The organism is Brevundimonas sp. D3-1P (assembly GCF_055809335.1).
This window is the reverse complement of sequence record NZ_CM147908.1, coordinates 2,660,373-2,715,065: the sequence shown is the minus strand read 5'-3', so window position 1 is coordinate 2,715,065 and position 54,693 is coordinate 2,660,373. Positions and strand designations below refer to the sequence as shown.

The window sequence follows — 54,693 nt, the reverse complement described above, 5'->3', positions numbered from 1 at the left end:
GCCAGCACGGCGAAAATCTGCGGGGTCAGCTCATAGGCCAGGCCCAGAAGACGACGGATCAGGCCGGGGACGTGCGCAGGGCGTTTGGACAAGAAGGCGGCCTTCGATTCGCGAGCGCCCGATCATAGACCAAGAATCGTCCAACCGGGGCGCTCCCGAGGTCATTTCGGGGCAGGTGAAACAATCTGTAACGCGGGGAGTATATTGCTTTGCGGGCGTCGGGCCCGCGTAACCGGGGACGATTTCCCATGACCATCAAGACCGCTCTTCTGGCCGGCGCCGCCGCAGCCTTCATGACCGCCGCGCCGGCTCTGGCGCAAGACGCCGCTCCCGCTCCGACTGGCGCCACCGCCGCTCCCGCGCAGCAATCGCTCTCGCTGACCCCCGGTTCGAGCGTCAGCGGCCCTGACGGCGAACTGGGCAAGCTGGAAGGCGTTCAGACCAACGCCGAGGGCAAGCAGGAACTCACCGTTCGCGGTGCCGACGGCCAGCTTCGCGCCGTACCGCTGAGCGGCATCCGCCAGGAAGGCTCCGGCGTGGTCGTGGCCTACACCAAGGTCGAGTTCGACGCCGCTTCGCCGATCGCCGGCGCTGCTCCGGCCGATCCGGCGGCGGCCCCGGCTGCGACCCCCGCTCCTTCTGCGGACCCGCTGGCCGAACCGACCGACCCGTCGGCCACGCCGCCGACCACCGCCCCGGATGCGTCCGAGCCGACGTCGGCGCCGACCGAGCCGCAATAAGCGATCAACGGGACGAGATATCAGGCGGCCGGGATGTTTCCCGGCCGCCTTTTCTTCGCCTTGCGCCTCGCGTCGGCGAAGGCGCAACGAAAAGGGCGGCCCCAGGAGGCCGCCCTTTCCTTTTTCGACCTGCTGCGATCAGGCGCGACGCTTGATCAGCCCCAGAAGGAACAGCAGGACGATGGCGCCGATGGTGGCCACGATGGTCGACCCGATCCAGCCGCCCCAGTTGATGCCCAGGGCGCCGGCGATGAAGCCGCCGATCAGGGCGCCGACGATGCCGACGATCAGATTGGTCAGAAGACCGTGGTTGCGGCCCATGATCTTTTCCGCGAGCCAGCCCGCGACGATGCCGATGATGATCCAGGCGATGATGCCCATAATGAAATCCTTCCTGTAAAAGCCAAGCTGCCGCTTTCAAATGCGCTTCGACCGATCCGGTTGCGCGCAGAGAAGTGCGGAGTCTTGAATTCTCCTGGCGCGCGACCCGGCACGGAGATTGCCGCGCGTGCGGCGATCAGTCCCGCTTCGGGACGCAAGCCTCATGCCGGGAGCCCTTCGATGGCCGCCGATATCGACCTGCACCTGGGCCGTCGCCTGCGTCGGCGCCGCCGTCTTTTGGGTCTGACCCAGCAGCAGCTGGCGGTCCAGGTCGGCATCCGCTTCCAGCAGATCCAGAAATACGAATGCGGCGCCAATCGCATCTCGGCGGCCCGCCTGTGGCGGCTGGCCGAGGCGCTGGAGACCTCGGTGGCCTATTTCTATGACGGCCTGACCGAGGCCCTGGACGAATCAACCCCCGCCGCCGCGCCGCGAGAGGTCTTCTCGCGCAAGGAGACGCTGGACCTGATCCAGGCCTATTATCAGCTGGACGAGCGGCCGCGCCGGCGCCTGCTGGATCTGGCCAAGTCGCTGAACGCGGACGAAGCGCCCGCCTGAACGCCGCGACGGGCGCCCAAGGCCGCAAAAGCGGGCTAAGGGAGTCGTATGACCGAATACGAAGCCTTCGCCATCGAACTGGCGCGCGAAGCCGCGCGCGTCACCCTGCCATTCTTCCGCTCGGACATCGAGCACGAGGACAAGGGCGGCGCGGCGGGCTTCGATCCCGTCACCGAGGCGGACAGACAGGCCGAGGCCGCGATCCGCCGCCTGATCGCCGTCCGCTATCCCGACCACGGCGTCATCGGCGAGGAATACGGCGCGGATCGGCCGGACGCCGAGCACGTCTGGGTGCTGGACCCCATCGACGGCACCCGCGCCTTCATCTCGGGCCTGCCGCTGTGGACCACCCTGATCGCCCTGCGCCAGGCTGGCCGTCCCACGGTCGGCGTCATCGCCCAGCCCTATCTGAACGAGATCTTCGTCGGCGGCCCGTCCGGCGCGCGCCTGCTTCGAGGCGAGACCAAGACGCCCCTGGCCGTGCGGGCCTGCGAGAAACTGACCGACGCCGTCATCTCCACCACCGACCCCGACATCTTCAACGGGGCCGAACTGGGCGCCTGGACCCAGGTGCGCGCCGCCGCCCGCCTGGCCAGGCTGGGCTGCGACGCCTATGCCTATGCGATGGTTGCGGCGGGCCGGATGGACCTGGTGGCCGAAACCAGCCTGAAGCCCTGGGACTGGTCGGCCCTGGTCCCCGTGATCGAGGCCGCCGGCGGGAAGATCGTCAACTGGCGCGGCGCGGCGCCCGACGACAAGGGCCAGATCCTGGCCGTCGGCGACGCCCGCCTGATCGACCCAGCCCTGGTGACGCTGAAGCGCGCGGCGATCTGAACAAGGGCAGCGCGCGGTTAGTTGACGAACAGATCAATCGTGAACGAAACGGCGGCGATGACGAGCGCGATACGCGCTGTAACGAGGAAAAACCACGCGAACCTAGACCCAACTTCCGATCGCTTCACGCTGAAAAAACGCGCTGTCTGAGCCGGCCCCCACCAGCGATCCAATACGGTGTCGCCTTTCCAGCTAGGCCTCAGCAACTTCGCCGTGATCCCGCTTGAAATGTGTATGAACAGCGCAGCAACAGTCACGACAAAGAAAGGGAAGTTGGCAATAGTCATCGAACTGAGCCTCCTCTCCTAGCTATTTCAGGCCCCGACCGGCGTCTCCGCCGTCATGTCCACGGTTCGCGCCGACGGATCGACCGCCGCATCCGCCGTCGGCGACACCAGGTCGGCCATGGCGTCGAACTCGTTCAGGAAGACCGCGCGCATGTCGTCGGCCTCCATGATGACCTCGTGCCTGGCCCCGGGAACCTCGACGTAGCGGCCGCGCGCCAGGCGTTTGGCGGCCCAGCGGGCGGTCTGTTTCCACACCACGTCGTCGGCGTCGGCCTGGACGATCGTGACCGGCGCCTTGACCGCCTTCAGCGCCTTGGGTTTCAGCGCCCGTTCGCCGGCGTCCAGCGCCACGGCCAGCCAGCCATAGGTCGGGCCGCCGATGGCCAAGTGCGGACAGGCGAACAGCTGCTGGCGCCACATCTCGTAGCGGCTTTCATCCGAGGTCAGGGCGTCCTCGGCGAAGTTGTGGTCGAACGGATCGTCCGGGTCGCCCAGGATATAGTCGCCCGCCTGGCCGTGGCGGATATTCCAGCGCAACACCAGCTTGACCGACCACATCGACCGTTTGCCGGTCTTGATGCGCAGCATGGGGCTGGACAGGACCGCGCCGGCGAACCGATCCTCGCCGCCTTCCAGGGTCAACAAGTTCAGGCAGGCCCCCATCGAATGGCCGACCATGATCCAGGGCCTTGGGCACTGGCTCTCGTAGGCGTTCAGCAGGCGGTTGTAGTCGTCCAGAAACTCCTCGACCGCGCGGGCGTGGCCCTTCAGCCGGTCGGGCAGCAGCCGCGCCGACAGACCCTGGCCGCGCCAGTCGTGGGTCAGGACGCACCAGCCCCTCGCCAGGAAGTTGCCGATGACCTCGTAGTATTTCTCGATCGGCTCGGTGCGGCCGGGGCTTAGGACCACCGTCCCGCGCACCTTGTCCGCACCCAGGTGCGAAGGCGTCCACAGGCCGGCGCGCAGCCGCATCCCGCCGGCTCCGCGGAACCAGTCCCCCTTGCCGCCAGGGGGCGGATAGGCGCCGGGCACCCCCATCAGAGGGGCGTTGGCGGCGAAGGCTTGGGCGCGGTTCACTCGGGCTTCCTGAACTTCAAGGTCATGCGGTCGCTCTCGCCGATCGCGTCGTATCTGGCGCGATCGAAGGTCGGATCGGCCGGCTGGCCGCGCGGCGCGGTCAGCCGGGTCGGCGCCAGGGTGTCGACCCCGAACGGATGATCCTTGGTGTCTTGGAGGTTGGCGTTGATCTCGGACGCCTCGACGAAGACGAAGCCCGCCTCGGCCGCCAGTTGGCGCACGAAGGCTTCCTGGACATAGCCGTTGGCGGCGACCGGATCCTGATCCTGCGCCGGGGCCAGCCGGTGCTGCTCCACGCCCAGGACGCCGCCGGGCCGCAGGGCGGCGAAGGCGTCGGCGAAGGCCTTCTCCGCGATCCCGGCCGCCATCCAGCCGTGCAGGGTGCGCATGAACAGGCACAGGTCCGCCGTGCCGAACGCCGTCACCGGGCCGGACGCGGCGCCGAACACGCTGAACTGCGGTTCGCCATACAGTTTCTTGTCGCTGGAGAAACGGGTGCGGAAGGCGGCGTTCAATACGGCCTGGGCCGGATCGGCCGTCGGCCCTTCGGGGAACAGGGCCGCCACATAGGTTCCGCCGCCCTTGGCCAGATAGGGCACCAGGATTTCGGCGTACCAGCCGCCGCCCGGCCAGAATTCGACCACCGCCATCTTGGGCTGAAGCCCATAGAATCGCAGGGTCTCCATCGGATGGCGGAAGGCGTCGCGCGCCTTGTCCTGGGCCGAACGCCACGGCCCCTGCACCGCCCATTCCAGCGACCCTTCGGGCGGGCCCGCCGGGACGGACGGCGCATCGGGCGCCGCGGTCGCCTTGTCGTCCTTGCGACCGCAGGCGGCCGCGCCGGTCAGAGACAGGACGACCGCGCCGCCCAGCAGAAACCGGCGCGACACCGCGTCCACGCTCGCCTGACGTTCAGCCATTCCATACTCCCGCGAGGGTGCGGCCCCGCGTCCGACACACCCGACAGACGGGGCTTAATCGGGTTCGCGGGCCGGGTCAAAACGGAACGGCCTATTCCGGCTTCCTGAATCGCAGCGTCATCCGATCGCTCTCGCCCACGGCGTCGAAGGCCGCCCGTTCCTCGGGCGTCAGGGCGCGGCCCGACGGATCGTCGCGCGCCGCCGACTGGCGCACGGGCGGCAGGGTCCAGACCCCGAACGGGTGGTCGTGGTCGTCCTTGGGGTTGGCGTTCAGCTCGCTGCGCGCCTCCAGTACGAAGCCGGCGTTGCGCGCCTCATGGATCACATAGCTTTCGGGCACATAGCCGGTGGGGGCGACGTCGGCGACGTTCAGCCCCTCGGCGCTGCGGTGCTGTTCGACGGCCAGGACGCCGCCGGGCTTCAGCGCCTTGAAGAAGGCCTGCAGATAGGGCTGAGTCCGTCCGTCGCGCGCCCAGTTGTGTAAGGCCCGCGCCACCAGGATCAGGTCCGCCTGGCCGTCCCCGACGCCCATGTTCTCCAGGGGGCGGTCGACCGGGACGTAACGCCCGCCGGTCGCGGCCGCATAGGGTTCCAGAATATGCCGCCACCAGCTGGCGCCGCCCGGCTCGATCTCGACCACCGTCATGCCGGGCGTCAGCCCCCAGAAGGTCAGGGATTCGTACGGATGGCGATAGACGTCGCGCGCCCGGTCCAACGCCGGTCGGCTGTCGGCGGCGACGGCGGCCAGCAGCGCCGTGTCCTCGGCGAAGGTCGGCATGGCGCTGGACAGGGCCGAGCGCGGCGGCGTCCACGCCCCTTCGGTCTGGGCGGCCGGTCGGGCCGTCTGGGCGAAGGCCGGCGCCGTGGCGGACATGAGGACGGCGAGGCCGAGGGCGGCGAAACGCATGGGCGGAGGATCCTGCTCTTGAACGCCGCTTCTCCATAGGCCGCCCGACGCCCGGCGCAAATGACGATGACGAGACGTCGACGATCGGTCGCAGATCGGGCGTCGCCACCCCTTGACGCGCCATTCGGGGCCACCATCTGATCGTCCGAGAGCGCCGATTTCGGGTTCTCCAGAACGGCGGCGCCGGTTTCGGGTCGTCGGTCTGATCCCCCACCGTCCGGGCAAACCGCCGGGCGGCTCAACCTTGCTGATCCTCAGGAGGATGCTGATGCGTACCTATGATTTCTCCCCGCTGTACCGTTCGGCCGTCGGCTTCGACCGTCTGGCCAATCTGCTGGAGAGCGCGTCGCGCGCGACCAGCCAGGACACGGGCTATCCGCCCTACAACATCGAGACCACGGGCGAGAACGCCTATCGGATCGAGATCGCGGTGGCCGGCTTCGCCAGCGACGAACTGAACATCGAGGTGAAGGAAAACCTGCTCACCGTCACCGGGCGCAAGACCGCCAACGACGATGCTGCGACGCAGAAGACCTATCTGCATCGCGGCCTGGCCGAGCGCGATTTCGAGCGCCGGTTCCAGTTGGCCGACTATGTGGTCGTCACCGACGCCAACCTGGTCAACGGCCTGCTGTCCATCTCGCTGAAGCGCGAACTGCCCGAGGCGCTGAAGCCCCGCCGTATCGAAATCGGCGCCGGCCAGCCTCTGATCGAGGGCAAGGCCGAAACCGCCAAGGCGGCCTGATCGCCTTCGCCAACTTGGAAAGGGCGGCGTTCGCGCCGCCCTTTTTTCATGCCCGGGCCAGGTGTGCGAAGGCGGCGACCACCCGTTCGTAGGCCGGGCGTTTGAACGGCACGATCAGGTCGCACGCCTCCGACAGATCGCCCCAGCGCCAGGCGTCGAACTCGACGTCCTTGTCGGCCGTCAGGTCGATCTCGGCCTCGTCGCCGAGGAAGCGGAAGGCGAACCACCGCTGCTTCTGGCCCTTGAAGCCGCGCCAGGCCTTGGCGTTGTTCATCGCTTCAGGCGGAAAATCGTACAGGATCCAGTCGTCCGTCCGCCCCAGCAACTCGACCGAGGCCACGCCCGTCTCCTCGCGCAGTTCGCGCCGCGCGGCGGCCTCCAGGTCCTCGCCGTCGTCAACGCCGCCCTGCGGAAACTGCCAATTATAGGGGCCGGGCGTGGCGTGGCGCTGGCCATACCAGACGCGGCCGTCCCGGTTGAACAGCACCACCCCCACATTGGGGCGATAAAGCGAGAGGTCGGTCATCAAGCGGCGAGCGGCGAGTGGCGAGTGACGAGCCGCTGCGGCGAAAACCCGTTTGGCTGTTCAGCGGGGCGCCGCGTGACATGGTCGATGGGGCGGCCAAAGCCGCCACTCGCCACTCGCCGCTCGCCGCTCGCCACTTCCTAGCGCCCCGGCCGCATCGACATGGCCGAGGCGGGGGCCAGTTGCAGGCCGCGCTGCTCTAGCCCGGCGGTCCAGCGGGCGGCGGCCTCGACCGTCACCGGATAGCTGAAGCCGGTCCCCAGCGCAGAGCCGCGCATCTTGGCCTGGGCCTCCAGCCCGTTCAGGGCGGCGATGATGGCCGCAGGCGACTGGGTGCGGTCGATGACGCGGTCGGCGCTGGCCCGCGCCCAGGCTCCTGGACGGCGCTGGAACGCGCCGTCGTCCAGGAAGGCCACGCCCTTCTGGCGCAGCACGGTCAGGAAGGCGTTCATGCCCGCGTCCGAAGCGGCGAAACGGTCGCCCAGATAGTTGGTCACGCCGAAATAGCCTGTGGCGCGGCTCAGAAGCCAGTCCATCTTGGCCGCCACGTCGTCGGCCCCGCCGTCGGCCATCAGCGTATAGGGGCCGGGGTCGTTGTCGGGATAGCCGGTCGGCTCCATCGGCATTTCCAGCATGACCTCGTGACCTTGCGCCCGCGCCTGGTCGATCCAGGCCTGCAGGTTCTCGGCATAGGGCACGAAGCTGAGCGTCACCTCGGGCGGCAGGCGCTCGATGGCGGCGCGGGTCGTCACCGCGTTCAACCCCAGCCCGCCGACGATCAGGGCCACGCGCGGCTTGCCGTTCGGGCGGAAAGGCCGGGCGTAGGCCTGGGCCGGCACGCGGCCGTCCGGCGCGATCATCGGCAACGGACCGTTGGGACCGGGCTGCGACAGGCCCGCAATGGGGGCCTTGACCAGGGGCGATGCGGCGTGGACCGGCGCCGTATAGGCCGCGGTCGCCCCGCCCGACACGCTGCCCCCGTCCGGCAGGGTGATGACGGCCTCGCCGTTCGCGGCCGGATCGCCGCCCCCCGCCAGATTCTGATAAAGGCCCATGGCCCCCATGGAAAAGGCCTCGAAGCCGGTCGGCGCGGGGGCGGCGGCGGCGGGCTGTTCGCGCTCCAACGCCACATGGGCCGAGGGCGCCCCGGCGTTGGGATCGCCAAGAACGGTCAGGAACAGCGCGCCGGCGCCCAGCAGGAACAGGCCCGCCAGCCCCGCCGCGACCGGCGGCTTCTTCAGCGCGTCGACCACGGGCTTCAGACTGGGGGCGTCCTTGACGCGCGGAGCGGCTCCGGCGGCGGCGGCGAGGGCGGACTGGCGTTTGGCGAACATGGGCGCGAGGGGGACCGATCTGGAATCCTACGCCCCATCATCGCCGCGCGCCGGTTAAGAAACCCTAACGGCCGGTTCACCATGATCGGCCCTATCGGCGGCTGTCACGGATCGTGCGTTGACGGAAGGCGTTTCAGCCCCTCCAGATAGCTCTCGCCCCGCCAAGCTTCAGGATGCCGCCGATGATGAGCCCCGCCGCCGACGACGCCCTGCGCGACGAAGTCCGCCTGCTGGGCGGCATACTGGGCGACGTCATCCGCGACGAAGGCGGACAGGCCCTGTTCGACCATGTCGAGGCGGTGCGCCAGGCCTCCATCGCCTATCACCGCGACCCGGCGTCCCACCCGGCCAAGCGGCTGGAGAAGCTGTTGATCGCCATGTCGGTCGATCAGGCGGCGGGGCTGGCCCACGGCTTCGCCCTGTTCTCGCTCCTGGCCAATATCGCCGAGGATCGCGCCACTCGCCGTCGCGCCCAGGACCAGGCCGAGGCCGGCGCCCGGCCCGACACCCCCGAAGGCGCCCTGAAGCGGCTGGCCGACCAGGGCGTGGAGCGCAAGGCCGTGCGCGACCTGCTGGACCAGGCCCTGATCTCGCCCGTGCTGACCGCCCATCCGTCCGAGGTGCGGCGCAAGAGCGTCATCGACCGGATCGCCGCCATCACCGACCTGCTGGACGCCTGCGACAAGGCCGGGGACGCCTGCACCCCCGCCGCCGTGTCGGAGCCGCTGCGCCGCCAGATCGTCATCCTGTGGGCCACCCGCCTGGTCCGCACCCAGGGGCTGGTGGTGCAGGACGAGATCGACACCGTCGTCTCCTTCCTGGACCGCATCTTCCTGCATGTCGCGCCCAAGCAGCTGGCGGCGTGGCGGCGCCTGCTGGACGCGCCCGACCTTCCACCCTTCATGCGGGTCGGCACCTGGGTCGGCGGGGATCGCGACGGCAATCCGAACGTCGACGCCGCCGTCATGGCGGCCGCCTTCCGCAGCCAGGCGCGGGCGGTGCTGGCCTTCTACCTCGACGAGGTCCACGCCCTGGGCGCCGAGCTCAGCCTGGCGGCCGAACCGGCCCAGGTGTCGCCCGCGCTCCAGGCCCTGGCGGACGCCGCCCGCGACCCCTCGCCCCACCGCGCCGACGAGCCCTATCGCCGCGCGCTGACGGGGATTTACGCCCGCCTGGCCGCCACGCACCAGACGCTGGGCGACGCCCCCGCGCCCCGCCGGCCCGCCGTCGAGGCCGAGCCCTATCCGGGGCCGGACGCCTTCGAGGCCGACCTGAAGATCCTGCGCGACAGCCTGGTGTCGCACCACGGCGGCGTCTTCGCCGACGACCGGCTCGGCGACCTGATCACGGCGGTCGAGGTGTTCGGCTTCCACATGGCGACCCTGGATATGCGCCAGAACGCCGACGTCCACGAGCGCGTGGTCGCCGACCTGCTGAAGGTCGCGGGCGTCCAGTTCGACTATCTGGCCCTGGACGAGGAAGGGCGTCTGAACGTCCTGGCCGCAGAACTGGCCTCGTCCCGCCTGTTGTTCAGCCCCTATGCCGAATACCAGGCCGAGACGCTGAAGGAGCGCGCCATCCTCCAGGCGGCGGCGACCGCCCTGTCCGCCTTCGGCCCCCAGGCCATCCGCACCCATATCGTGTCCAAGACCGACGCGGCGTCCGACCTGCTGGAGGTCTATCTGCTGCTGAAGGAGGTCGGTCTCTGTCGGCCCGAAGACCCCGCCGCCTGCCCGATCCAGGCCGCGCCCCTGTTCGAGACCATCGAGGATCTGCGCGCCGCCCGCCCCACCCTTGAGCGGCTGTTGCAGGAGCCGTCCGCCCTGGCCGTCGCCCAGGCGCGCGGGGTGCAGGAGGTGATGATCGGCTATTCGGATTCCAACAAGGACGGCTCCTATCTGACCTCGGGCTGGGAGTTGCACGAGGCGTCGCGCGCCCTGGTCGAGGTGACGCGCAAGCACGGGCTGAAGCTGCAACTGTTCCACGGGCGCGGCGGCACGGTCGGGCGCGGCGGCGGCTCGGCCTTCGCCGGCGTCCTGGCCCAGCCCGAAGGCACGGTCCAAGGCCGCATCCGCACCACCGAACAGGGCGAGGTCATCGCCAACAAATACGGCGAACCGGACATCGCCCTGCGCAATCTGGACGCCTTGACCTGCGGCGCCGTCCTGGCCTCGCTGGGCAAGGGGACCGACCACGTCTTCACCGCCGAACATGGGGCGACCCTTTCGGCGCTTTCGGCCCGGTCGATGGCCGCCTATCGCAAGCTGGTCTACGAGACCGAGGGCTTCGTCGACTATTACCGCGCCGCCACCCCCATCGCCGAGATCGCCGACCTGAAGATCGGCTCGCGCCCGTCGTCGCGCACCGCCTCGACCCGGATCGAGGACCTGCGCGCCATTCCCTGGGTGTTCAGCTGGTCGCAGAGCCGGGTCATGCTGCCCGGCTGGTTCGGCTTCGGCTCGGCGGTCCAGGGCTGCGACATGGGCGAGTTGAAGGCGATGGCCGAGGCCTGGCCCTTCTTCAAGACCCTGGTTCAGAACATGGAGATGGTCATGGCCAAGTCCGACATGACCATCGCGCGCCGTTATGCGACCCTGGTGCCCGACGCCTCTCTGGCGGCGTCCATCTATGGCGAGATCCGCGCCGAATGGGACCGCACCCATGACGCCATCCTGGCCATCACAGGTCATGACGCCCTTCTAGGCGGCCAGCCCGAACTGGACCGGCTGATCCGTTTGCGGATGCCCTATGTCGAGCCTCTGAACCACGTCCAGATCGAACTGATCCGCCGCCGGCGCGCCGGCGACGACGACCCCCGCGTCCGCGAAGGCATCCTGCTGGCCATCAACGGCGTGGCGGCGGGCTTGCGGAACAGCGGGTGACGGCCTTCCTCTGCAATCCCAACGCCGTGATTCCGGGGCGTCCAAAGGACGAACCCGGAACCCAGGGAGCTTGCGTCAGGCGGCGAATGTTCCACGCGCCTTAATCGCGGTCCTGGGTTCCGGGTTCTTCGCCACGCTCAGCCCCGGAATGACGAGCGGCTGATTGTCTTTACAACCACTTCGTCTTCTTGAAGGTGATGAACAGACCCGTGCAGATGGCGGCCATCAGGGCCATCACGCCGAAATAGCCGTAGCGCCAGTGCAGTTCGGGCATGAATTCGAAATTCATGCCGTAGATGCCGGCGATGGCGGTCGGCACGGCCAGCAGGGCGGCCCAGGAGGCCAGCTTGCGGGTGATCACGCCCTGGCGCTGCTGCTCCAGCAGATTGGCGACCTCGAACACCGACGACAGGATGTCGTTCAGCCCGCCCAGTCGGCTGTTGACCCGCCGCACATGGTCGCCCACGTCGCGGAAATACGGGCGGACATCGGAGTCGATGCAGGGCAGATCCAGCGATTGAAGGCGGCCCAGCACCTCTTCCATCGGCCCCAGGATGCGGCGGAACTTCAGCAATTCCCGCCTCAGGGTGAACAGCCGCCGAATCTCGACGCGCGCCAGGAAGGCGTCCAGCGTCTTCTGCTCCATCGCCAGCACGCTGTCCTCGGCGTCGTCGACGATGGGGGCGTAGGCGTCGACGATGAAGTCCAGGATGCCGTGCAGGACGAAGTCCGGCCCCTTTTTCAGCTGCAGCGGCGAGGCCTCCAGCTGCGCCCGCAACAGGCTGTGGGCGCGCGCCGAGCCATGGCGGATGCTGACCACATGGTCGTCGCCGACGAAGACATGGGTCTCGCCATAGGCGATGCGATCGTCGACCTTCATGGCCGTGCGCGCCACCACGAACAGTTCGCGGCCATAGACCTCGACCTTGGGCATCTGGTGGGCGGCCAGGGCGTCCTCCACCGCCAGCGGGTGCAGCTTGAACCGCTTCACCAACACGTCGATCTCGGCGTCCGATGGCTCGTAAAGGCCGATCCAGACGAACTCGTTCGCCGCCAGCGTCAGCCCCTCCGCCGTCAGCGGCGCCTCGCGCACGCGCTGGCCGTCGCGATAGACATAGGAGGCGACGACCGACATGGACTATTCCCCGATGATTGCGAAACCTGATCTAGGCCAGGTCGCGGCCAAACGAAACGGCCGACGGATCGCTCCGCCGGCCGTTCGCCAGGTCGAACGCCCTCGGGCCGCCGAATGGGCGGCCGGCCCGGGCCTCAGGAAACCGGGAAGCCCCGGACCTTCAGCAGGGCCGCCACGTCCGGGTCGCGGCCGCGGAAGGCGCGGTAGGCTTCGGCGCGGTCGGTGGTGTTGCCGGGCGCCAGCATGATCGACTTGAAGCGGCCGGCGATGTCCGGATTGAACACGTCGCCCGACTCCTCGAAATAGGCCCAGGTGTCGGCGTCCATCGTCTCGGACCATAGATAGCTGTAATAGCCCGCCGAATAGGCGTCCGAGGTGAACAGGTGATTGAACTGCGGCAGCCGGTGCCGCATCACGATCTCCTTGGGCATGCCGATCCGGGCCAGGCTCTCGCGCTCGAAGGCGTCGATGTCGGTCGGGGGCACGGCCTGGGTGTGCAGGTCCATGTCCACGATGGCCGAGGACAGATAGCTGACCGTCGCATAGCCCTGGTTGAAGGTGGCGGCGGCCTCGATCTTGTCCACCAGCGCCTGGGGCATGGCCGCGCCTGTCTGATAGTGTTTCAGATAGCCGTCCAGGATCGGGCGGCTCAGCACCCAGTGCTCGTGCACCTGAGACGGATATTCCACGAAGTCGCGCGGCGTATTGCCGAACGACGGATAGGTCACGACCGACGAGAAATAGTGCAGCGCATGGCCGAACTCGTGGAACAGGGTCTCGGCGTCGTCCAGCGAGATCAGCACCGGCTCGCCCGGCTCGGGCTTGGTGAAGTTGTTGTTGTTCGAGGCCAGGATGACCTTGGAGCCGTCCAGCTGCGAGAAGGACCGATAGGTGGTCATCCAGGCGCCCGACCGCTTGCCCGGCCGTGCGTAGTCGTCGGTGTAATAGACGCCGATCAGGCGACCGTCGCGCGTCTTGTCGTAAACCTCGTAGACCTCCACGTCCGGCTCGAACACCGGGACCGACCCCTTGGGCAGTTTCTTGAACTGGAAGCCATAGAGGCGTTCGGCCATGGCGAAGGAGCCGGACCGGACCGCGTTCAGCTCGAAATAGGGTTTCAGCTCGTTCTGATCGAGGTCGTATTTCGCCTTCCTGACCTTTTCGGCGAAGTAAAGATAGTCCCACGGCTCGATGTCGAACCCGGCGATCGCCTTCATGTCGGCGACCTCCTCGGCGACGCGGGCCTTGGCCGGCGCCCAGACGCGGTTCATCAGGGCCTCGGCCGCCGCCGGCGTCTTGGCCATGGTGTCCTGCATCCGCAGTTCGGCATGGTTGCGATAGCCCAGCAGTTTCGCCCGTTGGTCGCGCAGCTTCACGATCTCGGCGATGGTCGCGTTGGTGTCGTTGGCGTCGCCGTTGTCGCCGCGATTGACGAACTTCTTCCAGACCTGCTCGCGCAGGGCCCGGTCGTCCGCGAAGGTCAGGAAGGGATCGACCGCCGAACGGGTGTTCAGGATGGCCCAGCCCTGCAGGTTGCGGCTGCGCGCCGCGCCCGCCGCCGCGGCCTTGTTGGACTCGGGCAGGCCCGCCACCCCGGCTTCGGTCGGGATCAGGGTCCAGGCGTTCTCGTCGGCGACGACCTTCTGGCCGAAGCGGGTGAAGGCGTTGGACAGGGCGGTGTTGATCCGGCCCAGTTCCGCCTTGCCGGCGGCGTCCAGATTGGCGCCCGAGCGGATGAAGGCGTCGCGGCGACGCTCGGCCAGGCGCTTCTGCTGGGCGTTCAGGCCCATGGCGTCGGCGTTGTCGGCGACGGTCTTGACGCGCTGGAACAGCTTTTCGTTGAAGGTGATCTCGTCCGAGGCCGCCGACAGCAGGGGCGACAGTTCGGTGTCCACGGCGTCATAGGCTTCGCCTCCGATGTTGGAGGTCATCACGCCATAGATGTTGGACGCGCGGTCCAGCGGCTCGCCGGCCAGCTCCAGCGCCGCCAGGGTGTTGGCGAAGGTCGGGGCCTCGGGGTTGTTCGCTATGGCGGCGATGTCGGCGCGTTGCAGTTCGATGCCTTCCAGCATGGCTTCGCGCAGCTTGGCGGGCGTCACCTTGTCGAAGGGCGGCGCGCCGTCGTACTTGCCGGTCCACACCTGCAACAGTTCGGCGCGCGGCGCCTGGGCGGGCAGGACGGCGCGGGCGATGCGCGCTTCTTCCGCCACGCTGGCGGACGAGGGCGCGGCGGCCGAACCGCCGGCGCCCGAGGCGGCTCCGGTCGAGGCGCAGGCCGAGAGGGCCATCAGGCTGCCGCCCGCGATGAGAAGCTGGCGTCTGTGCATGGAGTGCTCCGTGGGAAAATCATATCGGCGCTACACTTAGGCCGCTAATCGGCCAGCGTCACCTGACCGGCCGCCAATCTTATCGCCAATGCGGTTGGATACGTCGTCGCACTGTTCTAAAGCGCCGGCATGGCCATTGGTGTTTTCGACTCCGGCGTGGGCGGCCTGACCGTCCACCGCGCCCTGACCCGGCGCTTCCCCCAGCGGGATTTCGTCTATCTGGCCGATCAGGCCCACGCCCCCTATGGCGGACGCGGCGGCGAGGACATCGTCGAACTGACCCGGGCGGGGTGCGAGCGTCTGTTCGACGCCGGCGCCTCCCTCGTGGTTCTGGCCTGCAACACCGCCTCGGCCATCGCGCTGCGCCGCCTGCAACAGACCTGGCTGCCGGGTCTGCGCGAACGCCTGGGCCGCCCCGTCAATATCCTGGGCATCATCGTGCCGACCATCGAGGCGGCCACCGGCAAGCCCTGGAGCTTCGAGGCCGAACGCCCGCGGGAGGGCGAAAAGGTCGCCTCCATCGACATCACCGGCGTATTCTGCACCGCCGCCACCGCCATCAGCCGCGTCTACGAGATCGAGATCGACAAGCGCCGCGAGGACATCGCCGTCTTCTGCGAGCCCTGCCCCGGCCTGGCGGGCCTGATCGAACTGGGCGCCCCGGCCGAGGAGCTGAAGGTGGTGATCGACGACCATGTCGATGCGCTGCGACGCCGCATCGGCCGCCACCCCGACAAGGCCATACTGGGCTGCACCCATTACGAGATCGTCGCCGAACTGTTCGCCCAGGCCCTGCCGGCGGGCACGACGCTGATCGAACAGCCGACGGCGGTGGCCGAGGCGCTGGACCGCTATTTCAAGGCGCACCCCGAATACGACCTGGGCGACAGCGGCCGCCGCGACTTCCTGACCACCGGCCAGGCGGGGCCGCAGTCGGAACTGGTGTCCCAGTTCTGGGGCGCGCCGCTGACGTTCGAACAGGCGTAAGGGCTCAGCACCCCGGACAGTCGGGCAGACGTTCGGTCTCCAGCTGCAGCGTCGTATGGCCGATGGCGTGGCGGCGCGCGACCGCCTGGGCCTCGCCGATCAGGGCCGCCCCGTCCGCCCGGTCGTGGACCAGGTGCGCCGTCAAGGCCGTCTCGGTCGTCGACAGGGCCCAGACGTGCAGGTCGTGCACCGCCCGAACGCCCGGCAGGGCGACCAACGCCTTTTCCAGCCCCGCCACGTCCACGCCGCTGGGCGCGCCGTCCAGGGCCAGATTGACCGAATCCTTCAGCAGCCCCCATGTGGACCACAGGATGACCGCCACGATCGCCAGGCTGACGATCGGATCGACCACCGACCAGCCGGTCGCCATGATCAGCCCGCCCGCGACCACCACGCCTAACGACACGCCCGCATCGGCCATCATGTGCAGATAGGCCCCCTTGGCGTTCAGGTCGTGCTGGGACCTCATGAACAGAAGCGCGGTGCCCAGGTTGATGACGAAGCCGATCCCCGCGACCGCCATGATCACGCCCGACCCGACCGGCGCCGGTTCGTTGAAACGCCGCACGGCCTCGAAGGCGATGGCCCCGCAGGCGAAGATCAGCAGCAGCGCATTGCCCAGCGCCGCCAGCACGGTCGCCTTGCCGAAGCCATAGGTCCGCCGGCCGCCGGCCGCCCCGTGCGCGCCGCGCCGCGCCAGCCAGGCCGCCCCGCCCGCCATGGCCAGACCCAGCACGTCGGACAGATTGTGGCCCGCATCGGCCAGAAGCGCCGTGGAATCCGCGATCAGCCCCGCCCCGAACTCGCAGGCGACGAAGATCAGATTGACGACCAGCCCGACCGCATAGCGCCAGTCGCCGGTGTCGACCGGGCCGTGGCCGTGCCCCCCGTGGCCGTGAGCGTGGCTGTGACCATGACCGTGGCCATGGGCGTGCGAACGCCCGTGACCGTGATCGGCATGATCGTAGTCGTGGTCATGGTCGTGATGGGCGGCGTTCATGGCTCGCCTATACGCCCTTTGCGCATACAGCCAAGCCGCTACTTGATAACGCCTTGAATGTTATCATGTAATATCAGTGCTGATGCATGGCCACGATCAGGCCCAGGGCGATCAGGGCCAGGCCCAGCACCGCCCCCTCGTAACGCGCCCATCGCTCCAGACGCAGGATCGAGGCGCCGGCGCTGGCCAGGGCCGTGAACAGCGCCATGCCCGCGACGGTGCCGACGGCGAACACCAGGGTCAGCAGGGCCAGGGCCCCGATCCCCGCCGAGGCCGAAGACAGATAGATGGGCAGCAGCACCTCGCCCGGCGACACCGCCATCATGGCGACCAGGCCCCAAAAGGCGGCCTTGTCCGACACCGCCGGATCCGGCGTCTCGACCGCCGGGCCGCCGGCCAGGACGGGACGCCGCAGGGCCGACCGCGCCAGATAAAAGGCCCCGAACAGGAACAGCAGCACCGCCGCCAGGTGGGGCAGGATCCCTCCGATCCACTGGTCCAGCGCCAGGCCCGCCGCCACGATCAGGCCGCCGACCACCGCCGTCGTGGCGATGTGGGCCAGGCCCGCCGCCGTCACCGCCAGCAGGATGCGGCGGGGCCGCCAGCCCTGCGCTCGCCCGACCAGGGTGAAGGGCAGCCAGTGGGTCGGCAGGGCCGCGTGCAGGAAGGCCGCGACGAAGCCGCCGCCCAGCAGGGACAAGAGGACGGACTGTTCGGCGGCGGGAGACATGACGCCGCCTATAGCGTGTTACTTTATAACGGTCGAGCCGAATTCGACATCAAAGCCAGTCGGCGAACGGCTCGCGGTCCAGCATCTCCTCATAGGTCGGGCGCGGTCGGATCACGGCCCACTGATCGCCGTCCACCAGAACCTCGGGCGCCAGGGGCCTGCTGTTGTATTCGCTGGCCATGACCGCGCCATAGGCTCCCGCCCCGGTGAAGACCACCAGGTCCTCGGCCTTCAGCGGCGCCAGGGCGCGGTCGCGCGCGAAGGTGTCGCCCGTCTCGCACACCGGCCCGACCACATCGTAGGCCAGGGTCTGGCCGCCGCGCGGAACGACCGGCCGGATGTCGTGGAAGGCGTCGTAGAGCGCCGGCCGCATCAGGTCGTTCATCGCCGCGTCCAACACCAGGAACCGGCGCCCGTCCGAGCGTTCGTTGACCTGGATCACCTGGCTCAGCAGCACCCCGGCGTTGGCGGCCAGCAGCCGCCCCGGCTCGAACGCCGCCTCGACGTCCAGCCCGTCCAGCACCCGCGCCGCCATGGCGACGTAACGGGCCGGGGACGGCGGCTCGACCCCGCCGGAATAGGGCACGCCCAGCCCGCCGCCCAGGTCCAGCCGCGTCACCGCATGACCCTGGGCGCGCAAGGCCCGCGTCATCTCGGCCAGGACCGTGAAGGCGGCCTCCAGCGGGGCCAGGTCGGTGATCTGGCTGCCGATATGGCAGGCCAGGCCGACCGGCGTGACATGGGGCGAGGCCGAGGCCTGGGCGTACAGATCCATCGCCCCTTCCACCGGCACGCCGAACTTGTCGCCCTTGCCACCCGTGGTGATCTTGGCGTGGCCGCCCGCACCCACATTGGGATTGACGCGGACGGCGATGGCAGGCGCCGCATCCATCATGGCCGCCACCGCGATCAGACGATCCAGTTCGGCGCCGGATTCGACGTTGATCTGGCGCACCCCCACGCTGATCGCGAACGCCATCTCCACATCGGTCTTGCCCACGCCCGAGAAGATGATCCGGTCGGCCGGCACGCCCGCCGCCAGGGCCCGGCGGATCTCGCCTTCCGACACGGTGTCGGCGCCAGACCCCAGTTTGGCCAGGGTGGCCAGGACTGACAGGTTGGAGTTGGCCTTGACCGCAAAGGCGATCAGGGCCTCGCCCAGGGCGTCGCGATGCGCGTCGGCGGCGGCGCGTAGCAGGCCGTAGTGCCGCTTCAGCGTCGCGGTCGAATAGACATAGGCGGGCGTGCCCACCTCGTCGGCGATCAGCTCCAGCGGCACGCCCTCGGCATGCAGGGCCCCGTCCTTCAGGTCGAAATGGTGCAAGGTCTATCGCGGATCGTTCTGGGCGGCGCCGGCGCCGATGGGATTGGACGGGCCGCCGTCGATCGGCACGCTGCTGGACGGGCGGTTCATCGTCGCCGGCTCGGGCAGGTGCGGGGCGCGGCTGTCGCGCGGCGCGCGCTCGGTCTGGCGCACCGGCGATTCCAGGTCCGCCATCCGCCCGCAGGCCGAGGTCAGCAGGGCGAGCGCGCCCGCGAGGATCAAAGTCTTCTTCATAGGCGGCTTCTCCAATCGGCGATGCGCGCGCGGACCTGTTCCGGCGCGGTTCCGCCATAGCTTTGTCGGCTTTCGCAGGAAGCCTGGGCGGTCAGCACCTTGTAAACCGCTTCCGTGATCCCCGGCTCCAGTTTCTGCATCTCGTCCAGCGGCAGTTGCGCCAGGTCCACGCCCAGCGCCTCCGCCCGCTTCACCGCGGCGCCCGTCACATGGTGCGCCTTGCGGAACGGCAGGTTCAGTTCGCGCACCAGCCAGTCGGCCAGGTCGGTGGCGGTGGAAAAGCCCGCGCCGGCTGCGGCGGCCATCCGTTCGGTGTCAGGCTGCAGGGCCGAAACCATGGCCGTCATGGCGTTCAGCGCCAGGTCCAGGGCGTCGAACGCCTCGAACACCGGCGGCTTGTCCTCCTGCATGTCCTTGGAATAGGCCAGCGGCAGCCCCTTCATGACGGTGGACAGGGCCACCAGCGACCCCATGATCCGCCCGGTCTTGGCCCGCACCAGTTCGGCGGCGTCGGGGTTGCGCTTCTGCGGCATGATCGAAGAGCCGGTGGTCAGGTCGTCGGGCAGGGCGGCGAAACCGAACATCGGCGTCATCCACACCACGATCTCCTCGGCCAGGCGCGACAGATGGCCCGCCGTGATCGAGGCGGCGGCCAGGCTTTCCAAGGCGAAGTCGCGGTCCGACACCGCGTCCAGGCTGTTGGCCATCGGGCGGTCGAAGCCCAGTTCCTGCGCCGTCATCCAGCGGTCGATGGGGAAGGGCGACCCCGCCAGGGCGGCGGCGCCCAGCGGGCTTTCGTTCATGCGCGCGCGGGCGTCGGCGAAGCGACCGGCGTCGCGGCCGAACATCTCGACATAGGCCATCAGATGGTGGCCCAGCGTCACCGGCTGGGCCGTCTGCAGATGGGTGAAGCCGGGCATCAGGTCGCCGGCGTGCTGTTCCGCGCGGTTCAGCAACGCGGTCTGAAGCGTCTTTAACTGGGCGGCCGACCGGTCGCAGGCGTCGCGGACCCACAGGCGGAAATCCAGCGCCACCTGGTCGTTGCGGCTGCGCGCCGTATGCAGCCGCCCGGACGGCTCGCCGATCAGTTCGTTCAGCCGCGCCTCCACATTCATGTGGATGTCCTCGAACTGGTCGCGGAAGGGGAAGACGCCGCTTTCGATCTCGGCCTCGATGGCGTCCAGCCCGCCCAGGATGGCCTCGGCGTCCGCCGGCTGGATGATTCCTTGCTTGGCCAGCATCCGGCAATGGGCGCGCGATCCGGCCAGGTCCTGGCGCCACAGACGCTGGTCCACGCCGATGGAGACGTTGATGGCCTGCATGATCTCGGCCGGGCGCGACGAAAAGCGTCCGCCCCACATGTCTTGACCCGCCGGCTTCGCCGGCGCAGTCGAACCGGCGGATGGCATGGCGTCGGCGGGAACGGATTGGGTCATGAGCGGCTCTAGGAAGGCGATCTGGGCGGTGGTCGGCGCGGTCGTGGTGGTCAGCACCATCGCCGGCGCCGGCGGCATGGCGATGTCGCTATACGCCAATCATCGCCAGAAGGCGCAAATGCAAGAGGCCGCAACCGCCGCCGCGACGCCGAAAAGCGACCTGGCGCGCTTCGCCGCCGGTCCGCTGGCCGCGCTTTCCACCCCGGCCCGGGCCGAAACGGCCCCCGAATACGCCTTCCGCGACCGCACCGGCACGGCCGTCCGCTTCTCGGCCTTTCGGGGCAAGGTGGTGGTCGTGAACCTGTGGGCCATGTGGTGCGCGCCGTGCAAGGCGGAGATGCCGACGCTCCAGGCGCTGGCGAAAGCCTATGCGGCGAACCCGGACCTGGTCGTCCTGCCGATCAATGTGGATGCGACGCCGGAAGCCGCGGCCGAGGCCAGGCGTTTCCTGGACGATCACGCCCCCCTGCCCTTCTACAGCGACATCCGCTTCCAGCTGCCGTTCGAATTCCCCGCCAAGGGCGCCATGCCGCAAACCATCGTCCTGGATCGCCAGGGCCGTATCCGCGCGGCCATGGCGGGCGAAGCGGACTGGTCCAGCCCCCAGGCCCGCGCCCTGATCGACGCCGTGCTGGCGGAAGGGCCGCAGCCGGCGGCGCCCCCCGCCTAATCGGCCTTAGTTCCTGGCCGGGACGCGTTCGTCCTTGGCGGGATCGATCGCGCCCGGCTTGCCTTCGGCGGCGGCCTCGGCCTGTTCGCCTTCCAGCTTGTCGGCGACCTTGCCGGCGCCGGTCTCGACGGCCTGGGCCGCCTTCATCGCCCCGCCCTCGATCACCTCGCCGGCCTGCGACGCCACATCCGCCGTCTTGTCGGCGGCGGCCTCGGCATGGGCCTCGGTCTTTTCCTGCTCGGCCTGGGTGCAGGCGGCGGCGCCCAGCGTCAGGGCGGCGACGGCGGCCAGCAGGGCTTGGGTTCGGATCGTCACGGCGAAACTCCGGTCGAGGTTGGAAGATCGACGGGAAACGCAGCACAATGGCGCAGGTTGCCTCCGGGCCTCACGACGCCTTTCGGACATTGGGAACAGAAGCGCCCGGCCGCTGTTTCACCTCCATGGCGCGACGCACGACCAAACCCCGTGTCCTGAAAAGCAAACGCGGCGTGGTCCTGTTACTGCTCGCCTTGGCGATCATCTTCGCTCTGCTTTACTTCGGAGTCGGCGCGACAGCCTTCTTCAGGACCCAGCCGCCGCCGATGTGATCCTTGGCTCTGCTGAATGCGGATAGGGTTGGTGACTGGAGGCGGGATCGAACCGCCGACCTGTGGGTTATGAATCCACCGCTCTAACCATCTGAGCTACCCAGTCCCGGGCGTCGCGGGGCCGGAGCCGGCCGCGAAAGAGGCGTGCCTATATCGCCGTCGGGGGCTGTGTTCAAGTCATCTCACGTCAGATCATGCGTCGATAGGGCGCACGACCGGGGCGCACGGGAACGGTAACGCTGGCCCTGCCGTTTTCGCTCGATAATCCTTTCGCCTTTCGGAGCCTGCGCCATGCGCCTGATCGTCGCCGCCGCCTCTACGTCCTTGCTCGTGCTCGCCGCCGCCTGCGGGGCGAACGGCGAAAGCGCCGAGACCACGTCCCAAAGCGGCGGGCCGCTGGAGACGCGGCCGGCCAGCAATCCCGACCAACGGCCGGCCTTCCCCGGCCAGACCCGCGCGCCGGCGGTCAAGACCGAACAGGCCATGAGCCATACGGTCGTCGCCTCGGGCCTGGTCCATCCCTGGGGTCTGGCCGCCCTGCCGGACGGCCGCTGGCTGGTGACGGAAAAGCCCGGCCGGATGCGCCTCGTCACCGCCCAGGGCCAGGTCGGCGAACCGATCCAGGGCCTGCCCGCCGTCGATGCGCGCGGCCAGGGGGGCCTGCTGGACGTGGTCGTCAGCCCCGGCTTCGCCCAGGACCGGATGATCTACTGGAGCTATTCCGAACCAAGGGAGGGCGGCAACGCCACTTCGGTCGCGCGCGGGCGCCTGTCCGACGACGGGTCGCGGATCGAGAGCGTCCAGGTCGTGTTCCGCGCCCTGCCGGTCTATGACGGGGACAAGCATTTCGGCTCGTCCCTGGCCTTCGCGCCGGATGGCAAGCTGTTCGTGACCCTGGGCGAACGCTCCGACAAGCCGATGCGGCCCCAAGCCCAGGACCTGGGCTCGCACATGGGCAAGACCATCCGCATCAACGCCGACGGCTCCGTCCCCTCCGACAATCCGTTCGTCGGCCGCGCCGGCGCCCGGCCCGAAATCTGGAGCCTGGGCCACCGCAACGTCCAGGGGATCGCCGTCCAACCGGGAACCGGCGCGATCTGGACCGTCGAACACGGCACGCGCGGCGGCGACGAGGTCAATATCGACAAGGCCGGCCTGAACTACGGCTGGCCCGACGCGGCCTATGGCGTCGAATACGCCGGGGGGCGGATCAACAGCGGCGCGACCCAGGCGCCAGGCACGGAACAGCCTGTTTACTACTGGGATCCGGTGATCGCGCCGGGCGGGGCGACCTTCTACCAGGGCGCCATGTTCCCCGGCTGGAACGGAAACCTGCTGGTCGCGGGCCTGAAGGAAAAGCACATCGCCCGACTGGTGATCGAGGACGACCGCGTCGTCGGCGAGGAGCGTCTGCTGACCGATCTGGGCGAGCGGGTCCGCGACGTGGCGGTGGCCGCCGACGGCGCCGTCTGGGCCGTCACCGACGAACAGGACGGCAAGCTGGTCAGGCTGGCGGCGACGCAGTAGATTTCACCCTAGGGGGAACGAGCCGGCGCGCGCGCGTCCCATAGGGAGCAATCGACCATGCGTATCCTGATCCTCTCCACAGCCCTCGCCCTGCCGCTGCTTGCGGCCTGCGGCACGACCGGCGGCGTCAACCGCTATCAGCAGGAGATGGACGCCCTGGAGGCCGCCTGCGCCCGCGACCAGGGCATCCTGGTCCCGACCGGCGTCCAGACCGGCCGGCCGCAGACCGAATACGCCTGCAAGATCACCGGCGGCGCGAGCCGCATTCCCCGCGCCGACTGAGCCCGGCGCCGATCCGCGACGACGGGTCGGACGGGCGTCCGGCCGTCGCCCCTTCCTGTCCTTCCCGTCGTCGCGAACGCCGCCCATCCTAGCGGGAGATCACACGGCTTATTACTTGACGTTGACGTAAACGTAGGGTTCTTGGCGTCCACGCTTGGAACCGTCCTCCCCTCAAGTCGCGCGACACCGCGTGTCGCGCATAGGGGACAAAAATGGAGACCCACTCCCATGGCTGACGCCTATATCTACGACGCAGTCCGCACCCCGCGCGGCAAGGGCAAGAAGGACGGCTCGTTGCACGAGATCACCGGCCTCAGCCTGGCCACCCAGGTTCTTCAGGCGCTGCGCGACCGCAACGATCTGGACACCTCCAAGGTCGACGACGTCATCCTGGGCTGCGTGACCCCGGTGGGCGAACTGGGCGCCGACATCGCCCGCACCGCCGTGCTGTCGGCCGGCTGGTCCCAGGACACCGCGGGCGTCCAGGTCAACCGCTTCTGCGCCTCCGGCCTGGAAGCCGTGAACATGGCCACGGCCAAGGTGAAGTCCGGCGAGGCCGACTTCGCCGTCGGCGGCGGCGTCGAGGTCATGAGCCGCGTGCCGATGGGTTCGGACATGGGCGCCTGGCCGACCGACCCCTCCTCGGCCTTTCCGACCTATTTCGTGCCGCAGGGCGTCTCGGCCGACATGATCGCCACCAAATACGGCTTCAGCCGCGACGACGTGGACGCTTATTCGGTCGAAAGCCACAAGCGCGCGGCCAAGGCCTGGGCCGAGGGCCGGTTCAACAACTCGGTGATCGCGGTCAAGGATCAGCTGGGCCTGACCATCCTGGACCATGACGAGACGATTCGTCCGAACACGGACATGCAGGCCCTGGGCGGCCTGAATCCCTCTTTCGCCATGATGGGCGAGATGGCCTTCGACAGCGTGATCAACCAGCGCTACCCCGAGGTGGAGCGCGTGAACCACGTGCACACGCCCGGCAATTCGTCGGGCATCGTCGATGGTTCGGCCGGCGTGCTGATCGGCTCGCTGGAAGCCGGCCAGGCCCTGGGCCTGAAGCCGCGCGCCAAGATCCTGGGCGGCGCCTCGATCGGTTCGGAGCCGTCGATCATGCTGACGGGGCCTGAGTATGTGACCCGCAAGCTGCTGGGCAAGCTGGGCATGACGCCCGACGACATCGACCTGTGGGAGCTGAACGAGGCCTTCGCCGCCGTCGTCCTGCGCTATATGCAAGCGCTGAACATCGACCACGCCAAGATGAACGTGAACGGCGGCGGCATCTCGATGGGCCACCCCCTGGGCGCCACCGGCGCCATGATCACCGGCATCGCCCTGGACGAGTTGGAACGCTCGAACAAGTCGACCGCCCTGATCACCCTGTGCATCGGCGGCGGCATGGGCACCGCCACGGTGATCGAGCGGATTTGATCGCGCGCCTGTCCTCCCTTTCACCGTCACCCTAGGCCTTGTGCCTAGGATCCAGACTCCCAGGCGGTGGAGTATGATCGGCAGGCGTTTGAGTTTCTGGATCCTCGGCACAAGGCCGAGGATGTCGGGTTTCAAAAAGGGCGCGACCTGCGGACAGGCCGCCCGCTGAAAAAGGCAGGATCGCCAAATGGAAAACTTCAAGATCGACGTCGACGCCGACGGAATCGCCCTGGTCACGTTCGACGTGCCGGGCCGTTCGATGAACACCCTGACCTCCTCGGTCATGGCGGAAATCCCGCAGCTGGTCGAACGCATCAAGACCGACGACGCCATCAAGGGCGCCGTCATCACCTCGGGCAAGGCGTCGGGCTTCTGCGCCGGGGCGGACCTGGGCGACATGGCCGGCGGCGTGCTGTCGGGCGGCGGCGACCTGCAGAAGGCCTTCGACGCCGGCTGGGCGCTGAACGGCGCCTTCCGCGCGCTGGAGACCTCGGGCAAGCCGATCGCGGCCGCGATCAACGGCCTGGCCCTGGGCGGCGGGCTGGAGTTCACCCTGGCGGCCCACTACCGCGTGGTCGAGAACGACAACAAGATCCAGCTGGGCCTGCCCGAGATCAAGGTCGGCCTGTTCCCCGGCGGCGGCGGCACCCAGCGCCTGACCCGCCTGGTCGGCGTCCAGAACGCCATGATGGCCATGAGCGAGGGCAAGTCCTTCCGCCCCAACGACGCCAAGGGCGCCGGCATCGTCCATGAGGTCGTCGAAAAGGGCCAGTCGGTCGAGGCCGCCAAGGCCTGGATCAGGAACGGCGGCAAGGCCGTGCAGCCGTGGGACGACAAGTCGTTCAAGCTTCCCGGCGGCGGCCCCTATCATCCGGCCGGCATCCAGAACTTCATGGTCGGCAACGCCATGCTGCGCAAACAGTCCTACGGCAACTATCCGGCCGTGGTGAACCTGATGAAGGCGGTCTACGAGGGCGCCCAAGTGCCGATGGACGCGGCGCTGCGGATCGAGACCCGCTACTTCATCAAGACCCTGATGACGCCTCAGGCCCAGGCGATGATCCGTTCGCTGTTCCTGTCCAAGCAGGAGCTGGACAAGGGCGCGGTGCGCCCCAGTGGCGTGCCCAAGTCCGATCCGAAGAAGGTCACGGTCATCGGCGCCGGCATGATGGGCGCCGGCATCGCCTATGTTCAGGCCATGGCCGGCATCGAGACCATCCTGATCGACCAGACACAGGAAGCCGCCGACAAGGGTAAGGCCCATGTCGAGGAGCTGCTGAAGAAACGCCTGTCGCGCGGTCAGCTGACGCAGGAGAAATACGACGCCCTGCTCGGCTCGGTCACGGCCACGACGGACTACGACCTGATCAAGGGATCGGACCTGGTGATCGAAGCGGTGTTCGAAAACCGCGAGATCAAGGCCGACGTGACCAAGCGCGCCGAGGCCCAGCTGGCCGACGGCGCGGTGTTCGGCTCCAACACCTCGACCCTGCCGATCACCGGCCTGGCCGAGGCTTCGGTGCGGCCTGCGGACTTCATCGGCATCCACTTCTTCTCGCCCGTCGACAAGATGATGCTGGTCGAGATCATCCTGGGCGAAAAGACGGGTCAGGCCGCGATCGCCAAGGCGCTGGACTATGTGCTGAAGATCAAGAAGACGCCGATCGTCGTCAACGACAGCCGCGGCTTCTACACCTCGCGCTGCTTCTCCACCTTCCTGATGGAAGGCATGGCCATGCTGGAGGAGGGTTACGGCCCGGCCCTGATCGACAATGTCGGGCGCATGACCGGCATGCCGCGTGGTCCGCTGGAGATGCACGACGACGTGGCCCTGGACCTGTCGTACAAGATCGCCAAACAGACCCGCCAGGACCTGGGCGACAAATACGTCCCAACCGAAGGCGAGGACATCGTCGCCAAGATGGTCGAGGGCGGACGCTTCGGCCGCAAGAACGGCAAGGGCTTCTACGACTACGATCAGAAGCCCAAGACGATCTGGAAGGGTCTGGGCGAACTGGCGCCGACCACCAAGGGCATCGACCAGCCGGAAGCGCCGACCGCCTTCGCCCAGATCGACGAGCTGAAGACGCGCCTGTTGTACCGCCAGGCGGTCGAGGTCGCCCGCTGCTGGGAAGAGGGCGTCATCGACGACCCGCGCGAGGCCGACCTGGGCGCCATCCTGGGCTGGGGCTTCGCGCCCTGGACCGGCGGCCCGATCAGCATGATCGACGGCATCGGCCTGGCCAGGTTCGTCAAGACGGCGGACCGCCTGGCCGCGACCTACGGCGACCGCTTCAAGGTCCCGCAGCTTCTGCGCGACATGGCGGCCAAGAACGAGACCTTCTACGGCAAGTTCGCGCCCGAGAAGGCCGCCGCCTGATCGGTAGCGGACATCCACAGACGATGGAACGGGCGGCCTTCGGGTCGCCCGTTTTCGTTTAAAAGGCGTTGTTAGCCGCTGTACGCCAGGATCACGCGTTTCTCAGCCGGAGCCACGATGACGACGCTCCCACCTCGCCCATGGGCGTAAAACGCGTTGTCAGAACTTATGATGGCATTGACCCGCGACACGGTTTTCGGATCGAGTTTGCAGCGGAAATCATTGCGATCCAGGAAGGCCCCAATGCCGGGCTCGCGGCCGCAGTTATGCTCCCCATGTTCAGACCACAATGGAACGATCGGAGTGCGCTTCCAGTCCCAGTAAGTTCGACGCTCATTCGCCTTCCGCTGAGATGCATTCACCAGCACCTGGCTTTCAGAAGCGTCAGACAGATAAGCCAATCCTCCGTCTTCAATCTTTGAAAGCGAAGCCTTCTCCAGCCGATATATGATCAGTCCGACCTCGTCGGCGCCGGGCCCGAAGCCCCAAGCCGCTTGCTTACGATATTCGATCCATCTTGCCTCGACGCCATGAGGCAAGACGCTTTGATACCAGACGTACTGGTAGGTTTGCCAACCCACGAGAGGCGCGCAGACCAAGAGGGCGAGCAAAGCCAGACACCCAAAGCGGTTTCGCATGGCCATCGTTATTGCGCGGCCCTGGGCCAATCGCAATCGCCCCCCCCCAGACAAGAGAAAGACCCGCCCGACACGAGGTCGAGCGGGTCGCTCCGCCGCTCTTCGCGGGGTCGGTGGCGGGTCGCTAGGGGCGACGGAGTAGCGGTGAAAAGACCTGACCGAGACCAGGACAAACTCTGACAGTCCGCCCAGCCTCGGATGCTGGCGTCAGCCTTCCAGATCCTGGCCTTCGTCCGGCTCGGGCGCGCCCAGCAGTTCGTCGGCGATCTTGTTGGTCGAGGCCCGCACGGCCTTCTCGATCGAGGCGGCGATGTCGGGGTTCTGCTTCAGGAACTCGCGCACATTCTCGCGGCCCTGGCCGATCCGGGTCGAATCGTAGCTGAACCAGCTGCCCGACTTCTCGATCACCCCGGCCTTGACGCCCAGGTCGATGACCTCGCCCAGCTTGGAGATGCCCTCGCCGTACATGATGTCGAAGATGACCTCGCGGAACGGCGGGGCGACCTTGTTCTTGACCACCTTGACCCGGGTGGTGTTGCCGACCACCTCGTCGCGGTTCTTGATCGCGCCGGTGCGGCGGATGTCCAGGCGCACCGAGGCGTAGAATTTCAGCGCGTTTCCGCCCGTGGTCGTTTCCGGCGAGCCGTACATCACCCCGATCTTGTGGCGGATCTGGTTGATGAACAGCACGATGCACTTGGACTTGGAGATCGAGGCCGTCAGCTTGCGCAGCGCCTGGCTCATCAACCGGGCCTGAAGACCCGGCAGGCTGTCGCCCATCTCGCCCTCGATCTCGGCGCGCGGGGTCAGGGCCGCGACCGAGTCGATGACCACGATGTCCACGGCGCCCGAACGCACCAGGGTGTCGACGATCTCAAGCGCCTGCTCGCCCGTGTCGGGTTGCGACACCAGCAGGTCGTCCAGGTTCACGCCCAGCTTCTGGGCGTAGACCGGGTCCAGCGCGTGTTCGGCGTCGACGAAGGCGGCGACCCCGCCCTTCTTCTGCACCTCGGCGACCGTGTGCAAAGCCAGGGTCGTCTTGCCCGAGGATTCGGGGCCGAACACCTCGATCACCCGGCCGACCGGCAGACCGCCGATGCCGAGCGCCATGTCCAGGCCCAGCGAGCCGGTCGAGACGCTCTCGATCTCGTTGACCTGCCCGGCCTTGCCCAGCTTCATCACCGAGCCCTTGCCGAAGGCGCGGTCGATCTGGGCGATCGCCGCCTCCAGGGCGCGTTGCTTGTCGCCGTCGTCCTTGCCCACCAGTTTCAATGCCGCCTGTGAAGCCATCGCCTTCGTCTCCCTTGCCATGATTCCCGTCAAAAGCCTGGGAGAGACCCGCCATGGACCCGCCCCCGTTTCGTGAGACGGACTATGTGCATGGTTTGTTCCGGTTCACAAGATGTTCTCCTCGATCAAAACAGGAACATCGCGGAAAGGCGACCGTTTCTGACGCAGGCCGCTCGCTCAGGCGATCAGCCGCGCGCCCAGCCCGACGGCCAGGCCGCCTAGAAGAAGGCCGCCGGCGATCAGGCCCAGGGTCCTGGCGCCCGCCGCGGAGGCCGGGGCCAGGGGGCGCGCCATGACGACGACCAGGAGCGCGATCACGCCAAGCACGCCGGGCAGGTCCATGCCGACCGCCAGAAAAACGCCGTGCCCCTGGGCCAGCAGCCAGCCGCCCGCCCCGGCCGTCGCAGCCGCCGCCGGGAGCGGCGCCGTCCAGCCCGGCAGCCGGTCGGAGATCAGGGCCGCGCAGGCCGCCGCCAGCGCCGCGATCAGGCCCGGCCAGATCAGGAGGAAGGCCGCCAGGGGCGCCAGCGCCTGAACCCCGGCGCCCAGGATCAGCACCAGGACGATCAGACCCAGCCAGCCGCCCCACGGCGTCGCCGGCGCCCGGCGCGGCCACAGGCCGAGGACCACCGCCAGCGCCGCCGCCCCCAGCAGCACCGGATCGACGCCCCCCAGCGCCGTCGCCAGGACCGCCGCCGCGACCAGTCCGCCCGCCAGCATCCGCCCTCCGCCCCGTCCCGCGATCACCAGCAGGGCCAGTCCCGCCAGCGCCAGGGCCGCCCCCGCCTCCAGCGCCGGCAGGCGGCGCAGCAGGGTGTGATAGGTCTCCGGCGCCGAGGCCGGGCCGCCCATCGGCCCCGCCAGGACGCGCACAGCCTGGCCCACGACCACGGCGGCGGCCATCAGCCACAGCCCGTCCGCCGCCCCGCGCGCCGCCGACCAGGCGCTCAGCCCGCTCGCCCGACGCGCCCGCCACGCGGCCCAGGCGGCCGCCAGGCCCGCCGCCGCCAGCAAGACCCAGCCGATCGGGGGCGGATGCGAGACGACGAACTGTCCGAAGACGTCGGCGTAGACGGCGTCCTGCGTCGCCTGGGGCAGGGTCGGCGCCCGCAGCCAGGCGTCGGCGGTCTCCAGCGCCTGCGACCCGATATGCTGAAGACTGCCCTGGTCCAGCGCCTGGGGCGTCGAGGCCGGCGAATGATACTGGTCCGGTCGTCCAATGAAGGCCAGGTTGATCCCCGCCAGCCCCCTGTCCGCCGCCACGGTGAAGTCCGTGCCGTTCGGCATCAGCCGATAGACGAAGACGGCCAGGGCGTTGCTGGACGGCCCGCCGGTCGCGTCGCGCGTGGCCCGGGCGTAGGCCGCGATGGTCTGCGCATTGCCCGGCCCCGTCTCGAACATCATCGCCCGGCCGCCGCCGCCCCGCGCCTCCAGATTGACCACGGCGCCGACCCGGTCGCGCCACGGATGGGCGCCGAAAAAGGCCCGCGCCCCGTCCAGGTTCAACTCCTCCGCATCGGTCAGCAGCACGATCAGGTCGCGATTCGTCCCGCCGCGCGCCTTGATCGCCCGCACAGCCTCCAGGATGGCCGCCACGCCCGCCGCATCGTCGGCGGCGCCGGCGGAGCCGGGGACGCTGTCGTAATGGGCCATCGTCAGCACGGCCGGCAGGGCCGGATCGCGTCCAGGCAGGACGCCGACGATGTTGGCGGCCTCTAGCCCCCGCGCGCTGCGGCCTTCGCGTTCGATCCGCCGGACGGCGCGCGGCGACAGGGGGCCGGTCTGTATCTGCGGGTCCAGGCCCAGGGCCGTCATCCGCCGGACCAGATAGGCCTGGACGCGCGCGTGATCCGCCGATCCGACCGGATGGGGCGCCTGGGCGATGGCGCGGACGTCGATCATCGCCCGCTCGGCGGAGAAGGCCTGGGCGGGCGTGGCGGCGGATCGCGGCGCGGGCGTCCGGCTGGACGCCACGGCCAGGCCCAGGGCGACCGCCAGGGCCGCGAACAACAGGATCAGCCGCATTGGTCTTCTCCCCACGTCCGCCGCCCAGTCAGCCCCCTCGCGGCGTGCGGCGCAAGGGGAGATCGGCGCGGGGGGCTTCAGCGATGGACGACGTTGCGGGCCGCCAGATTGCCGGTCGCCCCGTCGCCGTCCTCGGCGCTGGATCCGAACGGATAGCCCCGGTCGGCGCCGCAATAGGGCCGGCGGCCTTCGCGCGATCCGATCACCACCGCGCGCGGCCGCAGCCAGCCGGCGCCGGTGAAGACATTGTCCGTGATCTGATTGTAGGACGGCGTCTGGTGACGGATCACGCCGTCCTCGCCGCAGTTGCGGTACAGGAACACCCCGCCCCGGCCGCCCAGGGCCAGCCGATTGCCGACGATGCGGTTCGCGCCCGATCCGTCCACGGCGATCTGCTCGCGCCCGGTGCGGATGTCGAAGTCGTTGTCCTGGATCAGGGCGCCGGCGCTCTCGGCGTCCAGATAGATCGCCACCGAGGTCGACCGGCCGGAAAAGCGCGAGCGGCGGACCGTGACGCGCGTCACGCCGGGCCCGACATAGAGGGGGATGGTCCCCGCCCCCTGGAAGCGGATGCGGTCCAGGACGACGCGGGTCGGCGCCGCCGCCTGGGCCGCCAGGGTGTGGCCGGCGGTGCGCGACGAGGCCAGCAGGTCGCGCATCGACCCGCCCGCCCCCATGCCCCAGACGCGCACATTGCCCAAGACGCCGCAGTTGCGGATGGCGATGTCGGTCGGGCGCGACCAGCCGCCGTTCTCGGGCCTCGACCAGACGGCGACCGTGGGGGCGGCGGTCGTCGCCCGGCCCGGCGCGCGGATTTCTCCCCCGCCGCAATCCAGAACCGCGCCGGACGCCGCCTGGCCTTCGATCAGGACGCGGCGGCGGATGTCGCGCCCGGCCAGTTCGGCCCGGCAGGTCAGCCGATAGGGCAGGTCCGACGGCGTGGTCAGGTCCGCCGTCTCCCGGGCCGTGCACGGCCGGGCGGCGGGCAGGTCGGGCGGCGCGGCCTGCAGCGTCAGGGCGAGCGCGAGCCAGCCGGCCATCGCTAGGGTAGGACGGCGGCCAGGGCCTCGCGTTCGGCCGCGCAGCCCGGATTGGTCAGGCCCGTCGCGCGAGCGGCGGCCAGTTCGACGCGCGCCTCCGCCATATCGGCCTGGAAGGCGGGGCCTGCGACGGCCTGGGCGGCGACCTGTCGGCCGATGGCCTCGCCCGCCGCCACGTCGCTGGGATAGTGCATGGCGCAGACCAGGCGGCTGACCCCGATCTGGCGGCCTATGCGGCGCACGGCCTCGGCCCGATCCGGCTCCAGCGCCGCGAACGCCTCGCCATAGGCCGTTGCGACCGCCGCCGTCCCCGACGGATAGGAGCCGCTGCGCCGCGCGGCCGCGTCCAGGGTCTGGCAGGCGCGGCGTGCGGGATCGTCCGCGACCGGGCGCGGGCGGGTCTGACGCGCCTTGACCTGTTCGGCGACGCTGGCCGCGTCGTGAAAGAGGCGTCCCATCATCCGGTCCAGCGCGGGCGTCCGCCCCGCCGCCTGGGCCGATCCCAGCCGCACCCCCAGGGCGCAGTCGAAATGCTGCAGCCCGAGGGGGGGCCGCACCTCGGCGTGGGACGTGGCCAGGAGCCAGCGATCCCCGTCCTCCAAGGCGACGTAGCGGGCCGAGGCCGCCTTGTCCGCCTGGTCCTGGGGAGAGCCGGCGGCGGGCGGCGGGGGGATCGCGGCCGCCAGACCGGCCAGGACGCCCGCCGACAGATAGCCTTCCGCCGGGATGGTCGCGATGGGTCTTTGCGCGCCGGCGCAGGCGGCCAGGACGAAGACGACGCCCGCCGCCGAAATCCGCCGGGCGGTGCGGGCGATCACGATCCGGCGCTCCAATTCATATGCACCGAGGTTCCGCCCTCGGGGCTGGGGGCCGCCACGACCTGGAGCGACGGCCCGTCCGGCCGATCGCCCGCCGCCCCGTAGGCGCGCGCCTCGCCCTGGTTCATGCCGGTGACGGACCTGAGCCCGGCGGCCTCGGCCCGCTCGCGATAGAAGGCCACGACCTGGTCGGGCGAGGCGTCGGTGGTGAAGGTGAGCAGCCCTCCCGGTCCGGCGGCGCCGTCCGCGCTCAGGGGCGCGCCCTGCACCTGGGCGCCGGGATACAGGACGGCGAAGGCCGGCGCGCCGCCGTCGGGCGCGGGCGTCGGGGCCGGCGTTGGCGTCGGGGCCGCGGCCGAAGCGGGGCCGGTCTCGACCTCGGCGGCGGGCGGCCCTGCCGCATCCGTCCCGGCGGGCGGAGCCGGCGCCTTGGCCCGGTCGCAGCCGGCGAGGCCGAACAGAACAACGGCGGAAACCACCGCCAAACGAAGCGTCATCGAAGAAGCGTCCCTGGACCGAAGGGTCTAAGCGCCACCGTGGCGCAGGCTTGCGGCGGCGGCAAGGCGGCGCGCGCCTATTCCTCGCGCCCGCCCTCGGCCGGATCGCCGCCCGGCCCTTCGAAATCCCGTCGCGACCCCGCGATCGCGCCCGGTTCGGCGTCGGACGGCGAATCCGGGTCGGCGGCGTCGCGGCCTTCCTGGGCCAGGGTTTCGTTGATCCGGCGCGAATCCGAGTCGTCGTCCGAACCGCCGGCCGAGCCGCCGCGCAAAGACCCCGCGCGCGTGTCCGAGCCCGAATCGCTGCCGTCCAGGGCGTCGATCAGGGTGTCGCCCTTGCGGCCCAGATCGGGTTTCTCGCCCATGTCGGCGGCTTCGCGGGCGTCGTCGCATTCCGTCTCGGGCTTGGGGGTTTCGGGCGTGTGGAAATCGGCGTGCGTCATGGCGCGGCTCTTTCATGGTGGAGACGATCTAAAGCGCCCCACCCGGTTGCGGTTCCCGCGCCCGCGCCCTTGAACCCGGCGCGCCAGCCCCGATCTAGGCGGTATGATCCCCTTCTCAGTTCTCGACCTGTCGGCCATCGTCGAGGGCGGCGACGCCCGTCGCGCCCTGGACGAGACCCTGGCCCTGGCGAAGGCCGCCGACCGCCTGGGCTACCGGCGGTTCTGGCTGGCCGAGCATCACAACATGCCGGGCATCGCCAGCGCGGCGACCGCCATCGTCATCGGCCATGTGGCAGCGGGAACCGAGCGCATCCGCGTCGGCTCGGGCGGCGTCATGCTGCCCAACCACGCCCCGCTGGTCGTGGCCGAGCAATTCGGCACGCTGGAGACGCTGTTTCCGGGCCGGATCGACCTGGGCCTGGGCCGCGCGCCCGGCACGGACGGCGCCACCGCCCGCGCGCTGCGCCGCTATTTCGAGGGCGCCGACCAGTTTCCGCGCGACGTGGTCGAACTGATCCAGTGGTTCGAGCCCGCGTCCGAGAACCAGCCGGTCCGCGCCGTGCCGGGCGCCGGACTGCGCGTGCCGATCTGGCTCTTGGGCTCCAGCCTGTTCAGCGCCCAGCTGGCCGGCCAGCTGGGCCTGCCCTACGCCTTCGCCAGCCATTTCGCGCCCGAACTGCTGCTGGAGGCCCTGGCGCTTTATCGGCGCAGCTTCACCCCCTCCGACCGCCTGGCCCGGCCCCACGCCATGGCCGCCGTCAACGTCTTCGCCGCCGACAGCGACGAAGAGGGCGTGCGTTTGTCCACCTCCATGCAGCAAAGCTTCGCGCGCCTGTCGACCGGCAAGCCGGGCAAGCTTCCGCCGCCCGTCGACGACATCGCCGCCGTCCTGACGCCGCAGCAGATCGAGGGCGCCAGGAGCCGCCTGATCTATTCCGCCGTCGGCGGACCCGAGACGGTGAAGAAGCAGCTGGCCGACTTCATCGCTTTGACCGGGGTGGACGAACTGATGATCACCGGCATGATGTTCGACAACGCCGCCCGCATCCGCAGCCTGGAGATCGTCGCCGAGGCGCGTGCGCTGCCCGCAGCCTAAACCCCGAGCGGCAGGCCGACCAGAAACTCCAGCAGCAGCGCATTCACCTCGTCCGCCCGCTCCTGCTGGATCCAGTGGCCCGCGCCCTGCAAGACCACCGACCGGGTCAGGTTCGGAACCCAGGTCGTCAGCTCCGCCTCGGCCGTTCCCGCGTAATGGCGCACCGGGTCGTCCTGGCCGACGACGAACAGGGCGGGCCGATCGATCTTCCGGTCCTGCAAGAAGGCCGTCAGCGACCAGTTCAGGTCCAGCGCCCGGTACCAGTTCAACGGCGCGTCGAACCCGCCGGCGGAGAACGCCTGCACATACTCCTGGAAATGATCCCGGCTCATCCACGGCGGCAGGGTCGCGTCGTCGGGGATCGTGTCCAGCAGGGCCGCGCCCTCGGGCATGAAGCCGGTCGAGCGCCGATCGGCCGGGGTCGCGCCGTCATAGGCGTGGAACAGCTTCCTCAGCGTCGTGGCCGTATCCGCCTCCAGCGCCCGATGGGCGTCCGGCGCCTGGAACCGCACGATATAGAGATCGCCCAGTCCCGCCCGCTTCGTGATCGCGGCCATGGCCGTCGTCGGCGGCCCCTTGCAGCGGCGCGGCTGGAACGGCACGGACAGGCCCGCCACGCCGCGGAACACGTCGGGCCGCAACAGGGCGCAATGCCAGGCCACCGGCGCGCCCCAGTCGTGGCCGATCACGACGCAGCGCGTCTCGCCCAGCGCGCGGACCAGATCGACCATGTCCCCGACCAGGTTCAGGATCGAATAGGCGTCCAAGCCGTCCGGCTTGTCGGTCCCGCCGTAGCCCCGCATGTCGGGGGCGACGGCATGATAGCCCGCCTCGCCCAGCGCCTGGACCTGGGCGCGCCAGCTGACGCCCAGTTCGGGAAAGCCGTGGATCAACAGGACCAGCGGCGCGTTGTCGGTCTCGAACCCGTCTTCCAGCACCTGTTGGACAAGGCCGTCGGTCTTGATAAGCCGCGTTCGCATTTCCAACTCTTTCGGCGGCGTTTTCGCCGCTCTCTCAAGCCTAGAAGGACGGACATGACCCGCCTCGTCACCTTCGCCGACGGTACGACCGTTCCCGCCCTGGGCCAAGGCGCCTGGGAGATCGGCGACGATCCCGCCAGGCGCGACGCGGAGCAGCAGGCCCTCGCGCGCGGCATCGACCTGGGCATGACCTTGATCGACACGGCCGAACTGTATGGCGACGGCCGCTCCGAGCGCCTGGTGGGCGAGGTCGTCGCCGGCCGCCGCGAAGAGGTCTTCATCGTCTCCAAAGTCCGGCCCGAGAACGCCTCGGAGATGAAGATGATGCTGTCGTGCGAACGGTCTCTGGAGCGGCTGAAGGTGGACCGGCTGGACCTCTATCTGCTGCATTGGGAGGGCCATGTCCCGCTGGAGGAGACGGTCGAGGCGTTTCGCGAACTGGTGGACGAGGGGATGATCGCCCGCTGGGGCGTGTCCAACCTCGATCTGGACGCGATGGAGCGGCTGATGCGGATCGAAGGCGGCGAGGACTGCGCCGCCAACCAGCTTCTCTACAACCTGGGTTCGCGCGGGGTGGAGTTCGACCTCCTGCCCTGGATGCAGGCGCGCGACATGCCGATGATGGCCTATTCGCCGCTGGGACGCGGCGGCCTTCTGGAGCATCCGCTGATCCTGGACATCGCCAACCGCCACTCGGCCGAGCCGGCCCAGGTGGCCCTGGCCGCCGTCCTGCGCCACGACGGGGTCATCGCCATTCCCAAGGCCAGTTCGGTCGAACACGTCGAGGCCAACGCCGACGCCCTGGACATCCAGTTCGATCTTGAAGACCTCGAACGGCTGGACGCGGCCTTCCCGCCGCCGAAACACGCCGTGCCGCTGGATATTATCTGAGAACCGCGATCGTCATTCCGGGGCGTCCGCAGGACGAACCCGGAACCCAGGAAGGCATCACCGACAGAATGAATCGCCGACCGTGCGGCGGTCTTGGGTTCCGGGTTCCTCGCTTCGCGCGGCCCCGGAAAGACGATACGGCGGCGGATCAGCCGCCCGCGATCACCCCCAGCAGCCGCATCCGTTCATCGTCCTCATAGGGAACCGCCGGCCCTCGGCCCCAGACCGGATCGGGCCACAGGGCGTCGTCGCGACGACGCCCCACGACATGCACGTGCAGTTGCGCCGTCACGTTTCCGATGGCCCCGACGTTCAGCTTCTCGACCTCGCCCAGCCGCCGCGCCAGCGCCCCGGCGCGCACCGTCTCCGCCATCAGCATGGCCCGCTGACCGACGCCGAGGTTCTCCAGCTCCACCGCCCCCTCGACGCGCGGGATCAGAATCAGCCAGGGAAAACGCGCATCGTCCTGAAGCCGCACATGGCACAGCGGCCATTCGGCGGCGGGGACCGATCCGGCGTCGAAGGCCGGGTCTGGACGAAAGTCGGTCATGGGAGCCTCCGCGACAGGGTTCCCCCAGCCTTGCAGCGCCGCCTTTGCGGGTCTAGACCGCCCGCACGATTAATCCCCATTTCGCACACGCAATAAACGGAGACATCCATGGCTCGCGCGAAGATCGCCCTCATCGGCGCCGGCATGATCGGCGGAACCCTGGCCCACGTGGCCGCGCGCGAAGCCCTGGGCGACGTGATCCTGTTCGACATCGCCGAAGGCACCCCGCAGGGCAAGGCGCTGGACATCGCCGAAGCCTCGGCCGTCTTCGGCCAGGACGTGGCCCTGAAGGGCGCCAACGACTACGCCGACATCGCGGGCGCCGACGTCTGCATCGTCACCGCCGGCGTGCCGCGCAAGCCGGGCATGAGCCGCGACGACCTGATCGGCATCAATCTGAAGGTCATGAAGGCGGTCGGCGAAGGCATCAAGGCCCACGCCCCGAACGCCTTCGTCATCTGCATCACCAACCCGCTCGACGCCATGGTCTGGGCCCTGCAGAAGTTCTCAGGGCTCCCCAAGGAGAAGGTCGTCGGCATGGCCGGCGTGCTGGACAGCGCCCGCTTCGCCTACTTCCTGGCCGAAAAGACCGGCGTGTCGGTTCAGGACATCCACGCCTGGACCCTGGGCGGCCACGGCGACGACATGGTGCCGATGGTGCGTCACTCGACCGTCGGCGGCCTGCCCCTGCCGGACGCCGTCGCCGCCGGTTTCCTGTCGCAAGCCGACCTGGACGCCATCGTCGAGCGCACCAGGAAGGGCGGCGGCGAGATCGTGGCCCTGCTGAAGACCGGCTCGGCCTTCTACGCCCCGGCTGAATCGGCCATCGCCATGGCCAAGTCCTATCTGCTGGACCAGAAGCGCGTCCTGCCCTGCGCCGTCTGGCTGTCGGGCGAATACGGCCTGTCGGACCTCTACGTCGGCGTCCCGGCCCTGATCGGCGCCGCCGGCGTCGAGAAGGTGGTCGAGTTCACCACCAACGACGAGGAAAAGGCGATGTTCGAAAAGTCCGTCGCCTCGGTCCAGGGCCTGCTGCAGGCCTGCAAGGACATCGATTCCTCGCTGGCCTAGGCCACGCCTCCATCTCATGACGAAGGGCCTGCGGATCGCTCCGCAGGCCCTTATTCTTTTTCCCTTCCCCGCAGGGAGAGGGAAACCTAATCCCGGACGTGCGCCAGCCAGTCCTTGCTCTGCATCTCGTTGAAGCGGGACACGGTGCGTTCGAACTCGAACGCCCCCACCCCCTCGGTGTAGAGCGCCTCGGGGCGGGCCGCCGCCAGGACGATCAGCCGGGTCTTGGCCTCGTAAAGGGCGTCCACCAGCGTCACCAGCCGCCGCGCCTCGTGGTGATTGGCCGAGCTCAGGATCGGCACGTCCTCCAAAAACAGGGTGTGGAACCGCCGGGCGACGGCCAGATAGTCCTGCGGCCCCAGGGGTCTGGCGCACAGTTCCGCGAACGTCGCGCGCGCCATGGACCCGACCGTGCGCTCGATCTTCACGTCGCGGCCCAGGACGGTCAGGTGCGCGGGCTCCTCTGGCTCCCCGCCCTTCAGTTCGCGCCACAGGTCCTCGAACCCCGCCCGGTCGTCGGGCGTGTGCCAGACCTGGGCCGAGGTCATCCGGTCCAGCCGCCAGTCGCGCGCCCCGGCCGTCTCGACCACCACGCACCGCTCGCGGATGATGTCGATGAACGGGGTGAACAGCTGGCGATTGACGCCGTTCTTGTACAGGTCCTCCGGCGCCCGGTTGGAGGTGATGGCCAGCACCACCCGATCCTCGAACAGGGCCTCGAACAGGCGGCCCAGGATCATGGCGTCGGCGATGTCCGTCACCTGCAACTCGTCGAAACACAGCAGCCGCGCCTCGGACGCGATCAGCCTGGCGACGGGCGGAATGGGATCGTCGCCCCCCTTGCGAGAGTGCTGTGTTCCGAACACGGCCTTCCTCGTCTTCGCATCCCCCTCGCGCCATTGGCGCACCAGGTCGTGGATGCGGGCCATGAAGGCGTGGAAGTGGGCGCGGACCTTTCGCGGCTCCGGCGTCGCCGAATAGAACAGGTCCATCAGCATCGACTTGCCGCGTCCCGGCGGACCATAGAGATAGATCCCCCGCACCTCCGGCGCCTTGCCGAACAGGCCGAGCTTTTTCGCCAGGTCGGTCTCCAGCCGCTCCAGCGCCGCGATGACGCTTTCCTGCGCCGGATCGGGCGTCAGCACCCCCTCTTCCACACGGATGTCGTAGGCGTTGCGGATGCGGGAGGTCATGGGAGCGTTGCTTAACGGTCCCTCCAGCGAAAAGCGATTGCTTCGCGGCTGCGAACGCCTAATTGCACACACACCACAATCCGCGCTCAAGCAGCGAGACCCCGCGGGTCGAGCGGTAGCGCGTCCGAAGGACAACGAAAAAATGGGTTATCGCGTCGCCATCGTCGGGGCCACGGGCAATGTGGGCCGTGAGATGCTCAACATCCTGGAAGAGGTCGAATTCCCCGTCGACGAAATCCACGCCATCGCCTCGCGCAAGTCCAAGGGGGTCGAGGTCTCGTTCGGCGACAAGACCGTCAAATGCCAGGACATCGAACAGTTCGACTTCGCATCAGTCGACATCGTCCTGATGTCCGCGGGCGGCGCGGTGTCGCGCGAATGGTCGGAAAGGATCGGCAAGGCCGGCCCCATCGTCATCGACAACTCCTCGGCCTTCCGCAAGGACGCGGACGTGCCGCTGATCGTGCCCGAGGTGAACCCCGACGCGGTCAAGGACGCGAAGAAGAAGAACATCATCGCCAACCCCAACTGCTCGACCGCCCAGCTGGTCGTGGCCCTGAAGCCGCTGCACGACGCGGCCAGGATCAAGCGGGTCGTGGTCTCGACCTACCAGTCGGTCTCCGGCGCCGGCAAGGAAGGCATGGACGAGCTGTGGAACCAGACCAAGGCCATCTACGGCCTGGGCGACGCCACGCCCAAGAAGTTCCCCAAGCAGATCGCCTTCAACGTCATTCCCTACATCGGTTCGTTCAACGAGGACGGCTCCACCGACGAGGAGCAGAAGATGTGGGACGAGACCCACAAGATGCTGGACCCGTCGATCAAGCTGACCGTGACCTGCGTGCGCGTGCCGGTCTTCGTCGGCCATTCGGAGGCCGTGACGGTCGAGTTCGACCGCCCCATCGAACCCGACGAGGCCCGCGCCCTCCTGCGCGAGGCGCCGGGCGTCCTGGTCGTCGATAAGCAGGAGCATGACGGCTACATCACCCCGGTCGACGCGGCCGGCGAGTTCGCCGTCTATGTCAGCCGCATCCGCAAGGATCCGACGGTCGAGAACGGCCTCAGCTTCTGGGTCGTGTCCGACAACCTGCGCAAGGGCGCGGCTCTGAACGCGGTCCAGATCGCCCAGCTTCTGGACGAGACGGGCGTGATCAAGTCGTCGTCGGGATATCGGTCGATCACGGTGTGATTTTCGACTTCGTCATCCTCCGGCAAGCGCGCCTTCGCGGCGCAGACCGGGAGACCCAGCGGCGCGCGTGAGCGCGAACCTGTCGCGGACCGGCTTTTCAAGCCTCTTGCTGCGGAAAGATTTCGCCGCTGGGTCCCCCGGTCTCGCTCCGCTCCCCGGAGGATGACGAAAGAGGAAGGTCGCGCGGACGACAGCAAGGGACACGTGTCATGACCCCCGCCACGACAGCCGCCCCCGCCGATCCCCGCGCCGTCGGCACGGCCGTCGCCTGCTACACCCTGTGGGGCCTGCTGCCGCTGCTGTTCATGGCGATGGCGGCCCACGGCTTCGGCGCGCCCGAAATCCTGGCCCACCGGGCGGTCTGGTCGGTCTTCGTCGCCGGGGCGGTGCTGCTGCTGGCGGGCCAGTGGGGCGAGGCGCGCCAGGTCCTGGCCAATCCGCGCACCTTCGCCTGGCTGGCGCTGTCGGCGCTGCTGATCGGCACGAACTGGAGCCTCTACGTCGTCGCCACCACCCATCATGCGACGCTGGAGGCCAGCCTGGGCTATTACATCAACCCGCTGCTGAACATGGCGGCGGGGGCGGTGCTGTTCCGCGAAAAGATCGACCGCTGGAGCGCCGTCGCCATCGCCCTGGCCGTCGTCGGCGTGGCCGTCCAGACCGTGGCGCTGGGCCATGCGCCGCTCATCGGCCTGACCCTGGCCGTCACCTTCTGCGCCTATGCGGTGATCCGCAAGCGCGTGCCGGCCTCGGCCCAGACGGGGCTGTTCGTCGAATGCCTGGTGCTCCTGCCGATCGGCGCGGTCTTCCTGGCCTGGCTGGCGACGCATGGCCAGGCGGTGGGTTTTTCCTCGCCGTCCAGCCTGGCGTGGGCGCTGATCAACGGCCCGGCGACCGTCATCCCCCTGGCCCTGTTCGCCTGGTCGGCGCGACGCCTGCCCCTGTCGACCGTGGGCTTCATCCAGTTCCTGGCGCCGACGCTGCAATTCGCCTGCGGCGTCTGGGCGGGCGAGGCCCTGACCCCGCTCAGGATCGTCTCCTTCGTCTTCATCTGGGCCGGGGCCGGCGTCTTCGCCCTGGGCGCCCTCAACCGCTCGCGCGCCGCCAAGCAGGCGGTGGTCCTGTCCGAGACGGTCTAGCCGCGCCGGGACATCTAAAGCGCGGCGTACAGCGCCTGCAGCAGACGCCGGGGCCGGGGGTCGCCGATCAGGTGCGGCGACTGGCGCGTCATCACATAGGCGGCCGACAGCCGGCGCGACGAGTCGGCCATGGCCATCGAGCCGCCCCAGCCGTAATGGCCGACCGCCGCGCCCGGCCCGAAGACGTTCAGACCGTCGTTGCGCATCAGACCCGCCGCCCAGCTGATCGTATAGGGCAGCACCTTGTCCGGCCCGTGGATGCGTTCACGCGTCAACTGCTCCAGCGTCCCCGCCGACAGCACCGACCGCCTGTCGAGCGCGCCGCCGTCGGCGACCACGCCCAGCATCCGCGCCAGCCCCAGCGCCGTGCCATGCAGGTTGGCCGAGGGGATCTCCATCTTGCGCCACTCGGCCGAGCCCCGCCCGCCGGGCGCCGAGCCGCGATCCAGGAAGGCGGCCTGTTTGATCGGGTCGATGGTCCCCAGGTTCGGCGCCGCCGTCGGCTTCCTCATCTGGGCGACCCGTCCATGTTCGCTCTCGGGCAGGCCGATCCACAGGTCCAGTTCCGGGAAATCCTGTCGCAGCGCCTGGCCCATCGTCCGCCCGGTCGCCCGGCGATAGATCTCGTTGGCCAGATAGCCGACCGTGACCGGATGATAGCCGGAGGCCGTTCCCGGCGCCCACATCGGCGCCTGGGCCGCCAGCCGCGCCAGCACGGCGTCCGCGTCGAACCAGATCGACGGCTCCGCCGCCTCGGAAAAGCCCGCCAGCCCCGCCTGGTGGCTCATCAGCTGGGCCACCGTCACGTCCTGCTTTCCCGCCGCCCCGAAGGCGGGCCATAGCGACGCGACCGTCTGGTCGTAATCAAGCTGTCCCGCCTCGACCGCCGTCGCCATCAGGATCGCCATCACCGCCTTGCCGGTCGAAAAGACCGGGGTCAGCGTCGTGTCGGCAAACGGCGTCGTCTTCGTCGTATCGGCCCATCCGGCCCACAGATCCACGACCGCCTCGCCAGCGACCACCACGCTGAACCGCGCCGCCTGCTCGTCCAGCCCCTCGGGCGCGTCGGTGAAGTTGGCGGCGAACGCCTCGCGCACGGCCTCGAAACCGGAGGCGCAGACGCCATGAATGTCGATGGGATCGGTCATGGGCTGGTCATAGCCCCCCGCCCGCCGCCTGTCAGCCGGGCGCGGGCGCGCAGAAGGGCGGACGGGCGTCCTGGGCGCGGAATACATTGGCGACGAAGGCGGGACGACGCCCCCTGGTGCGTTCGACCAGAACCGCGATCAGCGGTCGTCGCGCCTCGGCTGTGCACCAGGCGGCGCGGCGGCTGTCGTCGCCCGGGAAGGTCTGTCCCTCCTGGAACGCGCCATGAAGCGCCAGCAGATCGACGGCGCGCGCCCTCAACGCCGCCGGGTCGCCCGCCTCGACGCTGGCGGAACAGGCGCCGTCGGGCAAGGCCAGGACGAAGACGTTCGAATAGGAAGCGAGCCGCCAGGCCGCTGTGGCCATCGGCGAGCCGGTCGAACGCGGCGGCACGGCCCGCAGCCAGTGATTCAAAGCCAGATCCTCGATCGACCTTTGATCCTTGACCGCAGTCATGCAGATGTCTGAAAAGACAATGCTCATCGCCGCAGTCGGGGAGGTCAGCGCGCCCCACGGCGCCGGCTGGCTCGGCGAAACCGCAGGCCGAGACGTACAGCCCGCCGCCAGAAACGCCGCGACGCACACGCCCTTGACGATGCGCATGACTCGACCCCCGATTGTCCCGGAGCGCGACGGTCGCACCGAAAACCAGAACGGTCAATCTCGGCTATGCAAAAGGCCTCCCGCCTTGGCTGGAGGCCTTTGATCTTTCAGGCCGGAGAATTTCAGCCCGTCGCGACCTCGGTCGCCTGTTCGGCCAGGATGGTCAGGCCATCGCCGTTGACGTCGGCGAAGCCGCCGTGGACGTCGTACTGGGTCTTGGCCCCGCCGTTATAGACGGTGACAAGGCCTTCGCGCAGGGCGGTCATGAAGGGCGCATGATCCGGCAGAACGCCGAAGTCGCCCTCGACGCCCGGCGCATCCACCTGGTCCACCAGGCCCGAAAAGACCTCGCGTTCCGGCGAGACGAGGGAGAAGTTCAGCTTGCCAGCCATCAGTCAGATGTTCCGATTTGATAGGTGGCGACGGAAATCGGATAAGCCCCGCCCGTGCCCCATATCGCCATGTAAATCACGCTTTCGGCGACGTTCTTGGTAAAAAGGACGCCTTTGCCGTTCACGTCGTTTGAATCGCTATCGAAGGTCCAGGTCGGTTCGGTCCTGGCTTTTGCGATGTAGCCATCACCGGCCTCAGGCCCATTCAGATCGAGTACCGAACAGCTCTCGCCACCCGGCTCCGAGCGTCGCGCCACCATAATCCGAACAGGGTCAATCGGCGTCCCGGACGAGGTATAGGTCCGTGACACTTCATTGGTTTGAACGGTTGATGCGGCTGACTTGAAGCCCTTCTCAAGGAAGAAGCTCGCCTCAGCGGAGGCAGGCGGAAAACGCCCTTCCGCCACGAACGCTTCGCAGGCTCCCGCCATGGCCTCGAAATCTCCACCGACCTGGGCCTGCGCCGACAAGGGCGTCGCCAGGGCGAGAAGAATGAGGCTGACGAGAGCCTTGCTCATGATCAGGCGTCCGCCGCCATCTTCTCGGCCTTGGCGACGGCTTCCTCGATGGCGCCGACCATGTAGAAGGCGGCTTCCGGCAGGTGGTCGTACTCACCGGCGACGATGCCCTTGAACGAGCGGATGGTGTCGGCCAGCTCGACGAACTTGCCGGGAGAGTTGGTGAACTGTTCGGCCACGAAGAAGGGCTGCGACAGGAAGCGCTGGATCTTGCGCGCGCGCGAGACGACCAGCTTGTCCTCTTCCGACAGTTCGTCCATGCCCAGGATGGCGATGATGTCCTTCAGGCCCTTGTACTGCTGCAGCACTTCCTGGACCGAACGGGCGACCTGGTAGTGCTCCTCGCCGATGACCAGCGGGTCCATGATCCGCGAGGTCGAGTCCAGCGGATCGACGGCGGGGAAGATGGCCTGGGCGGCGATGTCGCGGCTCAGCATGGTCGTCGCGTCCAGGTGGGCGAACGAGGCGGCCGGCGCCGGGTCGGTGGGGTCGTCGGCGGGGACGTAGATGGCCTGGACCGAGGTGATCGAGCCCTTCTTGGTCGAGGTGATGCGCTCCTGCAGGTTGCCCATCTCGGTGGCCAGGGTCGGCTGATAGCCCACGGCGGACGGGATGCGGCCCAGCAGAGCCGACACTTCCGAACCGGCCTGGGTGAAGCGGAAGATGTTGTCGACGAACAGCAGGACGTCCTTGCCTTCCTCGTCGCGGAAATACTCGGCCTGGGCCAGGCCCGTCAGGGCGACGCGGGCGCGGGCGCCGGGCGGTTCGTTCATCTGGCCATAGACCAGGGCGCACTTGGAGCCCTCGGTCGAGCCGTCGTTCTTGGTCGGGTCCACGTTCACGTTCGACTCGATCATCTCGTGATACAGGTCGTTGCCTTCGCGGGTGCGCTCGCCCACGCCGGCCAGGACCGAATAACCGCCGTACGCCTTGGCGATGTTGTTGATCAGCTCCTGCATGGTCACGGTCTTGCCGACGCCGGCGCCGCCGAACAGGCCGATCTTGCCGCCCTTGGTGTAGGGGCAGATCAGGTCGATCACCTTGATGCCCGTGACCAGGATTTCCGACGAGGTGGTCTGCTCCTCGAACGAGGGCGCCTCGCGGTGGATCGGGCGGTACTCGGTCGTCTTGATCGGGCCGGCTTCGTCGATCGGCTGGCCGACGACGTTCATGATGCGGCCCAGCACGCCCGGGCCGACCGGGGTCTGGATCGAGGAACCGGTGTCGCTGACCGGCTGACCGCGGGTCAGGCCCTCGGTCGTGTCCATGGCGATGGTGCGGACCATGTTCTCGCCCAGGTGCTGGGCGACTTCCAGAACCAGGGTGAAGGGCTCGCCCGTCTTCTGGTCGATGTTCTGGGTGTGCAGGGCGTTCAGGATCGCCGGCAGGTGGCCGTCGAACTCGACGTCGACCACGGCGCCGATGACCTGGGCGATGCGGCCCGAGGCGGCGGCGTTGACGGGGGCCGCAGCGGGAGCGGCCTTCTTGGCGGCCGGCTTGCGGGCGGCGGGCTTCTTGGGGGCGACGGTGTCGGTCATGGCTGGGGTCCGTGTCGGAATGTCTGTGCGTTCGGGATCAGAGGGCTTCGGCGCCGGCGATGATCTCGATCAGCTCGGTGGTGATCTGGGCCTGGCGCTTGCGGTTGTACTGCAGGGTCAGGGCGTTGATGAGGTCGCCGGCGTTGCGCGTGGCGTTGTCCATCGCCGCCATCTGCGATCCGAAGAAGCCGGCCTGGTTCTCGTACAGGGCGGCCAGGATCTGGGTCGTCAGGTTGCGCGGCAGCAGGGTTTCCAGGATGTCCTCTTCCGAGGGCTCGTATTCATAGACCGCGCCGTTCAGGTCGATCGGCTTGGCGTCGCCCTCGACCACGGCCGGGATCAGCTGTTTGCCGGTCGGGACCTGCGAGATCACCGACTTGAACTGGCTGTAGAACAGCGTGACCACGTCGGCCTGGCCGTCCTCGAACGCCGTGGCGATCATTTCGGCGATCGGCTGGGCCGAGGGCAGGCCGATGGTCTTGTGCTCGCTCAGTTCGAAGGTGTGGATCACCTTGTCGCCGTACAGGCGCGACAGCTGGTCGCGCGACTTCTTGCCGACGGCGATGATCTTCACGTCCTTGCCGTGGGCGATCAGGCTGTTGATCCGTTCGCGCGCGGCGCGGATGACGTTGGTCGAGAAACCGCCCGCCAGACCCTTGTCCGCCGTGGCGACGACGATCAGGTGACGCTGGTCGCCGCCCGTGCCGGCCAGCAGCCGGGGCGCGTCGGCGCCCGAGACGCCGGCGGCCAGGTTGGCGATGACCGAGGCCATCTTCTGCGCATAGGGCCGGGCGCTCTCGGCCTGGTCCTGGGCGCGCTTCAGCTTGGCCGCGGCGACCATCTGCATGGCCTTCGTGATCTTCTGCGTGGCCTTCACGCTTCCGATCCGATTGCGCATTTCCTTGAGGCTGGCCATCCGGCTTTGCTCTTCCTCTAACTAACCGGCGGGGCTCAGGCGAAGGTCTTGACGAAGGCGGCCAGGATGTCCTTCAGCTCGGCTTCCAGCTCGGGCGTCAGGTCCTTCTTCGTGCGGATGCCGTCCAGCAGCGACGCATGGTTCGCATGGATGCGGGCCAGCAGTTCCTTTTCGAAGCGGCCGACGTCGCCCACGGCGATGCCGTCGATATAGCCGCGCGTGCCGGCGTAGACCGAGACGACCTGCTCCTCCATCGCCAGCGGCGAATATTGCGGCTGCTTCAGCAGTTCGGTCAGGCGCGCGCCGCGGGCCAGGAGCTTTTGGGTCGAGGCGTCCAGGTCCGAGCCGAACTTGGCGAAGGCGGCCATTTCCCGATACTGGGCCAGTTCGCCCTTGATCGTGCCGGCGACCTTCTTCATCGCCTTGGTCTGGGCCGAGGAGCCGACGCGCGACACCGAGATGCCGACGTTCACGGCCGGGCGGATGCCCTGATAGAACAGGTCCGATTCCAGGAAGATCTGGCCGTCGGTGATCGAGATCACGTTGGTCGGGATATAGGCCGAGACGTCGTTGGCCTGGGTCTCGATGATCGGCAGGGCGGTCATGGAGCCCGAGCCGTAGTCTTCGTTCAGCTTGGCCGAACGCTCCAGCAGGCGGCTGTGCAGGTAGAAGACGTCGCCCGGATAGGCTTCACGGCCCGGCGGGCGGCGCAGCAGCAGCGACATCTGGCGATAGGCCACGGCCTGTTTCGACAGGTCGTCATAGACGATCAGGGCGTGCATGCCGTTGTCGCGGAAATATTCCCCCATGGCGGTGCCGGCGAACGGGGCCAGGAACTGCAGCGGGGCGGGCTCGGACGCCGTGGCGGCGACGACGATGGTGTATTCCAGCGCGCCGGACTCTTCGAGCGTCTTGACGATCTGGGCCACGGTCGAACGCTTCTGGCCGACGGCGACGTAGATGCAGTAGAGCTTGGCGCTCTCGTCGTCGGTCTTGTTGACGTTCTTCTGGTTCAGGATGGTGTCGACGGCGACGGCCGTCTTGCCGACCTGACGGTCGCCGATGATCAGTTCGCGCTGGCCGCGGCCGACGGGGATCAGGGTGTCGATGGCCTTCAGGCCGGTCTGCATCGGCTCGTGCACCGACTTGCGCGGGATGATGCCCGGCGCCTTGACGTCGACGCGGCGGCGCTCGGTGAACGGGATCGGGCCCTTGCCGTCGATCGGCTCGCCCAGCGGGTTGACGACGCGGCCCAGGAGGCCCTTGCCGACCGGCACGTCCACGATCTCGCCCAGGCGGCGCACGTCGTCGCCCTCGCCGATGGCGGCGTCGGCGCCGAAGATCACGGCGCCCACGTTGTCGCGTTCCAGGTTCAGGGCCATGCCCTTGACGCCGGCCTTGGTGAACTCGACCATTTCGCCGGCCTGGACATTGTCCAGACCGTGGATGCGGGCGATGCCGTCGCCGACCGACAGCACGCTGCCGACGTCGGAAACGTCGGCTTCGACGCCGAAGTCGGCGATCTGCGACTTGAGGATGGCCGAGATTTCAGCGGCGCGGATGTCCATGGGATCTCTCTGTCTAGTCTTCTTCGGGGCGGGCCTGTCGGGCGCGCTGCAGTCTTTTTGGGCTCAGCGTGCTCAGGCGCGCTTGAGGGCGAATTTCATCTGGTCGAGCTTGGTCTTCAGCGAGGCGTCGAACAGCTTGGACCCCACCTTGACCTTCAGGCCGCCCAGGATCGACGGATCGACCCGCGCGGTCAGTTCCGGCGCCTTGCCCAGGCTGGCGTTCAGGGCGGACTTGATCGCGGCCAGCTGCTCGGCGGCCAGCGGCTGGGCCGAGACGACCTCGGCCGCGACGATGCCGGCGTGTTTGGCGTAAAGGCGCTCGAAGCCGGCGATCACGGCGGCCAGGTCCCTGGCGCGGCCGTTCTGGGCCAGCAGCCCCAAGAAGTTGACGGTGTTCTTCTCGAACCCGGCCCGGGTCGCCACCGCGACCAGGCCCTTGACCTGATCCTCGGCCGGAACGATCGGCGAGGTCGCCAGGCGGCGCAGGTCCGCGCTCTCGGTCCAGGCGGTCTTCAGCGAGACGATGTCGGCGCGAACGGCGTCCAGGCGGCCGGTTTCCAGCGCCAGGTCGAACAGCGCCTGCGCATAGCGATCACCGACTTCCGTCGTTCTGAAATCATCAGCCACTGATTAGGGTCCGAGGTCGTTGTGTCAGGGTCGCGACCGATTGCGAAGGATCACAACGGCCAAAAGCTTGAAATGCCTAGGGAAAGCACGACAGAGGCCGTATCCGTGAATACGCCCCCTTCAAGCCGGGCGCCTGATAGCACGGGGTTTCGCCAGTCGCAACATTCCGTGAAGGGCGCAGACGCCGCAGGGGGGCGCCAAGCCCGCAGCCCCGTCGCCTCTTCGCATCGTGGGAGGGGAAACCGCGCAGCGGTGGAGGGGGCTCTTGACGTCCCACGGACGCCATCCCTTTCGTCATCCTCCGGCGCGAAGCGACCGGGGGACCCAGCGGCGCGCGCGAGCGCGAACCCGTCGCGGAGTCGCTGACAACCGTGCGTCGGATGCATCGCCTCCGGCGCCGCTGGGTTCCCCGGTCTGCGCCGCAAGCGGCTTGCCGGAGAATGACGAAGGGAGGGCTGTCCCTCCAGCCATCACAATGCGGCTGGTCGTTTCCTTTCGATTCCAACCGCTTGGCGAAATATCTTCCCCATCATCCATCCCCCCTCCGAAACGCGCGTATTCTTACCCCGTCTCGTCGCATCGGAGGGCTCGTAAGGCCTGCGACCTTGCGGCGGCGGGAGCGGATGGAACGGGAGCGGATCTGCAACGGCCCGCGCCGGCGGCGACACATGGTGCGCCGTCGGAGGGTCGAGGGGGATACTCGGCCGCACTCGGGACGGGGTTTCGCAGACCCCGCCGACCCGTCGCAGGCTTATGGGGTTAGGCGATAAGACCGCCACCGCTCGGCGCCCCGAGCTTGCAGGCCAACCAACCGCGCGGAGCGTCATACCCTTCGTCGAAACGGTATTCTTCAATCACACTCCGGGCGAAGGCCCGGCGCTCCGCCCAGCCCTCCAAACTTCGCAGCGAAAGCGCGAGGGCGCTTGCGCACGCCCCTTCCCGTCGAGGACGACAGGGGGGGGGTGCGACCATGACGCCGCACCCGGCCGCTTGATCGGAACCGGCTGCGGCCCTAGCGCTTTCCCGCTCAAGCTTTTCTCCCTCAGGACCCCCGATGCTCGACAGCATAACCCCGCTTCTTTCCGATCCGGCCGCCTGGGCCGCATTGGTGACTCTCATCGTGATGGAGGTGGTGCTGGGGATCGACAACCTGATCTTCATCTCCATCCTGTCGAACAAGCTGCCCGAGCATCAGCGCCAGAAGGTGCGGCGCATCGGCATCGGCCTAGCCCTGGTCATGCGGCTGGCGCTTCTGTCCATCATCGCCTGGCTGGTCGGCCTGGTGCAGCCGGTCTTCACCGTCATGGGCAACGAATTCTCGTGGAAGGATCTGATCCTGATCGCCGGCGGCCTGTTCCTGGTCTGGAAGGCGACCAAGGAGATTCACCACAGCGTCGATCCCGAGCCCAGCCCCGGCCAGGACGTCCTGGACAAGAAGGATGTGATGATCGCCAACGCCGGCGCGGCCATCTTCCAGATCATCCTGCTGGACATCGTCTTCTCGATCGATTCCATCCTGACCGCCGTGGGCATGACCGAGCATCTGCCGATCATGGTCGTCGCCGTCCTGGTCGCCGTGACGGTCATGCTGCTGGCCGCCGACCCTCTGGCGAACTTCATCAACAAGAACCCCAGCGTGGTCATGCTGGCTCTCGGCTTCCTGCTGATGATCGGCATGGTCTTGATCGCCGACGGCTTCGGCTATCATGTGCCCAAGGGCTACATCTATGCGGCCATGGCCTTCTCGGCCGGGGTGGAGGCGTTGAACATGCTGGGCCGGCGATCCGCGTCCAAGAAGGAAAAGGCCGAACTGGCCCGCGCCGAGGCCGACGCCGCCGAGGCCCGCGCCCTCAAGGCCGAGGCCGAAGCCGCCGCCGAGCGGGGCTGAGGCTCGTGACGCGCCTGTCGTCCCGGCTCGCCGGCCCGGTCGCTGGCGTGATCGCCGGCGTGATCGCCGGCCTGCTGCTGGCGACAGGCGCCGCCTGGCCCGTCCAGGCCGAGGTTCCGGTCCAGGCCTACGCGGTCGTGCGCGCCTATCCGCACGACCCCGCCGCCTTCACCGAGGGCCTCTTCTTCCACGACGGCGCCCTTTACGAGAGCACCGGCCTCTATCCCTCCTTCATCCGCAAGGTGGACCTGGACACCGGCCGGGTGGAGCGCCAGCGCGACCTGCCGACCGTCTATTTCGGCGAGGGCATGACCACGCTGAACGGCAAGCTCTACAGCCTGACCTGGCGCAACCACATCGGCTTCATCTGGAAGCTGGACGACTTCTCGCCGCTGGGCGGCTTCTCCTATCCCGGCGAGGGCTGGGCCCTGACCACCGACGGCCGCCGCCTGATCATGAGCGACGGCACGGACCAGTTGCGATTTCTCGATCCCGACACCCTGGCCGAGACGGGCCGCGTCTCCGTCACGGCCGACGGCAAGCCTCTGACGCAGATCAACGAGCTGGAATGGATCGACGGCGAGGTCTTCGCCAACCTCTGGCAGGACAACCGCATCGCCCGCATCGACCCCGGGACGGGGGTGGTCAAGGCCTTCATCGACCTGTCCGCCCTGGTCCCGCGGGGGATCGGCTTGGACCCCAACGACGACGTCCTGAACGGCATCGCCTGGGACGCGTCCGGCCGTCGGCTGTTCGTCACCGGCAAGCGCTGGCCGCAGCTGTTCGAGATCAGTCTGCGCTGACCCCGGCCGACCGACGCTGCGGGCGGCGGCGCCGGGAAACGATAGGGTAGATCGATCGGCTTTGCTTTCGGCATAGATCCACCCTATGTCTCGACCATGCTCCCCACCTTGCGACAGCTCCAGTATCTCAAGCTCCTGGCCGAACATGGCGGCTTCTCGCGCGCCGCCGAGGCCGCCCACGTCAGCCAGCCGGCCCTCAGCGCCGGGGTGCAGGAGCTCGAGCGCATCCTGGGCGCGCCGGTCGTCGAGCGCACGCGCGGCGCCGTCATCCTGACCCCTGTGGGCGCCGAGGCCGTGCGCCGGGCCGAGGACATCCTGGCCCGCGCCGAGGACCTGGTCGAGGCGGCCAAGAACGCGGGCCGTCTGCTGTCGGGCCGGTTCCGCCTGGGCGTCATCCCCACCGTCGCCCCCTTCCTGCTGCCCGCCAAGCTGCCGTCGGTGAAGGCGGCCTATCCGAACCTGAAACTGTTCATCCGCGAGGACCTGACGCCCCGGCTGATCGCGGCCCTGAAGGCCGGCCAGATCGACGCCGCCGTCATCGCCCTGCCCTACGACGCGCCGGGAATCGAACACGCCCGCATCGGCGACGACGAGATCATGGCCGCCGCTCCGCACGACCACGCCCTGGCCGCGCCCGGGCCGATCCGTCCCGGCTCGCTGCGCGCCGAGGATCTGATCCTGCTGGAGGACGGCCACTGCCTGCGCGACCACGCCCTGGCCGCCCTGGACATCGAGGCCCCGCGCGGCGACGACGTCTTCGCCGCCACCAGCCTGCACACCCTGGTCCAGATGGTCGGCTCGGGCCTGGGCGTCAGCTTCCTGCCGCGCATGGCGGTCCAGGCGGGCCTGGCCGACAATCCCGCCGTCGCCGTGCGCCCCTTCGAAATCCAGGCCGACGGCGCCCCGCCCCGCCGCGAGATCGTCGTCGCCTGGCGCGCCGGCTCCAGCCGCGCCGCCGAGGCCCGCCTTCTGGCCGAGGCGCTGAAGCTGGACTGAAACTGGATTGAACCGCCCCACACAGCGGGCGTTGGCATCCTGACAACGGATCGGCGCCGCCCCGGGCGTCCGACCAAAGCCTCAGGACGCCTCATGGCCTATCGCACCCTCAATCCCTTCACCGAAAAACTGGTGGAGGGCTATCCCGAACACACCGACGAAGCCGTCGAGGCGGCGCTGGTCCAGGCCGACGGCGTGTTCCGTTCGGACTGGTCGAAAGGCGACATCCAACCGCGTCTCGCCGTGCTGAAATCCTTGTCGGCCCTGCTGACCGAGAACCGCGACAGTCTGGCCCGCACCATCGCCGAAGAGATGGGCAAGCCCCTGGCGCAAGGTCAGGGCGAGATCGACCTGTGCGCCGGCATCGCCGCCTACTATGCCGAAAAGGCCGCCGACTTCCTCAAGCCGCAGAAGATCGAGAGCGAGCTGGGCGAGGCCAGGGTCGAGTTCCACCCCATCGGCGTCCTGCTGGCGGTCGAGCCGTGGAACTTCCCCATCTATCAGCTGATCCGCGTGGTCGCCCCGGCCATCGCGGTGGGCAATCCGGTCCTCTACAAACACGCCGGCATCGTGCCCCGCTGCGCCGCGCGTTTCGCCGAAATGGTGCGTGAGGCCGGCGCGCCCGAGGGCTTTGTCGCCAACCTCTACATCTCCTCGGACAAGGTCGCCGAACTGATCGGCGACGACCGCATCCAAGGCGTGGCCCTGACCGGGTCCGAGGGCGCCGGCGCCAAGGTCTCGGCCCGCGCGTCGGAAATGCTGAAGAAGTCCACCCTGGAACTGGGCGGCAGCGACGTCTTCGTGGTGCTGGACGACGCCGATATCGAAAAGGCGGTCGCGGCTGGCGTCGAAGGCCGTCTGTCCAACGCCGGCCAGGTTTGCACCGGCTCCAAGCGCTTCATCGTGCAGAAGTCGGTCGCCGACGCCTTCACCACCGGCTTCGTCGAGGGCATGACGAGCGCCGTCATGGGCGATCCGCTGGACGAGGCGACCGTCCTGGGTCCGCTGTCGTCCGAGGACGCATTGAAGACCCTGACCGAACAGGTCGAAGAGGCGGTTCGGCACGGCGCCAAGGCCGTGATCGGCGGCAAGCCCGCAGACCGCACCGGCTTCTTCTACGAACCCACCGTCCTGACCGAGGTGGCCCGCGACAATCCGGCCTTCTATCAGGAGTTCTTCGGTCCCGTGGCCCAGGTCTTCGTGGTCGAGGACGATGACGCGGTCGTGGCGCTGGCCAACGATTCCCGCTTCGGCCTGGGCGGCTCGATCTTCTCGGGTGACACGATCCGCGCCCGCAAGCTGGCCTCGCGGATCGAAACGGGGATGGTCTTCATCAACACCACGACCACCTCCATGCCCGAACTGCCGTTCGGCGGCGTCAAGCGCTCAGGCTTCGGCCGCGAGCTGGGCGACGTCGGCATCAAGGAGTTCGTCAATCGCAAGCTGGTGGTCGTCGGCGCCGACTGACCGCCCGCGAGCCGAAGGAAAAGGGCCGGCGGATCGCTCCGCCGGCCCTTCCTTTTCAACCCGTCGACCGGCCTATTCGGCGGCGATCGGGGCTTCGGTTTCCGGGCCGCGGGCCAGGTTGCGCAGG

At 68.7% G+C, this 54,693-nt stretch carries 55 protein-coding genes and 1 tRNA gene (2 of these 56 running past the window's edge); 20 read left to right on the top strand and 36 right to left on the bottom strand.

Features of this window, described 5'->3' with window-relative positions; translation table 11 throughout:
* Positions 1 to 92 carry the 5' end (the start) of a GNAT family N-acetyltransferase gene (locus AC0L6G_RS13700; protein ID WP_473252483.1) on the bottom strand. The gene continues 1,564 nt to the left of window position 1, outside the view, so 92 of the gene's 1,656 nt are visible here — the first part of the coding sequence; it begins with the start codon at positions 90 to 92; the stop codon falls past the left edge of the window.
* Between the two features lie 156 nt (positions 93 to 248).
* Between AC0L6G_RS13700 and AC0L6G_RS13695 the strand changes: the two genes are divergently transcribed.
* On the top strand, positions 249 to 740 hold the full coding sequence (locus AC0L6G_RS13695) for a hypothetical protein (RefSeq protein WP_293828552.1): 492 nt from the start codon (positions 249 to 251) through the stop codon (positions 738 to 740).
* A gap of 138 nt (positions 741 to 878) precedes the next feature.
* Here AC0L6G_RS13695 and AC0L6G_RS13690 read toward each other — a convergent pair whose 3' ends face one another.
* Positions 879 to 1,121: a GlsB/YeaQ/YmgE family stress response membrane protein gene (locus tag AC0L6G_RS13690; protein WP_291539549.1), complete on the bottom strand. Its 243-nt coding sequence runs from the start codon at positions 1,119 to 1,121 to the stop codon at positions 879 to 881.
* A gap of 180 nt (positions 1,122 to 1,301) precedes the next feature.
* Between AC0L6G_RS13690 and AC0L6G_RS13685 the strand changes: the two genes are divergently transcribed.
* Both AC0L6G_RS13685 and hisN read left to right on the top strand, forming a co-directional pair.
* Positions 1,302 to 1,679 (top strand): helix-turn-helix domain-containing protein, encoded by a 378-nt coding sequence (locus tag AC0L6G_RS13685; protein WP_293828550.1) that lies wholly within the window; start codon positions 1,302 to 1,304, stop codon positions 1,677 to 1,679.
* A gap of 48 nt (positions 1,680 to 1,727) precedes the next feature.
* Positions 1,728 to 2,513: a histidinol-phosphatase gene (gene hisN / locus AC0L6G_RS13680; protein WP_293828548.1), complete on the top strand. Its 786-nt coding sequence runs from the start codon at positions 1,728 to 1,730 to the stop codon at positions 2,511 to 2,513.
* A 17-nt stretch (positions 2,514 to 2,530) separates the two neighbouring features.
* Here the strand turns inward: hisN and AC0L6G_RS13675 are convergent, their stop codons facing one another.
* The 4 genes from AC0L6G_RS13675 to AC0L6G_RS13660 all read right to left on the bottom strand — a co-directional run bounded on the left by AC0L6G_RS13675 (position 2,531) and on the right by AC0L6G_RS13660 (position 5,704).
* The gene (locus tag AC0L6G_RS13675; RefSeq protein WP_291539555.1) at positions 2,531 to 2,800 is read right to left on the bottom strand and encodes a hypothetical protein; all 270 of its coding nucleotides are present in this window, start codon (positions 2,798 to 2,800) and stop codon (positions 2,531 to 2,533) included.
* A gap of 27 nt (positions 2,801 to 2,827) precedes the next feature.
* On the bottom strand, positions 2,828 to 3,877 hold the full coding sequence (locus AC0L6G_RS13670; RefSeq protein WP_293828546.1) for an alpha/beta fold hydrolase: 1,050 nt from the start codon (positions 3,875 to 3,877) through the stop codon (positions 2,828 to 2,830).
* Positions 3,874 to 4,797, bottom strand: coding sequence for a class I SAM-dependent methyltransferase (locus AC0L6G_RS13665; RefSeq protein WP_473252482.1), 924 nt, complete (start codon positions 4,795 to 4,797; stop codon positions 3,874 to 3,876). Before AC0L6G_RS13665 ends, AC0L6G_RS13670 begins: the two co-directional genes overlap by 4 nt.
* A 91-nt stretch (positions 4,798 to 4,888) precedes the next feature.
* Positions 4,889 to 5,704, bottom strand: coding sequence for a class I SAM-dependent methyltransferase (locus AC0L6G_RS13660; protein ID WP_473252481.1), 816 nt, complete (start codon positions 5,702 to 5,704; stop codon positions 4,889 to 4,891).
* 268 nt (positions 5,705 to 5,972) lie between these two features.
* Between AC0L6G_RS13660 and AC0L6G_RS13655 the strand changes: the two genes are divergently transcribed.
* Complete coding sequence (locus tag AC0L6G_RS13655) at positions 5,973 to 6,449, top strand: Hsp20 family protein (protein ID WP_291539566.1); 477 nt, start codon at positions 5,973 to 5,975, stop codon at positions 6,447 to 6,449.
* 46 nt (positions 6,450 to 6,495) lie between these two features.
* On the opposite strand, the gene AC0L6G_RS13650 is transcribed toward AC0L6G_RS13655, so the two are convergent.
* Both AC0L6G_RS13650 and AC0L6G_RS13645 read right to left on the bottom strand, forming a co-directional pair.
* A complete protein-coding gene (locus AC0L6G_RS13650) occupies positions 6,496 to 6,975 on the bottom strand; it encodes an RNA pyrophosphohydrolase (RefSeq protein ID WP_473252480.1) in 480 nt (159 codons plus the stop codon).
* Positions 6,976 to 7,115: 140 nt separating this feature from the next.
* Entirely contained in the window at positions 7,116 to 8,309 is a 1,194-nt protein-coding gene (locus AC0L6G_RS13645; protein ID WP_473252479.1) for a divergent polysaccharide deacetylase family protein, read from the bottom strand.
* Positions 8,310 to 8,491: 182 nt separating this feature from the next.
* Here AC0L6G_RS13645 and ppc point away from each other — a divergent pair, with 182 nt between their 5' ends.
* A complete protein-coding gene (gene ppc / locus AC0L6G_RS13640; RefSeq protein WP_473252478.1) occupies positions 8,492 to 11,191 on the top strand; it encodes a phosphoenolpyruvate carboxylase in 2,700 nt (899 codons plus the stop codon).
* Between the two features lie 169 nt (positions 11,192 to 11,360).
* On the opposite strand, the gene corA is transcribed toward ppc, so the two are convergent.
* The gene (gene corA, locus AC0L6G_RS13635) at positions 11,361 to 12,326 is read right to left on the bottom strand and encodes a magnesium/cobalt transporter CorA (protein ID WP_293827718.1); all 966 of its coding nucleotides are present in this window, start codon (positions 12,324 to 12,326) and stop codon (positions 11,361 to 11,363) included.
* Between the two features lie 134 nt (positions 12,327 to 12,460).
* A complete protein-coding gene (locus AC0L6G_RS13630) occupies positions 12,461 to 14,653 on the bottom strand; it encodes a M3 family metallopeptidase (protein ID WP_293827717.1) in 2,193 nt (730 codons plus the stop codon).
* A gap of 129 nt (positions 14,654 to 14,782) precedes the next feature.
* Between AC0L6G_RS13630 and AC0L6G_RS13625 the strand changes: the two genes are divergently transcribed.
* Complete coding sequence (locus tag AC0L6G_RS13625) at positions 14,783 to 15,640, top strand: glutamate racemase (RefSeq protein WP_293827715.1); 858 nt, start codon at positions 14,783 to 14,785, stop codon at positions 15,638 to 15,640.
* A gap of 4 nt (positions 15,641 to 15,644) precedes the next feature.
* Here the strand turns inward: AC0L6G_RS13625 and AC0L6G_RS13620 are convergent, their stop codons facing one another.
* The 5 genes from AC0L6G_RS13620 to argH form a co-directional block, all read right to left on the bottom strand.
* The gene (locus AC0L6G_RS13620) at positions 15,645 to 16,640 is read right to left on the bottom strand and encodes a cation diffusion facilitator family transporter (protein ID WP_293827714.1); all 996 of its coding nucleotides are present in this window, start codon (positions 16,638 to 16,640) and stop codon (positions 15,645 to 15,647) included.
* Between the two features lie 73 nt (positions 16,641 to 16,713).
* Positions 16,714 to 17,370 (bottom strand): hypothetical protein, encoded by a 657-nt coding sequence (locus AC0L6G_RS13615; RefSeq protein ID WP_293827712.1) that lies wholly within the window; start codon positions 17,368 to 17,370, stop codon positions 16,714 to 16,716.
* Positions 17,371 to 17,419: 49 nt separating this feature from the next.
* Complete coding sequence (gene lysA / locus AC0L6G_RS13610; protein ID WP_293827710.1) at positions 17,420 to 18,694, bottom strand: diaminopimelate decarboxylase; 1,275 nt, start codon at positions 18,692 to 18,694, stop codon at positions 17,420 to 17,422.
* A gap of 3 nt (positions 18,695 to 18,697) precedes the next feature.
* The gene (locus AC0L6G_RS13605; protein WP_291540043.1) at positions 18,698 to 18,928 is read right to left on the bottom strand and encodes a hypothetical protein; all 231 of its coding nucleotides are present in this window, start codon (positions 18,926 to 18,928) and stop codon (positions 18,698 to 18,700) included.
* Entirely contained in the window at positions 18,925 to 20,289 is a 1,365-nt protein-coding gene (gene argH / locus AC0L6G_RS13600) for an argininosuccinate lyase (protein ID WP_293827722.1), read from the bottom strand. Before argH ends, AC0L6G_RS13605 begins: the two co-directional genes overlap by 4 nt.
* A 73-nt stretch (positions 20,290 to 20,362) precedes the next feature.
* Between argH and AC0L6G_RS13595 the strand changes: the two genes are divergently transcribed.
* Positions 20,363 to 21,034: a TlpA family protein disulfide reductase gene (locus AC0L6G_RS13595; protein WP_291540044.1), complete on the top strand. Its 672-nt coding sequence runs from the start codon at positions 20,363 to 20,365 to the stop codon at positions 21,032 to 21,034.
* A 6-nt stretch (positions 21,035 to 21,040) separates the two neighbouring features.
* Here AC0L6G_RS13595 and AC0L6G_RS13590 read toward each other — a convergent pair whose 3' ends face one another.
* Together AC0L6G_RS13590 and AC0L6G_RS13585 are read right to left on the bottom strand one after the other, a co-directional pair.
* Complete coding sequence (locus AC0L6G_RS13590) at positions 21,041 to 21,349, bottom strand: hypothetical protein (RefSeq protein ID WP_293827709.1); 309 nt, start codon at positions 21,347 to 21,349, stop codon at positions 21,041 to 21,043.
* 301 nt (positions 21,350 to 21,650) lie between these two features.
* Positions 21,651 to 21,727: transfer RNA gene (locus AC0L6G_RS13585), tRNA-Met, on the bottom strand.
* Positions 21,728 to 21,912: 185 nt separating this feature from the next.
* Here AC0L6G_RS13585 and AC0L6G_RS13580 point away from each other — a divergent pair.
* The 4 genes from AC0L6G_RS13580 (at position 21,913) to AC0L6G_RS13565 (ending at position 27,244) form a co-directional block, all read left to right on the top strand.
* Complete coding sequence (locus tag AC0L6G_RS13580) at positions 21,913 to 23,148, top strand: PQQ-dependent sugar dehydrogenase (protein WP_293827708.1); 1,236 nt, start codon at positions 21,913 to 21,915, stop codon at positions 23,146 to 23,148.
* Positions 23,149 to 23,205: 57 nt separating this feature from the next.
* Positions 23,206 to 23,430: a hypothetical protein gene (locus AC0L6G_RS13575; protein WP_291540051.1), complete on the top strand. Its 225-nt coding sequence runs from the start codon at positions 23,206 to 23,208 to the stop codon at positions 23,428 to 23,430.
* Positions 23,431 to 23,658: 228 nt separating this feature from the next.
* Positions 23,659 to 24,864, top strand: coding sequence for an acetyl-CoA C-acetyltransferase (locus AC0L6G_RS13570; RefSeq protein ID WP_293827707.1), 1,206 nt, complete (start codon positions 23,659 to 23,661; stop codon positions 24,862 to 24,864).
* 187 nt (positions 24,865 to 25,051) lie between these two features.
* Entirely contained in the window at positions 25,052 to 27,244 is a 2,193-nt protein-coding gene (locus AC0L6G_RS13565; protein ID WP_293827706.1) for a 3-hydroxyacyl-CoA dehydrogenase NAD-binding domain-containing protein, read from the top strand.
* 71 nt (positions 27,245 to 27,315) lie between these two features.
* Here the strand turns inward: AC0L6G_RS13565 and AC0L6G_RS13560 are convergent, their stop codons facing one another.
* The 7 genes from AC0L6G_RS13560 to AC0L6G_RS13530 form a co-directional block, all read right to left on the bottom strand.
* Positions 27,316 to 27,912: a hypothetical protein gene (locus AC0L6G_RS13560; RefSeq protein WP_293827705.1), complete on the bottom strand. Its 597-nt coding sequence runs from the start codon at positions 27,910 to 27,912 to the stop codon at positions 27,316 to 27,318.
* Positions 27,913 to 28,089: 177 nt separating this feature from the next.
* Entirely contained in the window at positions 28,090 to 29,172 is a 1,083-nt protein-coding gene (recA, locus tag AC0L6G_RS13555) for a recombinase RecA (RefSeq protein WP_291540135.1), read from the bottom strand.
* A 177-nt stretch (positions 29,173 to 29,349) separates the two neighbouring features.
* Positions 29,350 to 31,197, bottom strand: a complete 1,848-nt coding sequence (locus AC0L6G_RS13550; protein WP_293827704.1) for a M20/M25/M40 family metallo-hydrolase — start codon at positions 31,195 to 31,197, stop codon at positions 29,350 to 29,352.
* 77 nt (positions 31,198 to 31,274) lie between these two features.
* Entirely contained in the window at positions 31,275 to 32,237 is a 963-nt protein-coding gene (locus tag AC0L6G_RS13545; RefSeq protein ID WP_293827703.1) for a right-handed parallel beta-helix repeat-containing protein, read from the bottom strand.
* Between the two features lie 2 nt (positions 32,238 to 32,239).
* Positions 32,240 to 33,055 carry a phosphatase PAP2 family protein gene (locus AC0L6G_RS13540; RefSeq protein ID WP_473252477.1) on the bottom strand — a complete coding sequence of 272 codons (816 nt, stop codon included), beginning with the start codon at positions 33,053 to 33,055 and terminating at the stop codon, positions 32,240 to 32,242.
* A complete protein-coding gene (locus AC0L6G_RS13535; protein ID WP_293828206.1) occupies positions 33,052 to 33,552 on the bottom strand; it encodes a hypothetical protein in 501 nt (166 codons plus the stop codon). The genes AC0L6G_RS13540 and AC0L6G_RS13535 overlap by 4 nt, the downstream gene beginning before the upstream one ends.
* Positions 33,553 to 33,629: 77 nt before the next feature.
* Complete coding sequence (locus AC0L6G_RS13530; protein ID WP_293828204.1) at positions 33,630 to 33,995, bottom strand: ribonuclease; 366 nt, start codon at positions 33,993 to 33,995, stop codon at positions 33,630 to 33,632.
* 103 nt (positions 33,996 to 34,098) lie between these two features.
* On the opposite strand from AC0L6G_RS13530, the gene AC0L6G_RS13525 reads away from it, so the two are divergent.
* Positions 34,099 to 35,091, top strand: coding sequence for an LLM class flavin-dependent oxidoreductase (locus tag AC0L6G_RS13525; RefSeq protein ID WP_473252476.1), 993 nt, complete (start codon positions 34,099 to 34,101; stop codon positions 35,089 to 35,091).
* Here AC0L6G_RS13525 and AC0L6G_RS13520 read toward each other — a convergent pair.
* Complete coding sequence (locus AC0L6G_RS13520) at positions 35,088 to 36,071, bottom strand: alpha/beta fold hydrolase (protein WP_293828202.1); 984 nt, start codon at positions 36,069 to 36,071, stop codon at positions 35,088 to 35,090. The two genes, AC0L6G_RS13525 and AC0L6G_RS13520, sit on opposite strands and share 4 nt — an antisense overlap.
* A gap of 54 nt (positions 36,072 to 36,125) precedes the next feature.
* Here AC0L6G_RS13520 and AC0L6G_RS13515 point away from each other — a divergent pair, with 54 nt between their 5' ends.
* On the top strand, positions 36,126 to 36,962 hold the full coding sequence (locus tag AC0L6G_RS13515) for an aldo/keto reductase (protein WP_293828200.1): 837 nt from the start codon (positions 36,126 to 36,128) through the stop codon (positions 36,960 to 36,962).
* 148 nt (positions 36,963 to 37,110) lie between these two features.
* Here the strand turns inward: AC0L6G_RS13515 and AC0L6G_RS13510 are convergent, their stop codons facing one another.
* Positions 37,111 to 37,512 carry an HIT domain-containing protein gene (locus AC0L6G_RS13510; protein ID WP_293828198.1) on the bottom strand — a complete coding sequence of 134 codons (402 nt, stop codon included), beginning with the start codon at positions 37,510 to 37,512 and terminating at the stop codon, positions 37,111 to 37,113.
* 108 nt (positions 37,513 to 37,620) lie between these two features.
* On the opposite strand from AC0L6G_RS13510, the gene mdh reads away from it, so the two are divergent.
* The gene (gene mdh, locus AC0L6G_RS13505; RefSeq protein ID WP_293828196.1) at positions 37,621 to 38,583 is read left to right on the top strand and encodes a malate dehydrogenase; all 963 of its coding nucleotides are present in this window, start codon (positions 37,621 to 37,623) and stop codon (positions 38,581 to 38,583) included.
* Positions 38,584 to 38,669: 86 nt separating this feature from the next.
* On the opposite strand, the gene zapE is transcribed toward mdh, so the two are convergent.
* On the bottom strand, positions 38,670 to 39,776 hold the full coding sequence (gene zapE / locus AC0L6G_RS13500) for a cell division protein ZapE (protein ID WP_473252475.1): 1,107 nt from the start codon (positions 39,774 to 39,776) through the stop codon (positions 38,670 to 38,672).
* 142 nt (positions 39,777 to 39,918) lie between these two features.
* On the opposite strand from zapE, the gene AC0L6G_RS13495 reads away from it, so the two are divergent.
* Together AC0L6G_RS13495 and rarD are read left to right on the top strand one after the other, a co-directional pair.
* A complete protein-coding gene (locus AC0L6G_RS13495; protein WP_291540113.1) occupies positions 39,919 to 40,965 on the top strand; it encodes an aspartate-semialdehyde dehydrogenase in 1,047 nt (348 codons plus the stop codon).
* Between the two features lie 209 nt (positions 40,966 to 41,174).
* Entirely contained in the window at positions 41,175 to 42,104 is a 930-nt protein-coding gene (gene rarD / locus AC0L6G_RS13490; RefSeq protein ID WP_293828191.1) for an EamA family transporter RarD, read from the top strand.
* A gap of 14 nt (positions 42,105 to 42,118) precedes the next feature.
* Here rarD and AC0L6G_RS13485 read toward each other — a convergent pair whose 3' ends face one another.
* The 8 genes from AC0L6G_RS13485 to AC0L6G_RS13450 all read right to left on the bottom strand — a co-directional run bounded on the left by AC0L6G_RS13485 (position 42,119) and on the right by AC0L6G_RS13450 (position 49,412).
* Positions 42,119 to 43,252, bottom strand: a complete 1,134-nt coding sequence (locus tag AC0L6G_RS13485) for a serine hydrolase domain-containing protein (protein WP_293828189.1) — start codon at positions 43,250 to 43,252, stop codon at positions 42,119 to 42,121.
* 31 nt (positions 43,253 to 43,283) lie between these two features.
* The gene (locus AC0L6G_RS13480) at positions 43,284 to 43,853 is read right to left on the bottom strand and encodes a hypothetical protein (RefSeq protein ID WP_293828188.1); all 570 of its coding nucleotides are present in this window, start codon (positions 43,851 to 43,853) and stop codon (positions 43,284 to 43,286) included.
* A 122-nt stretch (positions 43,854 to 43,975) separates the two neighbouring features.
* Positions 43,976 to 44,245 carry an ATP synthase F1 subunit epsilon gene (locus tag AC0L6G_RS13475; RefSeq protein WP_293828186.1) on the bottom strand — a complete coding sequence of 90 codons (270 nt, stop codon included), beginning with the start codon at positions 44,243 to 44,245 and terminating at the stop codon, positions 43,976 to 43,978.
* Entirely contained in the window at positions 44,245 to 44,763 is a 519-nt protein-coding gene (locus AC0L6G_RS13470) for a hypothetical protein (RefSeq protein WP_293828184.1), read from the bottom strand. The genes AC0L6G_RS13475 and AC0L6G_RS13470 overlap by 1 nt, the downstream gene beginning before the upstream one ends.
* A 2-nt stretch (positions 44,764 to 44,765) precedes the next feature.
* Positions 44,766 to 46,301, bottom strand: a complete 1,536-nt coding sequence (gene atpD / locus AC0L6G_RS13465; protein ID WP_473252474.1) for a F0F1 ATP synthase subunit beta — start codon at positions 46,299 to 46,301, stop codon at positions 44,766 to 44,768.
* A 37-nt stretch (positions 46,302 to 46,338) separates the two neighbouring features.
* Positions 46,339 to 47,217: a F0F1 ATP synthase subunit gamma gene (locus AC0L6G_RS13460; protein WP_293828182.1), complete on the bottom strand. Its 879-nt coding sequence runs from the start codon at positions 47,215 to 47,217 to the stop codon at positions 46,339 to 46,341.
* Positions 47,218 to 47,252: 35 nt separating this feature from the next.
* Positions 47,253 to 48,785: a F0F1 ATP synthase subunit alpha gene (gene atpA, locus AC0L6G_RS13455; RefSeq protein ID WP_473252473.1), complete on the bottom strand. Its 1,533-nt coding sequence runs from the start codon at positions 48,783 to 48,785 to the stop codon at positions 47,253 to 47,255.
* A gap of 72 nt (positions 48,786 to 48,857) precedes the next feature.
* On the bottom strand, positions 48,858 to 49,412 hold the full coding sequence (locus AC0L6G_RS13450) for a F0F1 ATP synthase subunit delta (RefSeq protein WP_293828178.1): 555 nt from the start codon (positions 49,410 to 49,412) through the stop codon (positions 48,858 to 48,860).
* A 1,054-nt stretch (positions 49,413 to 50,466) separates the two neighbouring features.
* Between AC0L6G_RS13450 and AC0L6G_RS13445 the strand changes: the two genes are divergently transcribed.
* The 4 genes from AC0L6G_RS13445 (at position 50,467) to AC0L6G_RS13430 (ending at position 54,566) form a co-directional block, all read left to right on the top strand.
* Positions 50,467 to 51,300, top strand: coding sequence for a TerC family protein (locus AC0L6G_RS13445; RefSeq protein WP_291540406.1), 834 nt, complete (start codon positions 50,467 to 50,469; stop codon positions 51,298 to 51,300).
* Between the two features lie 5 nt (positions 51,301 to 51,305).
* Positions 51,306 to 52,103 carry a glutaminyl-peptide cyclotransferase gene (locus AC0L6G_RS13440; RefSeq protein ID WP_473252472.1) on the top strand — a complete coding sequence of 266 codons (798 nt, stop codon included), beginning with the start codon at positions 51,306 to 51,308 and terminating at the stop codon, positions 52,101 to 52,103.
* 96 nt (positions 52,104 to 52,199) lie between these two features.
* Complete coding sequence (locus AC0L6G_RS13435; RefSeq protein WP_291540402.1) at positions 52,200 to 53,099, top strand: hydrogen peroxide-inducible genes activator; 900 nt, start codon at positions 52,200 to 52,202, stop codon at positions 53,097 to 53,099.
* A 93-nt stretch (positions 53,100 to 53,192) separates the two neighbouring features.
* Positions 53,193 to 54,566, top strand: a complete 1,374-nt coding sequence (locus AC0L6G_RS13430) for an NAD-dependent succinate-semialdehyde dehydrogenase (protein ID WP_473252471.1) — start codon at positions 53,193 to 53,195, stop codon at positions 54,564 to 54,566.
* A 72-nt stretch (positions 54,567 to 54,638) separates the two neighbouring features.
* Here the strand turns inward: AC0L6G_RS13430 and acnA are convergent, their stop codons facing one another.
* Positions 54,639 to 54,693, bottom strand: the 3' portion of a protein-coding gene (acnA, locus tag AC0L6G_RS13425) for an aconitate hydratase AcnA (protein ID WP_293827845.1). The gene runs 2,672 nt beyond the window's last position; the window shows 55 of its 2,727 coding nt (coding positions 2,673-2,727); its start codon lies beyond the right edge, outside the window — the gene reads right to left on this strand; it ends in the stop codon at positions 54,639 to 54,641.

Bases quoted from the DNA above. Each gene is read 5' to 3' on its own strand.
- AC0L6G_RS13695 (WP_293828552.1), top strand. From the start codon at position 249: ATGACCATCAAGACCGCTCTTCTGGCCGGCGCCGCCGCAGCCTTCATG.
- AC0L6G_RS13690 (WP_291539549.1), bottom strand. From the start codon at position 1,121: ATGGGCATCATCGCCTGGATCATCATCGGCATCGTCGCGGGCTGGCTC.
- AC0L6G_RS13685 (WP_293828550.1), top strand. From the start codon at position 1,302: ATGGCCGCCGATATCGACCTGCACCTGGGCCGTCGCCTGCGTCGGCGC.
- hisN (WP_293828548.1), top strand. From the start codon at position 1,728: ATGACCGAATACGAAGCCTTCGCCATCGAACTGGCGCGCGAAGCCGCG.
- AC0L6G_RS13675 (WP_291539555.1), bottom strand. From the start codon at position 2,800: ATGACTATTGCCAACTTCCCTTTCTTTGTCGTGACTGTTGCTGCGCTG.
- AC0L6G_RS13665 (WP_473252482.1), bottom strand. From the start codon at position 4,797: ATGGCTGAACGTCAGGCGAGCGTGGACGCGGTGTCGCGCCGGTTTCTG.
- AC0L6G_RS13660 (WP_473252481.1), bottom strand. From the start codon at position 5,704: ATGCGTTTCGCCGCCCTCGGCCTCGCCGTCCTCATGTCCGCCACGGCG.
- AC0L6G_RS13655 (WP_291539566.1), top strand. From the start codon at position 5,973: ATGCGTACCTATGATTTCTCCCCGCTGTACCGTTCGGCCGTCGGCTTC.
- AC0L6G_RS13650 (WP_473252480.1), bottom strand. From the start codon at position 6,975: ATGACCGACCTCTCGCTTTATCGCCCCAATGTGGGGGTGGTGCTGTTC.
- AC0L6G_RS13645 (WP_473252479.1), bottom strand. From the start codon at position 8,309: ATGTTCGCCAAACGCCAGTCCGCCCTCGCCGCCGCCGCCGGAGCCGCT.
- ppc (WP_473252478.1), top strand. From the start codon at position 8,492: ATGATGAGCCCCGCCGCCGACGACGCCCTGCGCGACGAAGTCCGCCTG.
- corA (WP_293827718.1), bottom strand. From the start codon at position 12,326: ATGTCGGTCGTCGCCTCCTATGTCTATCGCGACGGCCAGCGCGTGCGC.
- AC0L6G_RS13630 (WP_293827717.1), bottom strand. From the start codon at position 14,653: ATGCACAGACGCCAGCTTCTCATCGCGGGCGGCAGCCTGATGGCCCTC.
- AC0L6G_RS13625 (WP_293827715.1), top strand. From the start codon at position 14,783: ATGGCCATTGGTGTTTTCGACTCCGGCGTGGGCGGCCTGACCGTCCAC.
- AC0L6G_RS13620 (WP_293827714.1), bottom strand. From the start codon at position 16,640: ATGAACGCCGCCCATCACGACCATGACCACGACTACGATCATGCCGAT.
- AC0L6G_RS13615 (WP_293827712.1), bottom strand. From the start codon at position 17,370: ATGTCTCCCGCCGCCGAACAGTCCGTCCTCTTGTCCCTGCTGGGCGGC.
- AC0L6G_RS13605 (WP_291540043.1), bottom strand. From the start codon at position 18,928: ATGAAGAAGACTTTGATCCTCGCGGGCGCGCTCGCCCTGCTGACCTCG.
- argH (WP_293827722.1), bottom strand. From the start codon at position 20,289: ATGTGGGGCGGACGCTTTTCGTCGCGCCCGGCCGAGATCATGCAGGCC.
- AC0L6G_RS13595 (WP_291540044.1), top strand. From the start codon at position 20,363: ATGAGCGGCTCTAGGAAGGCGATCTGGGCGGTGGTCGGCGCGGTCGTG.
- AC0L6G_RS13580 (WP_293827708.1), top strand. From the start codon at position 21,913: ATGCGCCTGATCGTCGCCGCCGCCTCTACGTCCTTGCTCGTGCTCGCC.
- AC0L6G_RS13575 (WP_291540051.1), top strand. From the start codon at position 23,206: ATGCGTATCCTGATCCTCTCCACAGCCCTCGCCCTGCCGCTGCTTGCG.
- AC0L6G_RS13570 (WP_293827707.1), top strand. From the start codon at position 23,659: ATGGCTGACGCCTATATCTACGACGCAGTCCGCACCCCGCGCGGCAAG.
- AC0L6G_RS13565 (WP_293827706.1), top strand. From the start codon at position 25,052: ATGGAAAACTTCAAGATCGACGTCGACGCCGACGGAATCGCCCTGGTC.
- recA (WP_291540135.1), bottom strand. From the start codon at position 29,172: ATGGCTTCACAGGCGGCATTGAAACTGGTGGGCAAGGACGACGGCGAC.
- AC0L6G_RS13550 (WP_293827704.1), bottom strand. From the start codon at position 31,197: ATGCGGCTGATCCTGTTGTTCGCGGCCCTGGCGGTCGCCCTGGGCCTG.
- AC0L6G_RS13545 (WP_293827703.1), bottom strand. From the start codon at position 32,237: ATGGCCGGCTGGCTCGCGCTCGCCCTGACGCTGCAGGCCGCGCCGCCC.
- AC0L6G_RS13535 (WP_293828206.1), bottom strand. From the start codon at position 33,552: ATGACGCTTCGTTTGGCGGTGGTTTCCGCCGTTGTTCTGTTCGGCCTC.
- AC0L6G_RS13530 (WP_293828204.1), bottom strand. From the start codon at position 33,995: ATGACGCACGCCGATTTCCACACGCCCGAAACCCCCAAGCCCGAGACG.
- AC0L6G_RS13525 (WP_473252476.1), top strand. From the start codon at position 34,099: ATGATCCCCTTCTCAGTTCTCGACCTGTCGGCCATCGTCGAGGGCGGC.
- AC0L6G_RS13520 (WP_293828202.1), bottom strand. From the start codon at position 36,071: ATGCGAACGCGGCTTATCAAGACCGACGGCCTTGTCCAACAGGTGCTG.
- AC0L6G_RS13515 (WP_293828200.1), top strand. From the start codon at position 36,126: ATGACCCGCCTCGTCACCTTCGCCGACGGTACGACCGTTCCCGCCCTG.
- AC0L6G_RS13510 (WP_293828198.1), bottom strand. From the start codon at position 37,512: ATGACCGACTTTCGTCCAGACCCGGCCTTCGACGCCGGATCGGTCCCC.
- mdh (WP_293828196.1), top strand. From the start codon at position 37,621: ATGGCTCGCGCGAAGATCGCCCTCATCGGCGCCGGCATGATCGGCGGA.
- zapE (WP_473252475.1), bottom strand. From the start codon at position 39,776: ATGACCTCCCGCATCCGCAACGCCTACGACATCCGTGTGGAAGAGGGG.
- AC0L6G_RS13495 (WP_291540113.1), top strand. From the start codon at position 39,919: ATGGGTTATCGCGTCGCCATCGTCGGGGCCACGGGCAATGTGGGCCGT.
- rarD (WP_293828191.1), top strand. From the start codon at position 41,175: ATGACCCCCGCCACGACAGCCGCCCCCGCCGATCCCCGCGCCGTCGGC.
- AC0L6G_RS13485 (WP_293828189.1), bottom strand. From the start codon at position 43,252: ATGACCGATCCCATCGACATTCATGGCGTCTGCGCCTCCGGTTTCGAG.
- AC0L6G_RS13480 (WP_293828188.1), bottom strand. From the start codon at position 43,853: ATGCGCATCGTCAAGGGCGTGTGCGTCGCGGCGTTTCTGGCGGCGGGC.
- AC0L6G_RS13475 (WP_293828186.1), bottom strand. From the start codon at position 44,245: ATGGCTGGCAAGCTGAACTTCTCCCTCGTCTCGCCGGAACGCGAGGTC.
- AC0L6G_RS13470 (WP_293828184.1), bottom strand. From the start codon at position 44,763: ATGAGCAAGGCTCTCGTCAGCCTCATTCTTCTCGCCCTGGCGACGCCC.
- atpD (WP_473252474.1), bottom strand. From the start codon at position 46,301: ATGACCGACACCGTCGCCCCCAAGAAGCCCGCCGCCCGCAAGCCGGCC.
- AC0L6G_RS13460 (WP_293828182.1), bottom strand. From the start codon at position 47,217: ATGGCCAGCCTCAAGGAAATGCGCAATCGGATCGGAAGCGTGAAGGCC.
- atpA (WP_473252473.1), bottom strand. From the start codon at position 48,785: ATGGACATCCGCGCCGCTGAAATCTCGGCCATCCTCAAGTCGCAGATC.
- AC0L6G_RS13445 (WP_291540406.1), top strand. From the start codon at position 50,467: ATGCTCGACAGCATAACCCCGCTTCTTTCCGATCCGGCCGCCTGGGCC.
- AC0L6G_RS13435 (WP_291540402.1), top strand. From the start codon at position 52,200: ATGCTCCCCACCTTGCGACAGCTCCAGTATCTCAAGCTCCTGGCCGAA.
- AC0L6G_RS13430 (WP_473252471.1), top strand. From the start codon at position 53,193: ATGGCCTATCGCACCCTCAATCCCTTCACCGAAAAACTGGTGGAGGGC.